This is a genomic window from Thermogutta hypogea (genome assembly GCF_055386265.1).
Window position 1 is genome coordinate 288,358 of record NZ_AP042425.1, and the last position, 57,671, is coordinate 346,028.

Sequence of the window (57,671 nt, forward strand, 5' to 3'; positions counted from 1 at the left end):
CGGGCAACTACTCCGAACGCGAACTAGCCTTGGTCCGCGAACAATTCAACGCGGTCACGCCGGAAAACTGCATGAAACCGGCCTTGGTCCATCCGAGCGAAAACCAATGGCGATTCGAGCGGACCGACGCCTTCGTTAAGTGGTGCGTGGACAACAAGATCAGCGCCATGCACGGCCACACGTTGCTATGGCATCACCAAACGGGGAATTGGTTTTTCGAAGGTAATGATAAAAAGGTCGTGATCGAGCGCATGCGGAGCCACATCCAAGGCTTGGTGGGAAGATACAAGGGGAAGATTCGCAGTTGGGATGTGGTCAACGAGGCCATCAACGACGGCGGCAACGCGGAAACCGCCCGGACGGAGAACCTTCGCAACTCGGCCTGGTTGCAGGCTGTCGGCCCCGAGTACCTGACGCTGGCCTTCAAGTTCGCCCACGAGGCCGATCCGGACGCTCTCCTGTTTTATAACGATTACGGCATTGAGAGCGGCCCCAAGCACGCCAGCTCGATGGTCCTGCTACGCCGCTTGCTCGAGGAAGGGGCGCCGATTCACGGCGTGGGCATTCAGGGCCACTGGAGCACGCGGCAGATCCCCTATGCCGAGCTGGATCGAGCGATTGCCGACTACGCTTCGTTGGGCTTGAAGGTTGCCATTTCGGAGTTGGACGTGACGATCGCGGGGGCTTCGGGCGGACAGTTGGACCGGCCGGGCGGCGGACGCGGGCGGAGGGAGATTCGGCCGCCCACGTCCGAGGAATTGCAAGTTCAGGCCGACGCGTACGCGAAGCTGTTCGCCATCTTCCTCAAACACAAGGACGCCCTTGACCGCGTGACATTCTGGGGATTGCACGATCGCCGCACATGGCGGTACGGGCAGCACCCGTTGCTCTTCGATGCGGATTGCCGACCCAAACCGGCCTTCCATGCCGTGATCGAGGAAGCTCGGCGGGTGTCGCACCCCTGAAGGCGGGATGAATCCATGCACCCTCTTCGCATGGTCGGATGTGCCGACCGCTACGGTGGGGCGGTATGTTAGCGGCCTTTCCGAGGCGATCGAGACGCTCTTGCTCGGGTGGCCGCATCCCGCGTCAATGACTTCCGGATCGCGCCGCCGGCATGTTGAAGCGAGCGACGCGGAGAAACGTCAGGAGGAGGCGCCCGATGCCGAGTCCGCCTTCTCTTCGGCGTAACTGGGGCGAAAATACTGCGGCATCAATTTCCAGAGATCGTCCCGGCGTCCCGACTCGTAATACGTCCAGGCCAGGTGCCCCACGGCAGAGGCGTTGGGGCGGCATAAGTGATCCGGGACCGGCCGGTAACCGTGCTCCGCCAGGATTTCCCTGAATCGCGAGGCCCCGGGGCCGGCGACGACTAGGCCGTTCGATGCCGGCAGCGTCCGCAGCCAATCCAGCGGTTTTTGCGGCCGACACGACTCGGCGGCACGCCAGATGCCGTTTTCCTGCCGCTCGAACAGCTTGCCCACGATGTCCCCGCGCTGGGCGTCGGCCATCACCGCGACGCGGGAGATTTCCTGCGGAAGCCCTGCGGCCACCGCCTCCAACGTGTCGATACCGATGATCCCCGCTCCCACGGCATAGGCGAACGTCTTGGCCGTCACGAGGCCGATGCGGACGCCCGTGAACGATCCCGGCCCGATGGAGACGCCGACCAACTCGATTTCATTCGGCCGAACGCCGAACTCTCGGAGCAGGTCGCGGATGGCCGGTGCCAGGGTCTGGGCCGATCGCCGGTCTTGCGGAAGCCAACGCCGCTCGATGCATTCGCCTTTTCGAAACAAGGCGACGCTACCAATCGGGTCGGTCGTCTCCAAAGCTAGGGCATGCATGTCCGAAGGGGGAGCGTTACGCTGGGATCGTAAACCAAGGAGATTGGCGATCGGCTGCCGCCGCGTCCGTCATTCTGGCACAAAAGAGATGGATGCCGCAAGGAAGAGTGTCCCACGGGTGAACCGGCAACACCGTCCTTGAGGGGTGGAATCCCGAGGATGGCGAAAACCGTTTTCAGTGCAGCTTTTTTTTGACCGCGTCGCCGAAAACCACGCCCTGAGACTAGACGCGGGTCCCTATAATTCAGCCACGAAAACCGTTCCCTCACCGGACGGGCGACCGAGCGGAAGCGGTGGGCGGCCTCCACGCCTGCACCCCTTCCCCTCCGAAATCGATGGAATCTTGAATGAAGCTTGAATTGGTCTCACGTGCTTGGGAGAATCCGATGCTTCGAGGAAACGTCCAGCGTTGTTCCATTGTGTTTGCCTTGCTTACGGTGGGAGCGTTCGCCTGTGCCATCGTTTCACCGGCGTGGTCGAACGGACCGGAAGGGGCTTGGCCTCGCCCGGCAAAAATCTCCGCCGATACCTCGAAGCTGGTAGGATCACCGGATCCGCTGCCGCTCGAGACCGAACCGGCATTTCCGCGACTGCGTTTCGAGCGGCCGGTGACCATCGCCTACGCCCCCGACGGCACCAATCGTCTGTTCGTGGTGGAGCAGCACGGCGTTATCCACGTCTTTCCCAATCGCCCGGACGTTGACCGGACCTCGATCTTTCTCGATATCCGCGAGGTCGTGTCCCGGGACCACAACGAAGAGGGACTGCTCGGGTTGGCTTTTCATCCCCGGTACAAGGAAAACGGGCGATTCTTCGTCTATTACTCGACCAAACCGCGGGCTTCGGTGATCTCTGCGTTTCGCGTATCCGCGAAAGATCCCAATCGGGCGGATCGCGATTCCGAGGAAGTCCTCATGAAGATCGAGCAGCCGTACGGGAATCACAACGGCGGCAGCATCGAGTTCGGCCCCGACGGCTATCTCTACATCGGTTTGGGAGACGGAGGATCGGCGAACGATCCGCACGGGCACGGGCAGAATCTAAATACGTTGCTGGGATCGATCCTGAGGATCGACGTCGATCACCGCGATCCCGGTCTTGCCTACGCCGTTCCGAAGGACAACCCGTTCGTGGCTCGCGAGGGCGCCCGCGGCGAGATTTGGGCCTACGGCCTGCGCAACGTCTGGCGTTTGACGTTCGATCGAGTCACCGGGGATTTGTGGGTAGGAGATGTTGGCCAAAACCGCTACGAGGAAGTCGATATCATTGTCCGCGGGGGAAACTACGGCTGGAAACTCCGGGAGGGATTCCATTCCTTCGACCCGAACGCGAAAACGACGGGTGATCCGCTCATCGACCCCGTGGTGGAGTACTTCCGCCACGAGGGCATGTCCGTCACCGGCGGATACGTCTATCGCGGCCGTAGACTACCCGAATACTACGGGGCCTACTTCTATGCCGACTATGTGACGGGAAACGTCTGGGCACTGCGAGTCAACGATCGCCGCGAGTTGACGGAAAACCGCAAGGTCGCACGAACCAACCTGAACATAGCCGCGTTCGGCGAAGACGAAGCCGGCGAAATGTATCTCGCGGCTTTCGACGGAATGATTCACCGACTCCGCCGTAGGCCGGGCGACATCGGAGCCTTGGCCGCCGCCTTTCCGCGAAGGCTCTCCGAGACGGGTCTCTTTCGTTCCACCAAAGACTTCGAACCGTGCGAAGCCGCGCTCCCCTATGATGTGAACGTGCCTTTGTGGTCTGACGGGGCCGCCAAGCATCGTTTCGTCGTGCTACCGCAAGGCCGGTCCGTGCAATTTCACCCGGAACATGCCTGGGGATTTCCCGTGGGAGCGGTGCTGGTAAAGACGTTCTTCCTGCCTCGGCCCGGGGCATCGAGCGCGCTGCTGAAGTCGCCGCCCCGGCTTTCCACGATAGAGGCGGGGGACAGCGAGGCATGGCGACGTTTGGAGACACGTCTGCTCGTTCATGCTCCCGACGGCTGGCAAGGATACACCTACGTTTGGAACGACGAGCAGACGGATGCCGTTCTGATCGACGGCGCCGAACGGCGCGAGTTTCCCGTGCCCGGAGAACAGGGGATTGCGCGGCAAGCGTGGTATTTCCCAAGCCGTTCCGACTGCATGGCGTGCCATACGCCGGCCGCGGGATTCGTGCTGGGACTGAAGACGCCGCAGATGAATCGTCCCATGACGACCGGTTTCTCGCGCGCGGCGGAGGCAACTCAGGCGGCAAGGACGGAAGCCTTCGCGGAGCCGCCCAATCAAATTGCGGCCTGGCGGGAATGGGGAGTTTTCGCCGACCCGCCGTCCGAATCCACCGCCGAGCTGCCCGCCTTCCCCGACTGGCCGGTTACGGCGGAGAACCTGGGCCGAGAAGAGCTGGAGATGCACGCGCGGGCCTATCTGGATTCCAATTGTGCGATGTGCCACGTGCCGAACGGGATCGTGGGACGGCCGGACTTCCGCTTCGGCACTCCGACTTCCAAGGCGCAATTGGTCGGGGTCAACCCCGGCCAAGGTAGTATCGCGCCGGCGGGAAGCAAGTTGGTCCTGCCGGGCGACCCCGGTCGCAGCGAACTTTGGCACCGCCTCGAGACCCTCGGGCCGAGACGAATGCCTCCGCTGGCTTCCTCGGTTCCTGACGCAACCGCACTACGCCTGATCGAAGCCTGGATTCGATCCCTGCCGCCGGCTCGTTGAATCGCGACGTGTCCGGTCCGTACGTGGCGCCGGAGGCCGTACCGCGCCGAGCACGCGCTGGATGTGCCGTCGCGCGGTGGATGATCCGCTCGTTTCAGGGCACCTCGACCCATTCCACGATGGATAACACGGCGTTCGATTTGGGGTTGGGGTTGCGATTGACCGCTCTTATCGTGAGGGTACCCGCGGCCGTCGCGTCGGGTCCGACCGTCGCTTCCAACCACTTACCTCCGTCGAAATCGGTCACGAGGCCTAATGATCGCTCGCCCACGAAGACCTCTTGCCGTCGCCCGCCCTGAAAGTGATCGGGATCGATCATGTACAACCGTACCCTGCCGGCCGAACCGGGAGGCACGTGCAAGGCGATCTGAACCTCCTCTTCGTCGGCTCGGGTGTGAAATACGGGAAACGGCCATCCCGTGTACGAGAATCCGCGATGGACCTCCGCGCGGTAGCCGGGTTGGGCGAAAACCGTTTCCGTCTCCGGCCGCCCGCAACGCATCTCCAGTTTTACGCCCCGTGCGTGTCGCTCGTCATCGGTGGGCAGCTTTTCCAGATCTCGCCAATCCCGTGAGACGGGGGCCCGATCCATCGCGGCCGGCAGCAGGGGAAACGCCGCATGCGGTTCGGCCTGATACCAATAGCAGGTGGCGGCCAGCTCCAATTCGTTGCCCGGTCGGCCGAACATTTCGCGAAACATGGGATGCTCATTCTCGCCGAAGCCGATCGTCACTTTGAGACTTTTCGTGAAGGTGACGGCGTCGCTGAGAAAGAATCGATAGGCTGCGGCCCCGTCTTGATGAAAGGGGAAATAGCCGGTGCGAGGAAAGAGGTTTTCCTCGGGAGGAAAGCCCCAACTGAAGCCGAAGGAATCCTCGATTCCCTGAAACTCCACCATAGGCGTCGTTCCGCCGTCGACGTAGAACTTCTCGTTCATATCGACCGGATAACCGGGGCGGCCGGGCAAGCGTAGTGTGACATTCCAGCCGACGAACTTGCCTCGGCCTTCGGCCTCCAACGCGACGAAATCGCGCTCCGCCAGGTTCAGCAGCTCCTGCCGCCATTGGGCGTGGAAGTAACCGACATCCTCGGGCGGGGCAGCCGTTTTTCGAATCATCACATAGCTGTAGCAGGGCATGGCCGCCCAAAGCTCTTCGCCCGGCTCCAACTCGCCCTCATAGACTAACTCGATCTTGGCGGATTTGCGGAACGGCATGGGGAAATAGGCGTTCCAACCGCGCTTTTTGTTCACCATGATCGTATCCAAACGTTCCCGTTCTCCCGCCGGATCGCAGAAGAAGTCTACCAGCGGGCATGCCACGCTGGGAGTCGGCTCCCCATCCCAATACATGCGGATCACAAGGTCGCGGCCGAGCCGATAGTTGGAATCCGCCGCAATTTGGCGTTGGGGCAAGGCGAAGTGAATCATGGTGATGACGCCCGGCCCTTCCGCTTCGGCGACAATGACGCGCTTCGAATGATGGAAGCGCCGCTCGAGCGGGGTTTCGATCCACAGTCCGTTCTCCGCCAACACCTGGTCGTCTGTCAGACGCGGCAGGCTCCAGAGGTCGTCGCCTCCGCAGCGGCCGCCGTTGGCCAATGCCGTTGCGGCGATCACCGCCGCCGTAACAAGCCGTTCGAACATGGTGTGTTCCTCCCGGAGACGCATGGTGAAGCGGCGCATCTCGGATGCTCCGCGAAACGAAGCGGAGGAAAGCCGGCCTTCTAGGAATCGCACCGTGGCAGGTGGGCCTTGTTTTTCCCCACGCGGGATTCGCAAAGACGATGTGCTGGATTATGAGCCGCAGTGCGGAAATGTCAATCTTTTTCGGCTTCGGGGGCGATCGGCCGTTGCAAACGCTTGAGGAACCCCGAAGCTACTGTTAGATTGAGTTTGGGGGAGGGATCGGCCGACGGACGTCCGTCGCGTCCGGCGCTTGCCGTTGATCCGTTGGTTACCCTGCCCTGTTGGGTAAGCACATTCCCGACTTCTGCTGAAGAGGGAATTCATGGATACCTGGATCTGGCCCGTACTGCTTCTGCTGGCTGGATTATTCTTCGCCTTCCTCGAGCTTTTCTTCGTCTCGTACGGGGTTCTTACGTTCTTAGCGGTGGCCTCCGCGACGGCCTCCATTGTGTTGGGGTTCTGGTATTCTCAGAGCCTCGGCATGGGTTTGTTGCTGGTGACGGTTGTGGGGATTCCCGTTTTCTTGGCGCTGTTCGTCAGGGTCTGGCCCCGCATGGGCGTGGGTAAGAAAATCATGCTGCAAGAGCCGGAAGCGACGGAGACGCTGCCCGATAACCCCCTTCTCCACAGGTTGCGGGAATTGGAGGGAAAGGTCGGGGAGGTCAAGACGCCCATGCTGCCGGCGGGAGTGGTTCAGATTAACGGTCGCTCGTACGATGCCCTCAGTGAGGGAACCGCCATCGATGTGGGCCGAAAGGTCAAGGTCGTCTCCCTCCAAGGTACCTGGTTGGTCGTCCGACCCGTCGATGACCTTACCGTGGCCGGCGAAGGCGGAGACCCTTGGAACCAGCCCCTACCCAGCTCCGATATCGATCCCTTTCGCGGGGAGTGAGCCTCATGGGAGTGCTCGGCCGAACCTGTCCGAAGGCAGGGGGAAAAAGCGTCGGGGTGTAGCTTTTTGCCGTGCCCGGCGATATGCTTATGGGCGAACCTCGGCGGTGGCGGTCGCGACGACCGACTGCCGCGACCTGCGGGTTTGGGGGCCATGAATCCGTCAACGTGATGTTTTCTCAGGATAATGCCATGCCGATTTTTGCCCAGGACGCCGATTTCGCACGTATCGTGACGCTTTTCCTGGTCCTGGCGGTGATCGTCGTCGGCTTGGTAATGCTGGCGGTCTTCGCCAAGTTCTTCCGGTTGTGGATCCAGTGCAAGACCACCGGGGCGGGGATCGGCATCCTGGACCTGTTGGGAATGAGCTTCCGAAAGGTTCGTCCCGATGTGATCGTGCGGGCCAAGATCATGGCCGTTCAAGCCGGCATCACCGATAGCGATGGCGTGACCAGCAAAGCCTTGGAAGCCCATTTTTTGGCGGGGGGGAACGTCAATCAGGTGATTCGGGCACTGATCGCCGCCCGGCATGCCAAGATGAACGAGTTGGATTTCCGATTGGCCACCGCCATCGATCTTGCGGGCCGCGACGTCTTGGAGGCCGTCCAAACCAGCGTCAATCCCAAGGTCATCGACTGTCCCAAGAAGGGGTCCGGCAAGGAATCCTTGGACGCCGTGGCGAAGAACGGCATTCAACTGAAGGTCAAGGCACGCGTGACCGTTCGTGCCAATATCCTCCAGGTGATCGGAGGCGCCACGGAGGAAACCATCATCGCCCGCGTCGGCGAGGGGATCGTGAGCGCCATCGGCTCGGCCGAGACGCATTTCGAGGTGTTGGAGAATCCGGATCGGATTTCCAAGGCGGTGCTGGGCAGGCGGCTCGATCGTCAAACGGCTTTCGAGATCGTTTCGATCGACATCGCCGATATCGACGTGGGGCAGAACATCGGCGCCCGCCTGCAAGCCGACCAAGCCGAAGCCGACATGCGGGTGGCTCAAGCCAAGGCGGAAAGCCGCCGCGCCATGGCCGTGGCGGCCGAACAAGAGAACTTGGCCTTGATCGAGGAAAGCCGGGCCAAGCTCGTCGAAGCGGAAGCCGAGGTTCCCCGAGCATTGGCGGACGCCTTCGACAGCGGGAAGCTGGGGCTGATGGATTACTACCGTCTCAAGAACATCCAAGCCGATACCGATATGCGATCCGCCATCGCGAAGATCGGATCGCCCGCCAATCCGCCGCAAGAGGACCGTGAGGGGCGCCGGGTGGCGTGAACCTGAGGTGTTGCCAAGGATCCAATGCGCCGCTTCGTTCTCCGTGCCCATCGGAGGCGACTTTAGGAGGGTTGGAACTATGACTTCGCCGCGGATGAATCGCCGAGATTTCACCAAAGCCGGTGCGGCCGGCGCAGTGGTATTTACCGCCCTGTCCGCGCGTCGTGTTTGGGGCGCCAATGAGCGAATCCGATTGGGGTTCATCGGGGTGGGAAACCGCGGCAGCCAGGTTCTCGACGCTTTCCTGCCGCATCAAGATATGGAAGTGGCGGCGCTGTGCGACGTGTTCGAGCCGTATTTGGATCGGGCCCAGGAAAAACTTCCGTCCAAGGCGGATACGACGGTGGACTTTCGGGAAATCCTCGACAGGAAGGATATCGACGCGGTCGTCATTTGCACGCCCGACCATTGGCATGCCGTCCAAACCATTTGGGCGTGCCGCGCGGGCAAGGATGTTTATGTCGAGAAGCCCCTTTCGATCACGGTGGTCGAGGGACGTAAGATGGTGGAGGCGGCTCGGCGCTATCAACGCGTCGTGCAGGTGGGAACGCATCGGCGGTCCTCCAAACTGTATGCGCAGGCGGCAGAACTGATCGGAAGCGGCAAGATCGGCAAAGTCACGGTCAGCCGTGCTTACCGTTTGAGCAATATGTATCCGGGCGGTATCGGCAAGGCGGCTCCCGGCGAGCCGCCGGCGGGTTTGCACTGGGACTTGTGGCTGGGTCCCCGGCCCGAGAGGCCGTTTCAGGCCACCATCGCCCCCTATAAATTCCGTTGGTGGGATTTGTACTCTTCGCAAATGGCCAACTGGGGCGTGCATTACTTGGACGCGATTCGCTGGCTGACGGGCGAATTGGCGCCGGCGTCGGTCTGCGCCATGGGGGGCCGCTTCGCCGTTGACGACGACCGCACCATTCCCGACACCGCCGAAGCCGTATTCCAGTTCGCGTCCGGCCGCCTGGCAGTCTTCGGCCAATATGAAGCGAGCGGCAATCCCGTCCTCTTGCAAGGCGAATTGGAACTCCGCGGCACCCTAGGTACGGCCTATATCGGTTCCCGGGGATTGAGCGTGATTCCGGAAAAGGGCGGCCAGTTCCAAGATGCCGCACCGCGGATGGAGCCGATTCAGATCGACATGCGGGAAGGCGAAAACGACGTGATGACCGTGGCTCACGCGCGGAATTTCCTCGATTGTGTCAAGTCCCGCGAAAAGCCCAACGCCGATGTGGAGATCGGCCATCGCTCCACCACGTGCAGCCTGATCGCCAACATTTCGCTGGCCGTCAGCGCCCGGTTGGAATGGGACGCCGAACAGGAACGCTTTACCAATCATCAAGCGGCCAACGACCTGCTCGATTACGAGCATCGGAAACCGTGGACGCTGGATTGAGGCGGAATAGAGCGCGGGGCGCCGGCTGCCGATCGCGGGCGATCCATCAGCTCCGCCGAATCCAATCGATATCGGCCATGCGGGCCAGGGCCAGCTCCAAGGCGTGGGTGCCGTCTTTGGCGTGCCCGCAGGCCGCAACGGACAGGTAAAGCTGGTGCGCTAAAGCCAACCCCGGCAGGCAAAGCCCCATCCGCTTCGCTTCGGACAGGGCAATACCCATGTCTTTGATGAAGTGCTCTACGAAGAAGCCCGGCTCGAATCGGTTGTTGATGATCCGTGGGCCGAGGTTGGATAGCGACCAGCTTCCGGCCGAGCCTGAAGCCACGGATTCCAGCACCTTGTTGAGGTCCAACCCGGCACGATAGGCGTACAGAAGTCCCTCGCAGACGGCGACCATGGTGCTTGCGATGAGGATTTGATTGGCCATCTTGGTGTGCTGGCCCATCCCCGGACCGCCCTGGTAAACCACGGTTTTTCCCATGGTTTGGAAACAGGGCAACACCGCCTCGTATGCCGCGTAGTCTCCCCCCACCATGATGGAGAGCCGGGCTTCCCTGGCCCCGACATCGCCGCCCGTGACGGGGGCATCGAGGCCGGCGACACCCCGTTCCGCCGCCTTCTCGGCGATTTCGACGGCCAAAGCAGGCTCACTGGTGGTCATATCGACGATGATGTTGCCGGGTTTGCAGCCGGCCAGCGCGCCCCGGTCCCCCAAAATCACTTCTCGAACGTCATGTGGAAAACCGACGATCGAGAAAACGATGTCGGCGGCTTCGGCGACTGCCTTGGGTGAATCCGCCCATACAGCTCCCATCGCCAAGAGCTTTTCGGCCTTGGATTTGGTGCGATTAAAAACCACGGCTTGATAGCCGGCCTTCAGCAAGTGGCCGCACATGGCGGCTCCCATTACCCCGGTTCCTATCCATCCAATGCGAGTCTTGCCCGGCTCGGCGACATGCGGCATGGGTTTTGTCCTTCTCCAGAAACTTAATAAGCGGCGATAGCCCGATCTCGAAACGCCAAGTTAAGGAGTTTGCCTGGGCGGAACAGAAATCCGGAAGCGCGGGCGGCGAATCCGAACGCGAGTCACCGGCGCCAACGTTCTTCCGGTCGCATCAAAACTTCATGAAGCACGAAGGCTGTGGCGAGGCCTTCGGGAGATTGCAGGCTTTGAATGAGGGCCGCGGACAGCGGGAACTCGCTCGCTTGAACCACGCGCGAGGCCGTGGCGGCCGTTGGAGCCACCGGTCCGACGCTCGAGGCGCGAGCATCCGCCGTGCCCGGCGCCGCTCTTTGAGGCGTCCCGGACCTCGACAGCCGGCCGGGCCGACGCTGCTCTGCGCGATCTCCGGAAGCCCGGCGGCCTCGATCGCTCGTTGCCGCCGGCGCCACGGGCGCGCCCTTTTCGCCAAGCTCTCCCATGGTCTGACGGACGTGGTCCGCCAAACTCTGCTCCACCGGCTCGGCCACAATCACCGGTTCGACCGGTTCGTTCACGACCGGCTGGGGAGCCCTTCGCCCGCGAGGGTCTTCCGCCTTCCTGCCCCCCGCTTTTAAGAAGGCGTCGATTTCCCGCTGCAAATCGTCGGCTGCGGCCGGTTGACCTCGGGGGGGCCGTTTTCCGGCCGGGCCCCTCTTCTTTTTCGCCTCCGCCATCTGTTGCATCAGGCTGGCGACGATCGAAATCACGATGATAATCAGCGTGATAATCGTGCCGACGGCATCGCCGAAGAGCAACATGTCGGGGCGGAAGATCATGATCTGGTCCTACCTGGGCCGCGTTCGAAGACTCGTGAGCGAACAACTCATGGTTCACGACATTATTCTAGCGATTGACGCTCATGGAAACCACATTCAGGACCGCTTCCGGGGCCGATCGCGGTGTAGCCGGCCCGCAAGGTTGTTGGAACGCACAAGGGGCGGCCTCGGAAAGGCTCCCGCGGCACGCGAGCGCGCTATGCCGCGCGTTCGGTCTGATCCAAGGATCTTCTCACGATGGTTGGGCCGGGCCGCGAACCCAGCAGGTGTCGTGAGCCCTCGCTGTTGGGGGTTGGAGGGCCACGATCCGTGCCGGCCGAGATTTACACAGCCGGAATGGGACGCGGAAAACGGAAGCAACGGAGTGAGCGCCTCTGGTGCGCTGGGTTACGGTCCGCCCGGAACGGCCGTCGATCGGTCGCTCATCGGGGAAGCGACCTCAACATGAGCCGCTCCATGGAGATCCAGCTCGCGACGGCATTGTTCCCAGGTCGCGTATTTTGTACAAACCTCCCGCTGTGCCATCGCCGCTTGCGCTCATTAGGCCCTGAGGACGCGAGGTTCCCGACGCGGAGGTAGAAACGAGGGGCGCGACGCACGGTCAGCCGAACGAATCGGGCCAAGGAGGGGAACGGGAAAACCGGCGACTTGGTCTAGGAGCCGTCGTTCACCGTCTCTTATAATGTGGCTTGAAACGAGCCTATGCTTCCGGCGAGCGGGCCGGAGTTTCGTCGCGCGGCGATCTGTGCCGAAGTGGAGAACGAACGGATGCGGACCATCGCGATTATGAACCAAAAGGGCGGTGTGGGGAAAACCACGACGGCGGTGAATCTGAGTGCCGCGTTGGCGGCCGCCGGCTGCCGGGTATGCCTGATCGACATGGATCCCCAGGCCCATGCGACGTTGCACTGCGGTATCGAGCCGCAATTGGAGATGCCTTCGGTTTACGATGTGTTGGTCCGCGATCGTCCGATCCGCGAAGTGCGCCGCGAGGTCGAGCCGGGGTTCTGGATCGTGCCTTCCCATCTCGACTTGGCCGCGGCGGAGGTCGAATTGGCCGGCGTGGTGGGAAGGGAGGTCATTCTGCGCGACAAGTTGTCGGAGGACTCCGCCGAATTCGACTACCTGATCGTCGATTGCCCGCCCTCGCTCGGTATCTTGACGATCAATGCCCTCGCGGCCGTCAACGAGGTCTTCATCCCGCTGCAACCCCACTTCTTGGCCTTGCATGGTCTCAGTAAGCTCTTGCAGACCATCGAGCTTGTGGCCAAACGCCTGAATAGCCGTCTGCGTTTGACGGGCGTGATCCTCTGCATGTTCGATACGACGACACGGTTGGCGGCTGAAGTGAGTGCGGACGTGGATGCCTTTTTCGACCGCCGGCACGAGTCCGAAAAACCGTGGTCCGGTGCTCGCATGTTTCGCTCGCGGATCCGTCGCAACATCCGGTTGGCCGAGGCGCCGAGTTTCGGGCGGTCCATTTTCGCCTATGCCCCGGACTCCAACGGGGCGGAAGACTATCAAAAATTAGCCGAGGAGGTGTTGGCGCAATCCGCGGAAGGGGCCTGTCGTCCCCTCTCCCGAGCAGCCGGTTGACGGGTGGGGCGTGGCCGCAAGCGGGGACGGGCTGCCGAGCGATCGGAAATCCAAGTAAGAATCCCGGCAGAAACCCGTCGGAACACTGGGAATCCAATTTTCTCGATGCAACAATAAGAGTCGGCGGCCGATCGCAGGGCCGAGTCCCGATATACGCTATTCCGACCCATCACCCGTGAGTTATGACGGCATCGTCGCACGGCAACATCTGGCAACACTGCCTGGAGCATTATGCCGGTACCGATGTCGGCCTGCGCCGAATCAACAACCAAGATTCGTACGCCGTGGACCTCGCCGCGAGCCTCGAAGCCTATCACGCCCGGGGACATCTCTTCTTGGTGGCGGACGGCATGGGCGCTCACGCGGCGGGCGAGCTGGCCAGCAAGGTCGCCGCCGAGACCATCCCGCTGACCTACCGCAAGCTCCGTGATCTTTCCCCGCCGGAGGCCCTCCGCGAGGCCGTCGAAGAGGCGAACCGGCAGATTCATCTTCGCGGCAAATCGAGCGAGGATTTTCGCGGGATGGGCACCACCGTCAGCGTGTTGTGCTTGCTGCCGGAAGTCGCCTATACGGCCCAGGTCGGCGACAGTCGCACCTATTTATGGCGCAAGCAACGTATCGAGCAGCTCTCCTACGATCATAGCCTGGTGTGGGAGCTGCGAACGCTGGGCAATCTTCCCGAGGGCAGCAACCTCGATTACGTCCCGAAAAATATCATCACGCGGTCTTTAGGACCCAATCCCACGGTGCAGGTGGATTTGGAAGGCCCCTTTCCGATCGAGCAAGGGGACACCTTTCTGTTGTGCAGCGACGGCCTATCCGGCCAGGTCAGCGATGAGGAGTTGGGCCAGGTTCTCACCTGTCTGCCGCCGCGCGAGGCCGGGCCGTCCTTGATCGATTTGGCGAATCTCCGCGGAGGGCCGGACAATATCACCCTGATCATCGTGGAAGTGCTTTCTCCCCGATGCGAGGCCGTTGCCGGAACGCCGACCGACAGCACGCGGATGAGGGTTAAGCGAGGCTCGGCCTCCTCGGCGAGCGGCCCAAGCCGTTTCGGTTCGGGAAAATGGATCGCGGTAACCGTGGGTGTTTTGGGGGCCGTGTTCGCAGCGTTGGGAGGGGCATGGATGACGTTCGGCGGCTTGGGCTTCGCAGCGCCGGCCTTCGGGGTGGGGGTAGCGGGCTTGATGCTCATCCTTGCGGCTTGGGTGCTTCCGTTCGTCACGTCGCAAGCCAAACGCCTTCCGATCCAAGGCTCGCGGCACGGATCGAGACTGGGAAAGGGGCCTTACGCGGTGGCGGACGCCACGCCGCGGCGGGAGTTTTTCGACAAGCTTCAGGTCATACTTCGCGATCAAGAGGCGGCAGCCCAACAAGAAGGTTGGGACGTTCCCTGGGAGCGCTTTCGGGGTTTACGGCAACGCGCCGAGCTGGCCGCGGAGAACGGCGACTTAGCTACGGCGATCGCGGATAGCTGTCGCGCCATGTCGCTCATCATGAGCGTTGCCCGGTCCGTGAGTAGCCGCAAACCCACTCCGCCTGCCACGTTCTACGAAGGTTTCGAGGAAACACGCTGAGGGCGCCCTCTGGAATTGCGGCGGGAAGCCGAGGCAGGCCGCCGCGGATCGGCTCGACGTTACGGTCCGCTCTTTTTCGGCTCTGCTCATGTCGCTCCGGCAGAATCGCGGGGTTCCGCCCGTGAAAGGCGGCATGCCTTCGAAGCTTTTCCGCTGTGTATGCGGTCCAGCGCCGCCAGCAGCCACGGAAGCACGTACAGATTGGACGCCATACCGCCCAGCATGGTCAGGCTGAGCAAGAGGCCGAAGTGAACGGTGGGGATGAACTCGCTGAGAATCATCGTGGCAAAGCCGGCGCTCAATGCCACGGTCGCCAACACCGCGGCGGGGCCGACTACGGATTGCGCGGCCCGGAGAGCTTCCTCGTGCGACTTTCCCGACCGCAAGTGCGCCTCGCGAACAAACAGGTAGTGGATCGTGCCGTCCACCGACAGCCCGAGTGCGACGGCGGCCATCATCGCGCTTCCGACATTGGCGGGCACGCCCAGCCATCCTAACGACCCGAGCACGGCGGCCACGGGCAAGAGATTCGCCGGGAGCGAGGCGATCGCCGCCATGATGCTCCGCGACGCGATCAGCATCGTCAAGAATACCCCCAAGATCGCCAGCGACAAGCTTTTGCCTTGATCGTCCAAGACGCTATCGACGAGCCGGGCCAATAGCACGTAATAGCCGCCGACGACCGGTTCCCGATCGGGACCCGCCCCGGAGTCCGCGGCAAATTCCTCGCGGCAAATGCGCCGGACATCCGCGATGATCTTTTGCTTGGCCGCCGTGGAAAGCCGCTCCTGAGAACGAAGCATGACGCGATACCAGTACGCCGGCTCGCCTGCGGCGGGGTCCGGGCCGTACAGCGCCTCATACAAACTCGGCATCCGTTGCCGGATCAGCCTCATACCGACGCGAATCACGCCCTCCCGCAAAAGGTCGGAACGAATCTCCTGCAAGGGCCTGGGCGCCGCGGCGGCCACGGCGTCGATCAGGCTCAAGACCTTCGTCAGGCCGGGAATCTCGCCGGAATCGGTAGTGAGGGTGACCTCGCGGCGGAGGCGATCTTCCAGTTTTTGCACACGGCGGAGGTAAGGCCAGGTCAGATTCTCCGGCGCCGGCAGGAGGATGTCCCAAACACCCGCCCCGCCCAATTCCTGCTCGATGAAGCCGTACGCCTGGGCCACCTCGCTGCGGTCGCGAAAGTTCCGAGTAAAATCGGTCTCCACGCGCAGTCGGCTCCAGCCGAGCACGCCCGCCGCGGCGATCGCGACGACTATCAGGGCCGATGCCCACGGATGATGCGTCGCCGCGAGCAGCAGTCCCCGCAAACCGTGATCGAGCATCCACGGTCGGCGGGCTTCAAGTTTCGCCGGGAATAGTCGCCGGGAAACACCCCAACGCGGGCCGGGGAGGAGCATCAGTCCCGGCACGAAGAGCGCTGCGGCAATTCCCACCCAAATCACGCCCAGTACCATCATCCAGGAAAACTCTTGGATCGGCAGAACTCGCGACACGCTCAAGGCTCCGAAACCGATCGCGTCGGTCACCAGCACCCAGAACATGGGACGTACCAGCTCCGCCAGCGCGGCGGTGAGGGCCTCTTCTTCGGTTCGGGCCGCGCGCAACTTTTCCTGGAAGCGCACCAGGATGTGGAGCACCGCTCCGATTCCGACGACCGTGATGACGGCGGTCAAAATGGAGCTGACCCAACTGACGTGCAGCCGCAAGAGGGCCAATGAGGCTTGGGTGCCGAAAACGGCGACTTGGACCACCACCAGGCAGACCAGAACAAAGCGCGGGCGGCCGGTGACGAGTAGGATGACGGCGGCCAGCAACAGCGCGGAAGCCCAGCCGAGCCGCGTGCCGTCCTCAGCGATGTAACGGAATCCCTCGCTGGTGAGGACCGGTTCGCCCGCCATCATGCCGTTCGGCAGCGATGCCACCAGGCGTCGCACGGCGACGACCGTATCATCGCGCGACCGGCCCGTCGCAGCCTCCGGCCGCAGCAGCACCGAAAGTCCGCAGATGTCGCCGCGGTGATTGTGCGTGTACCCCTGGAACAGTTCCCGCATCCGCGCCGCCAAGTCGGAATGCGGATCGACGATCTCGTCGCCCAAGGGTTGATCCAAACTCCACACGTCATATACGCCCGGAATGTCGCGAAACGCGCGTCCGATTTTGCGCAAGCGTTCCAGGCCGCGTGCATCGGCGGCCAGCAAGTCCGGGTCGTGGTAGGCGACCAAAATCATATCGCCGGCCGAGAAGACCCTGCGAATCTGTTGCAGGGCCGCCAGATCGGGATCGTCCGCCGGAAACAAACGCTCTAAGGAGCGATCGAATTGCAGCCGCGCGGCCGGTAAAACCGACGCGGCCAGCAGGATCACTCCAATCGCCGCCAGAATCCGTCGCCGCGCAACCAAGAACGAGGCTACGCGATACGAGAGGCCGGAATCGACGGTACAGTACGCCGACGCAGAACCGTCGCGATTCACGACTGATCCTCTGCCGTTGCAGGCGTGTTCCCCGGGCCGGACCGGTCCCCAACGACGCGCTTGCGGGCCTTAATTTCCTTCAGCCTCGCATGCTCCGGCAGCGACTTGTAATAGGGATCCAGCGGATAGCAGCCGCTCACCAGTCCGTTACGCGGGCCCGTCGTGCAATCGCTGAACGTCCGGCACAATCGTTTGACTTGCAGCGGTCGACCGGCCAGGGCATCCGCCGGCAAGTCCCAATAGGCGAGCACCTGCCGTCCCACTCCGACGAAATCCACCCAGCCTTCGCGCACCACTCCCTGCGCGACGTGCGGCAGGAACTCTTGAAAGTAGGTATAAGCCGTTCCAACCATGGGCAAACCGGGGACCGCCTCTTTCAGCCGCCGCACGACTTCGATCTGACGCAGACAGCCGATGAGAGGATCCTCCGGCGGTTGATAGCCGTCGGATGGCGGATACAACGCGGGCCGCTGAATGTGAGGGTTGTAATACGGCGAACCGGCCGTGATGTTGACGAACGCCGCCCCGCATTCCTCGCGCAGCAAACGCAGCAATGCGATCGGCTCGGCGAGATCGATTTCCAAAGGCGAGTCCCGCCGGCAGCCGAAACCGGGATAGGGAACGGGAAACTCGTGCGGGATACCCGGCCCGGGCTGCCCCGGTTTGCTCCTCTCGGGATCCGGTCGAAACGGCGGAAAATCGAAGGCGGAGAGCCGGACGCCGATCATCAAACGCGGGCAGGCCTGCCGGATCGCGCGGATGATATCGCGGAGGAATCGGGTTCGGCTCGCGAAATCTCCGCCGTACTTTCCCGGGCGATCGAAGGCGGACAAAAACTCGTGGCCCAGGTATCCGTGACAAGCCTTCACATCGACGAATTGGAATCCCGCCCGATCGGCCATGGCGGCAGCCGCGACATAATCGTCGATCAATCGTTCGATGTCGTCGTCTTGGAAGAGCACCGCCTCGTCGTTCGGATCGATACCGAACTTGGCATCGAGGACCGGATGATGATACGCGATCCGCGGCTCCGGCCGATCCTTTCGGGTGGGACGGCAAAACCGGCCGGAATGCGTCAATTGCAGCCCGACCAACAAATCCTCGTCCGCATGCGGTTCGAATTTGTCGCGGTGGGCCTCACGCAGGCGATTCAGCAAATCCGTCATAGCCTGAAGGCTGTGAGGCCCCAAGTACAGTTGATTGGGGTTGGCCCGGCCGTCGCGGCGAACGGCGAAAGCTTCACCGCCCCAGATCAACTTCGCCCCCGACTCGCCGAAATGTTGCCAGCGTCGCACCGTGTGCTCGCTCGGTACGCCGTCGTCCGTGGCATCCCAGCCTTCCATGGGGTGGATGCACCAACGATTGCCCACGCGAAAGCCGCCGATCACGATGGGTTGCGCCAACGGCGAATCCTGGGTTGTCGATAGGACATTGTCGTCAACGGGAAGGGTGTACCCGAGGGCTTGCACCGCCTCCCGCAAGTGTTGCGCCGACTCCAATCGCGTCAGTCGTAGAATGTCGCCCATCCTAACCCTCTCCTTGTTCCACGCGCGAGACGCGGTGCGGAATCATCTTTTTCGCATGCCCGAGGAACTCCGGCGAACATGCTCAGTCTTTCTCCTTCCAACCCGCAATCTCCGCCTGGATCTCGGCCTGTTTGCGTTCCAACTCAGCCACCTCGCGCGGATCGTCCATTTGTTTCTTGGCCCCGGCCAGGCGTTGTTGAATCTGCCTTAGTTGTTCACGCAAGGATTCCAGCTTGCGTTTGGCTCGCCGATTTTCAGGCTTTGGCGACATGGCTTCCTCCCATCATCGCATCCCTATCGTCCCCGGACGGCATTGCCGCGGCGCATTGAATCACGGCGGAGCACGACCGAAGTTGCTCTGCATCGGTTTCGCAATCCTCGAAAGTCGCCGGGGCTCTCGGCCTCGGCAGTATCCGACGCCACTCCCGAAGAACCATCCATTTTATCCCATTGAGGGCTCGCTTGGAGCGGCGTCACTCCCGTCGCCGGAGAGTTCAGGAGTCGAATCGGGACGGCGATTGCAATCCGCGGCTGATGGAGCGCGTGGCCGTCGGCCGACTCCCGGCGGGAGCGGAGTGTCACCTTGCCGCCGTCCTCGTGTCGTTTCGTCGCTATTCGCACAGGTTGCAACTCCGTCACGACGGTGTGCCGCGACCATCTCTTCAAGCCATGCCAAAGCCTGCTCTCGCGTCCGCAAACGGCCATTCAATTGGCTGCGCCACGCCTCTTGCAGAATCTGCCGATAAATGGGTCCGGCGGGAAGGTTGTATCGCAACAGATCGTCACCGCGAATCAACGGCGGCGGGTTCAAAGTCTCGGGAGGTAGGAGCCGCTTCTCGCGGCACCAATCGAGGTCCGATTTGGGGCGACCTTCCACTTCCGACCGTGCCTCCGCGAGGTCCAGCAGATCCTCGGCCCAGGGCGACGTCAGGATCGGTTGGATTTCGGACCACGGCCGGTCGGGAGCCTCCTCCAAGGCTCGACGATGTTCCAGCAACCAGGCCAATTCTTCGGCCTGGGAGTTGGAGAGCCGCAGACGTTTGGCTAATTGCCGGGCCTCATCGGGGGAGATCGCGCCGTCGGCCAAGGCCGCCAATGCAGAAGACAGGTTGGGGCGCGGCAGCCGTCCCAAGACGGCGACGTTCTTGCGCCATAGCGGTTCGTTCTTTTCGGGGAGAATCGCCATCGGGGGCAAGATGTGCGACAGCAAGCCGCTCTCGTGGAGCAGTTGGGCGGCCTCGGCTCGTCCCTCCGCCGTCACAAGCTTCTCCAATTCCGCGGCGATCCTCTCGCGGCTGACGGACTGAATCCGCTCCGGCATCTCGCGAATGGCGGCCAAGGTTTCCGGATCGAGTCGGAATCGCAACTGAGCCACGAATCGCACGGCCCGCAACATCCGCAAATAGTCCTCCGCGAAACGCACGCGCGGATCGCCGATAGCGCGGATGATCCGTGCGCGGATGTCCGCCAAGCCGTTGACGTAATCGATCACCTGTTGCGAGACGGGGTCGTAGAACAGGCCGTTGATGGTAAAATCGCGGCGAAGGGCGTCCTCTTGCGGGGTGGCGAAACGAACGGCGTCGGGACGTCGGCCGTCGGAATACGATACGTCGCTGCGAAACGTGGCCACCTCCACCTGCCCCGCAGCCCGCGGACCCAATACGGTGATGACGCCGAAGGCGGCTCCCACGGCGCGCGTCCGATGCCGGCCGAAGACATCGCGAACTTGGTCCGGCGCGGCGTCGGTCGCCACGTCATAATCCATGGGCCGGCGTCCCAGCAGCTCGTCGCGGACGCAGCCGCCCGCCCAATACGCCGTGTAGCCCGCCTCCCGCAGCCGGCTGACGACCTCCACCGCGAAATCACGCTGCTTTTTCGAATCGATCGGCACGGGGATCTTCTCAAACGCAATCCGCAATTGATGGTTCCGCGCGGGGTGTTCACGCGAGGTGAACGTCTCTCGCCGCCTAAGGGCTGCGAGATCGAATCCGTACATCATTGTGGCGTTTTCCGTCCAGGCCGGGGAGCCGGATCCGCGGAAAGGGCGAAGTTTTTGCGTACCGTCCTATCAGAATAAATGCCCCCCGTGCGGTGTGAATGGGAATGCCCGTATCAACCCACCTTCTGGAATCAACCCACCCTCCGGAGGACCGGTAGCGACGTCGCGAATGCGTGGCTACGAATGCGTGGCTGACAGTCCAGACCGGGCGGCGTTGTTAGCCGAGGGGGCATGCGGTAGATTGGAGTTTTCCCGGATTCTTGCGGTCGTGCGAGACTCCGGCGGGAGACTTTGCGCACCCGCCCACCCCTGGTTGCGTGCCCGGCCCAATTCCTTGTGCCAACCGGTCCACTCATGGATCTTACCGTTACCATCGGCAACGCGCGTTTTCCCAACCCGATCATGGTGGCGTCGGGAACGTTCGGCTACGCCCGCGAAATGGAAAACGTTCTGGACCTGAAGCGTTTGGGTGCGATCGTGCCGAAGACGATTACGCTGCATTCGCGAAAGGGAAACGCGCCGCCCCGAACGGCGGAAACGCCCGCGGGACTCCTGAATTCGATCGGTTTGGATAACGACGGGGTGGATGCCTTTCTCGCCAATCACATGCCGTCTTTGGTGGAGATCGGGGTGCCCCTTGTGGTGAGCATCGCCGGAAAGACGGTGGAGGAGTTCGCCGAACTGGCGCGACGGCTCGACGGCCGGCCCGGCATTACGGCCTTGGAGCTGAACGTCTCGTGCCCGAACGTGAGCGGCGGCGTGGACTTCGGTGCCGATCCGCACATGTGTCATCGCGTCGTCGGGGCCGTCCGCGAGAACACCAAGCTGCCCCTGTTCGTCAAGTTGACGCCCAATGTGACCGACATCGTTGAGATCGGCTTGGCTGCCGAACAGGCCGGGGCCGACGCCTTGACGGCGATCAACACCTGCTTGGGCATGGCCGTCGATTGGCGGCGAAGGGTTCCCCGATTGGGAAACGTATTGGGCGGGCTGAGCGGCCCGGCGATCAAGCCGATCGCCTTGCGGGCGGTCTATCAGTTGAGGCAGGCCGTTTCGATCCCCATCATCGGCGTAGGCGGGATCGCCTCCGTGGATGATTGCATGGAGTTTTTTGTGGTGGGAGCCTCCGCGGTTCAGATCGGCACGGCCTCCTTTTACCGGCCGACGGCGGTAATCGACATCCTGGACCGACTACCGGAGGCCGTACAAACCCTTGGAGCGGAGAGGCTGTCCGATATCGTGGGAACGGTGCGGCTGCCCGCCGGTGATGTTGAGCGATGCGGTTGCGGGCTCGCCGCCGGAAACACGGCCGGCAACAAAGGGCCGCCCCCCCGAATCGCTCCGACGAAAAAGCCTTGATCGCGGCTGTGTGCCATGGTATCGCTGATTAGAAAGTATTGAAGCGGAATCCATTCGGTATGATCGTACTCTCCGGTATCCAACCTACGGGACGCTTTCATTGGGGAAACTACTTCGGGGCCATCCGCCAATACGTGGAATTGCAGAACCAGGCGGATGCGGCTTACTACTTCATCGCCAACCTGCACGCCTTGACCACCGTGGAAGACGCGGAACTCCTCCGGCAGTATACGCTGGACGCGGCCACGGACCTCCTCGCCCTGGGTATCAATCCCGACCGCGCGACGCTTTTCGTGCAATCGGACGTGCCCGAGGTGACGCAACTGTGTTGGCTGCTGATGACGCGAACCCCCATGGGCTTGCTGGAACGATGCCATGCGTACAAGGACAAGAAGGCCAAGGGCCTTCCCGCCGACGCCGGACTGTTTACCTATCCGGTCTTGATGGCTGCCGACATCCTGGCCTACGACGCCGACACCGTCCCGGTGGGCGAGGACCAAGTGCAGCATATTGAGGTTTGTCGCGATCTGGCCGGCAGTTTCAATCATCTGTACGGCGATGTTTTCGTCTTGCCCAAGGCGAAAATCATGGAGCACGCGGCCAAAGTGCCGGGCACGGACGGGGAAAAGATGTCGAAAAGCTACAACAACACCATCGGCGTGTTCGATGAGCCTGCATCCGTGCGAAAGGCCGTCATGCGCATCAAGACCGACTCCCGTCCGGTTGCGGAGCCCAAGGACCCCGAATCCGATCACCTGTACCAGCTCTATTCCTTGTTTGTCGATGAAAAACGGCGGGAAGAGATGGCGGCCCTGTATCGTCGCGGCGGATTCGGCTACGGCGAGGTCAAAAAGGCGCTGGCGGACGCCGCGTTGGCGTACTTTGCCGAGGCCTACGAGTACCGTAAAGAGCTGGAAAAGACGCCGCAAAGGGTCCGGGAAGTGCTTGGCGATGGTGCCGCCATGGCTAGGAAACGGGCGGGCGAGGTACTGCATCGCGCCCAGGCGGCGTGCGGGATCAAGTACTGACCGGGCCTTCGCAGCTCGTCATGTTCACGCTTGATGAGCCCCTCGGATTTCTATTCGCTTTCGCAATCGGAATCCCTTTCCCGTGCATATCGCTGCCGGGCGACGGCGGCTCCGTCGGTACGCCGGCCGCCCCGTTGCTTGCCCTGGGCCGCGCAGGCAAGGGATAATGGCGGGACCGGCTTTCATTGCGTTCTATTTTCGGCGGCCTGATCGATTGGAAACCGGCTTCCCATGGAGATTCTCGGGATTGGCACCGACATTACGGAGTGTCTCCGCATCGGGCGCATGATCGAGCGGCACGGCGAGCTATTCCTGCAACGGGTATTCACCCCCGCCGAGATCATGTACTGCCAAAACCGCAAGCAGGCCACACAACATTTCGCGGGCCGCTGGGCCGCGAAAGAGGCCGTGCTCAAGGCATTGGGAACCGGTTGGGTGCGGGGAATCAGTTGGCGGGACGTGGAAATCGTCAATCGTCCCGGCGGACGCCCGGAAGTGGTCCTGCGCGACGGCGCCCGACAAGCGGCCCAATTCCTGGGGGTGTCGGCCGTAGAAATCAGCATCTCCCACTGTCGCACCCATGCCACGGCCTTCGCCGTGGCCGTAGGCGAAGGGCGTCGCGATAAAAAAGTCCCGGAGCAAGCGGAATGATGCCGCCGGGCCGGACGCGCCGCCGGAGACGGGAACGACGCAGACTTCTTGCGGGAAATCGGTTTCCCCGGCAACCGGGCGGTCAGCTCTCGCAGTAGCGGTAGAGCAGAAACGCACCGGGAACCGCAATGCTGAGATTGGCCGACCAGTAACCCACCGGCGGCAGCGCTCCCGAGGTCGTAAGCTCTTTGGCCACCATCAGCATCGGGTAATAGACGATCAAGATGGGCAGGAAGCAGAGGAAGAAATTGGTCAGGAAGTTCTCGCTTCGGCGATACATGCTGACCGGGCTTCCCAACAAAACAAAACACAGACAACTGAAGCCGTTGGCCCAACGCAAGTAAGGTTCGGTCTGAAGTTGGCGGATGCGGGCTTCCAGTTGCCCGATTTGGGCCTGCCACGCGGCTCGCTGTTCATCCGAGGCGCCCGCGGAGCGAAGATAGAGCCGCAACTGCTCGACGTCGCGTTTCAGTTGATCGACGGCGGCCGGAATCTCCGCCATGCTGAGCCATTGGCGGTGGAGGCTGGGCTGCGGTGTCTCCAACGGAATCGTCTGCGTCAATGTGTCCGAGACCGTGATCCTGGCATCACCGATTTCCGTCACGGGCTTCCGGCAGACGATGGTCAGCGTGCCGGCTTTGACGTCGGTGAACAATTCGGCTTGCTCCGCCCGCAGAACCATCGCCGGCTGCTGGGGATCGGTTTGAATCGTAATGGTGGGGCGAAGAAGACGTTTACCGTCCAAGCCCATCACCTTGATGACGAACTTCTCGGATTCGTAACCCTTTTCTCGCTTGAGCTTGGCGTAGACGATCTCTTCGAGGGCCTCCACGGCGACCCGGCGCACATTGCTTCTGCCCCAAGTTGCCGCCAGGTCATAAGACCATACGGTGAAGAGGCTGATGAAATAGGCGAACACGATCGCCGGTCGGACGACGACCATGGGCGACAAACCCGCCGAGCGAACGGCAATCAACTCGTTGGTTCCCGAGACTCTCCCCAAGACCTGGCTGATCGCAAGGAGCACCGCGATGGGGGTCGTGATGCCCAGAATTTCGGGAATCATGTACGGTAACATGCGGAGAATCAGAGCGGGCGGCATGCCGCGGTTCAGACCTTCGCGGGCACCCAGGCCCACCGCGAGAAGAAAAGTCAGGGCCATCACAGCCAGCCCGAATATCCGCCACAACTCCGACAAAATGTAACGGGTAAAGATGCTCATTACCGACGGCTACTCATCCTGGTTACTGGCTGGTTGTTGACGAGAGCGTAGGCTCCGATCCAGGAAGACGCAGGATCGTCCCGGGAAAACATCAAGGTTATCTTTTTGCCGCCGATCACGTTATGGACTCCCCGCCACATGGAGGGGGAGCTGGGCGGCGTGGTCAGATTGTACGGTTTACGCAAGATTTGGGAAAGATTACTGCGCGGCGCGCACCATTTCGGTCCCGTGAATTGAGATCCTGTCGTAAATAGAACCGTGCAAGTGGTCCTCTTATCGAGAGCGGGACGTTTGGTCGGCCGCGCTTCCTCTCAGGGCCACAGCGGCTTGGATTTGTGGATCCTTGCCCCAGGTTTGCTGGTTCCCCTAAACTCCCCTTCTCGGCTTGAATCGGTTGCGAAGTTTTCTTAACATCCCCACCTCTACCACTGCCCGGATCAATTGCGTATGGTTTTCCGAAGCGTCAGCCTCACCGTCCTTACGCTGTTTGCGACGACCGTCGCGGGGCTATCAGGCTGCGCAACCATGCCGATGGCGGGGCCGGCTCGGTTCGGTGGTACCATGGCACCGTCTTCAATCGCCGGTTCCCCGGAGAAGGAAGACGACGTCAAGATCGCCGACCGGAGCAAGCCCCGCGCGTCCGAAAGCGACACGGTCTCGTCCCATGCCAATCCGTTAGAGACCCGATCCGGCGGAACGCGGAACGTCGGTGAATCGAATTTGCAGGGGCAATCGTCGCTCACTTCGGCTAGTTCGGGTCAAGACGATGCCGCCGCGATGGGAGATATCACGATTCAGTCCTTGATCGCCGATCTGGAAGAATCCCAACCGCTGGATCCTGAGACGAAACAGCGACTCATCGACGATTTGCAGCGGACGCCGCCGCACTTGTGGCCGGCGGTGGTCCGGCTGTTTCGAACCACGCTGGCCTATCGCCGCACGGACGCGCCGCGGGGAGGGAACGCCGGTCCGCGGTTGAGCGGGGATTACGAAAACGACGCGGCGGTGATGCAAGCCGCGCGGCTGTCTCCGGCTGCAACCGGCTCGCCACGCCCCGAAGTCATGGAGGCTGCCGACCGGGCGGGCGACATCCCACGATCGGCGAGCCTCGCGCGGCTGGATGCGATGAACGGGGAAGTAACGCCGGCAGTTGCGGTGATGCCGCCGCCTCCGACTTCAGAAGCGGCCCGGCCCACGAGCGTCGCTGCGTCCAGTTCGGGGACGGTCCCGAGCGGATCTCTTGCGGGGAGTTTACCCGCCGTTGCGTCACAACCGACACCGTCTCAGCCGCCGGGGTCATCGGGGATTGCGGCCGGCTTCGGCTCGCCCCGGCCCTCCTTTCCAGGCGGCGAGAACGCTGCGATCGCTTCGCCGCAAACTTCCGCCGAACGGGATTGGCGTTACCTTCTCAACTCCGCCCGATGGCAACTCGAATCCCGGGTCAAAGCATCCTCCGGCGGCGGATCGACCTTGGAGGATGAGTTGCGGCTGCGCCTGCTCAACTTGGCGCTCTCGGATCGCGAAGGAGCCGTGCGTCCCGTAGCCGGTTTGCCGTCCAACGTGCAGGATTTCTGGTCGAAGACCTTTTTCGGGTTGTCGCTGATGATTGCGGACCCGTCGGCCGCCGATCTTGAAACGGGGACCGCCGCCTTGGAGGCGCGGCGGTATTTGGAGGATGCCCTTCACCGGCTTCAGGAGGCAGGTCCTTTGGAGATTCGCAATCCCGCCTTTGTAACCGCCGTACAAAGTTGGGGAGTGTATGAACCATTCGAGAAGAACGAATTCTCGCCCGGTCGGCCGGTTCTGCTCTACGCCGAAATCGAAAACTTGAAGAGCGAATCAACCGCCAAGGGTTACCGCACCAGTTGGCAAAGCTCGTATCGCATCATCGATGACGGCGGGAGGGTGGTGGCCGACTACCAATACCCGCCCAATGAAGAGTATTGCCGACGTGTTCGACGCGACTTCTTCATCGGGTGCGAACTGTCGATACCCTCGGACCTCGCGCCCGGACGCTACACGTTGCGGCTATCCGTGACGGATTTGCTGAGCCGCCGCACGGGCGAAACGAGCATCGAGTTTTCCGTTCCGGAAAAACCCCGGAGATAGCCGATCTGCGAGCGGCCGCCGGCGGGGACCGGGAAAATCGAGCGGGCGGCCCATGTCGCGTGGGACGGTGCGTTCCGCTCAATTCGATCAGCTTGCCCCCACCGCTTCGCCCAGTACGGCATTGACGGTCTCTTGCAACTGTTCGGGCAAGAAGGGTTTCGCGATAAAGTCGTGCGCGCCTTTGCGGATGGCCTCTGAGATTAGTTTGGTTTGATTGAGGGCGCTCACGACGACGACGCGGGCATGGGGGTCGAACGCGAGAATGCCGTCCAAGGCGTAGAGCCCGTCTGTGCCCGGCATGACGATGTCGAGCGTGACGGCGTCCGGACGTAATTCCTTGTACTTTTCCACTGCTTCCGCACCATTGCCGGCTTCGCCCACGACCACCCAGCCGGCTTGCGTCAAGACCTCCGCGATCATCCGCCGAATCAGAACGGAGTCATCCGCGATCAAGAGTCGCTTTGTCATCGCCTAGCCTCCTCGAGTTTACCCGACCTTAATAGGTTTGCGAGTGCCGCTTCAGCCCTCGTCTTGTGGTGCATCCGACGTCGCCATGATTCCGCTTCGGCGGTCGCCAGTCGTTTCGCGAAGCGGCACCGGAGCCTCGCGCCGCGGCGATCCCGCGCGGTACCCTCAGAATCATAGGTCACGTCGGCGATGGATCGTGACTTGTACGCGAGCCGGTCCGAAATGATGCGGCCTCTCGGGGCGTCGCATCGCTCACGACCGGTAGATGCCGTCCATTCCGCCCAATCGGAACAGCCCGATTCCAGCGAGGCTCGTACGACCGATTGTTCGTGATTCATCGTTTGGACGGCCGCGTGACGATTGGGCGAATCCCCCGCGTTTTTTCGCCGAAAGGAAGCAATAGGATATCCCCGCACCTCCACCTTCGGCCTGGCTCCGCGAATATGGAACTCAATCGCTATCACTATTTCATGATCGGGCTTTTTCTCTTGTTCTTCGGTCTGGAATTGCAGACCGTGGAGTCCATCACCTTGACTCCGGAGGTGACGAAGTTTCTCGCGGAACGAACGGGCCATCCGGTCGCGGCAACCGGTAAAGCCGTGGGCGTATTGACGGGCGTGGAGCCGCCTATACCTCCCAAGACTATCAGCTTTCCCGAGTGGACCGGCTACGCGGCCCTCTCCGCAAGTGCCGTGCTGGTGCTTTACAGTCTGATGCTGCCGAAACCCGGCTGAGGCGAATCCGGCATGGTTTGGAATCGGGAGTGGGTCAGCAAGTGGTTGCGCCGTGAAGGCAACAGCAGCCTTCCCCGCGGCCTTACCCGTTACGGGCCGGGGCGGCCCGCATTGTGGGTCCTTGCCGGTTCCGCCTTTGCCGCCACGACCGTACTCCTCGTGGCGATCGGTCGGGGAGGGCTGCTTCGGGCGGAAGACGCGGCAAACCCGCCGGCTCCAACTACAGACCCGGCAACTCCCGGCGCCGCCGGCGTTGCGGAAATGCAGGCCGATGCGCAGGCATCGGGTCGCCTGCGACTTCGAGAGGGCACGACGCTGCGCGGCTTGGTCGGATCGATTCGCCCTCTCGGCGAGCGTTGGACGCTGTTTCTCTCGCAGCGTGATGAAAGATACGTTCTCCTCGAAAACTTGGCTCTCGAAAGGATACTTCGCACGAATGCCTCTTTCACGGAAGCCCCGGACTGGACGATTGATGGGACGATCACGGAATTCCGGGGGCAGAATTACCTGTTGATCGAAAAGGCTCTTCTCGGCCGAGTTACGCCGGCATCGTCCAATCAGTAGACGGTCGCAATCGTCGATTCCGCGGGCGTCTCAGGATAGCGGTCGTCTTGGAGACGTTTCACTCCCGGCGGGGCTCCTTTTCGCGCGCCGATTTCGTTTGACGCGGCGTTGCGCACGGATTTATAATGCCCAACGAAATGCGAGGATCGCCTAGCAGCCTGTTGAAAAAGTGTTTGCTAGCACAACTGGTAGCGGTTGCAATCGGCTTCCACCCACGACGGCTTGTGCAAGCGTTTTTGTTTTTCAACAGGCTGCTAGGGGAAAAACCGGGGCGGCGGGCTTCCATGAATCGCCCTGGAGCGGAGTTCGGCACGATATCCGGACCGCGGCTGATCGGGCGTTGCCGCGAGGCGGATAGCCGAATTCGCCGATCGGGCGGCCGCGATACCGTGCCGTCGGGCGGCCCTCGGTAGGACTCAGCCGCGCCTTTTCTGCATGACGGTCGATGAGCGGCGATTCCGATGCCGAGAAAGGTCGCCGCAAGGTTGTACGCTCGATCCTCGAGGAGGCTGCCATGGCACCGGACGAAGAAGCGAGTGGAATCCGGCCGGAAGGTGACGGCGGCGGCTCGCCCGGCGAAGCGCCGGATGTGGAGATTCTTGCAGCAGACGAGCGTCGCTCCCCCCAGGAGCTGGCGGAGTTGTCTACGGCCGAGCGTCACGCCGGTCGTTTGGGTTTCCCGTTCGTGGATTTGAGGGGACGGCGAGTCCGCCGCGACATCCTCACCCTCGTGCCCGATGCCCTGGCTCGCGATTATTTGCTGATACCGCTTGGTTTTTCAGAGGAACGCTTGGTGCTGGCGATGGCGAACCCGCCCTCGCCCGACTTGTCCGATCGCTTGCGGTTTGCTCTGGATCACAGTATCCGCGTGGTGCTGGCGGCCGAGTGCCAACTGCGCGCAGCCGTGCGCTCGCTCTATCGCCACGCTGCCCCCGAGGGGGATGACGAGGCGACTCGCGATCGACCCGGACGAACCGCGACCGAGGAAGCGGGAATCGATTTCGTGCAGGTGCCGGAGGCCGCGGAATCCGTAACGGCCGCCACCTTGCCCGTCGACCCCGACAGTCCGGACGTTACCCGAGCCATCCAATCTTTACTCGGTGAGGCCATTCGCATCGGGGCGCAGAGAATCGTATTGGCGCAGTTCAAGAATCGCGTCAAAGCAGCGTTTCGTGTCGATGACGGGATTGTCACGCGATCGGATCTTCCGCCGGATTTATTGCTTCCCGTGGCGGTTCGGCTGATCGCCATGATCAACTTTTTCGGCTGGATCAAGGTCGTGGTCAAGGGGCAAGAGCGGCGTCTTCGCCTGCATTGCCGCAACACGCCGTACGGCCTGTCGGTGTTGCTGGAATGCACGGGCGATGCCGGAGCGGTGATCGAGGCGGCTCGGGAACGCGCGGTGCGTCTGAGTTTGCCTTTTAACGATCTTCAGGACGTACACATCCCCGCGGACGTTTTGGCCGCCGTGCCTGCCGACATCGCGCGGGATTACCTGGTTCTGCCGCTCAGTGTTCGGCAAGACCTGGTCACGCTGGCGGTGGCCGAACCCCGCAGCCCCCAAGCCCTCGACGATCTGCGTTTCCGCCTCAATCGGCCTTTGGAGCTGGTCTTGGCACCGGAGGGCCGCCTGCGGATGCTGGTCGAGCGGTTATACGGGCCGACCGATCCCGAATCCCTGACGCTGATCTTGGCCGAGCTTTCGCAGAATATTCCGCCCGGCGAATGGTCCGGCAAACAACCGCGATTCGACCGCCCCGCCCCTCCCGAGGGTCATCCCGCCGAAGCCATCCTCGCTTATCTGCGGCAATGCGCAGGCGACAAATTGCTCGACATGTTCGAGGATATTCGTCGCCGCCCCAAGCTCTGCACGCGATCCGCCGATAGATGGGGCCTGGACGTCGTGATTCCCAGGTCTGAAATCCTGGCGGTGCTTCCCCCACCGGCACGGAGCTACCTGGAGAGCCGGCTGTGGATGTTGCGCGAGGCGATCATCTCGCACTTTCTGCGGATGTTCGGCAGACATCCGGAACTGACTCCGATCGTACTCAGTTACGCTCTCTACGTGGCGGCCTGCCGCTTGGCGGAAAGCGAGCGCGGCATCCCGTTCGATCCCGTTCTTTTGTTCGATGAGTGGTTCAACTTTCTGTTCTGCTACATCGTCAAACAGAATCCCGGCATCGATACGCATGCCGCGCTGCTGAATCACCTTGCCGGGCATGCGGAGGAACTGGTCGAACGTATTGCGGCCATGGCGGAAGATCCCGCCATGATGCCCGACCAGACCGCCGCAAAGGCTTGGTTGGCACGGCTGCGGCGGCATACGCCCGCGGACGATGTCTTCGACGAGAAGAATCCCGTCGTGGATCACCTGCTATCCCTGCATGCGGCCAAAGCCCGGCACTACCGTGCCTCGCACATGCTGATCGTGCCCCGGGATGACCGTTTGGAGTTCGTCTACCGCATTCGCAACACGGTCTTGGCGGATCATGAGTGGCCCGTCTATTGGCTGATGCCCCTTTTGTCGCGTCTTATCGCAGGGAGCGCGGACGGTGTTTGGCAATGCCAGGCCGGAAGCAAGACCTCCGCAGCGGAGGTCCGCCTGCACGCGACGCCGGCCGGGCTTGCGGCGATGATCGCTTTTCGCGAGGATCCCCGCGCCCTCGAAGCCGCGCAGGCTTTGGCCGCCAGTCACAACTGCCGCTTCGTCAAGCTCGCCGGAATTGAACCTCGACCGGACTTGGTGCAACACTTCGACGGCGGAGTTGCCCGCCACTTGGGCGTGCTGCCGATCGAAGAAGACGGTGACGCCGTGGTTGTGGCATCGGCTCAACCGCCGACCGCTCGCCGACTCCAGCAATTGCAATTGCTGTTCGATCGTCCCGCAGTCTTGGCGATCGCCGCGGAGGATGACCTGCGGGCGGCCATCTATAGTTGCTATCCTCCGCCGGGCCACGTTCAACCCAGCGGTACCGCGATTTATCTGCTGAAGCGCTACGCAGGATTACTCGACGCCGGCACGTGATGTCGCGGCGTGCCCTAACGATCGGCAACGGCCCGCGGTGGGATCCTGAGCCGCCTCCGTGGCACGGTGAGCCTCGGCCTCATTGCTCTCGGCCGGCGCCCCGACTATGCTTGCTACCGGAAGTTTCCCGCTCTGGCATCACTTTGAACCGGGGAGAAGAATCATGCGTGCACGTGAAAACGGCTCCGCAAACGCCCAAGCTCGTTCCCGTCGCGAATTTCTAGCTCAAAGCGGAGCTTTGGCGGCGGCATCAGCGGTGGCATGGTCCGGAACGGTTCATGCCCACGTCGCCGAGGATCCCACCATTCGTCTTGCCTTGATAGGCTGCGGCGGCCGGGGCACGGGAGCGGTCGGAGACGCCTTTTCGGTGCCCGGCGCGCCCGTTCGGCTCCACGCCATGGCGGACCTCTTCCAGGATCGTCTGGAGGGCAGCCTCAATGCACTGCGAACCAACTTCGCGGACCGCGTCGAAGTCACCCCGGAACGGTGCTTCGTCGGTTTCGACGCTTACAAGAAGGCCATCGACGAACTGCGACCGGGCGACATCGCCATCTTGGCCACGCACGCGCTATTTCGGCCGCTACATCTTGAGTACGCGGTGCAAAAGGGGGTCAACGTCTTCATGGAGAAATCGTTCGCGGTGGACGCTTCCGCGAATCGCCGTCTGCTCCGGGCGGCGCAGGAATCGGAAAAGAAGAACCTGAAGATCGGCTGCGGCTTCATGTGGCGGCATTCCAAGGCCCGGCAAGCCTTGGTGGATCGCATCCGCGAGGGCGCGATCGGCGACGTGCACACGCTGCGGATCTATCGCGTTCATGGGCCGGTGTATGTGCCCCGACGCGCGCCGGATCGCAACCCGATCGAGTTCCAAATTCGTGCCGCCACGTGCTTCAACTGGGTCAGCGGCGGATTTTTCATCGACTGGCATTGCCACAACGTGGATCAGGCCTGCTGGGTGAAAGACGCTTGGCCGGTCGAGGCTCAAGCTATGGGAGGCCGATGTTTCGCGGAAGCCGGCAACAATTTCGATCACTACTGCGTGGAGTACACGTTTGCCGACGGCGCCAAGCTCTTCGCCTTTTCCCGGCACATGAACAATTGCTGGGAAACGTATTCCGATTACGTCCACGGCGCCCGCGGCTCGGCCGTGCTGATGGAGAGCCTCAACCAGCCGAAACCGCGAATCTACAAGAGTCAACGCATGGAGAAGTCGGAGATCGTTTGGGAATACCCCGAGCCGGACGTGAATCCTTATCACGCGGAATGGGTTGTTTTGCTCGACGCCGTGATGAACGACAAGCCGCACAATGAGGCCCGAAGAGCCGGGCTGGCCAACCTGGCGGCTTTGATGGGCAGAACCGCAGCCCATACCGGACAACGGGTCACCTGGGACGAGGTGATGAACTCAGAGTTCCGGTATGTCGACGACGTCGATCACCTTTCTTTCGAATCAAAGCCGCCGATCGAAGAGGGGCCGGACGGAATCTTCCCCTGCGCGATCCCGGGGGTGACGAAAGAAATCTGAACGTTGACGGGATTCGTGGCGATCCCGGCCCGGCCGCTCCCAAAACCTCACGACCCGGATTGGGAAGTGGAGGACTTCAGCCAATTGCTGATCCAGGCCGCGACGTCCTCGGCGTGGCTATCGACCTTCACAGCCTTGTTGATGTGAAGGATTTTTCCATCCATCCCGATGATGAACGTCCATCGCTTAGCATATCCGCTTGGGTCGTCAACGACGCCGTACGCCATTGCGGTTTTGCGGTCCGGATCACTGAGGATGGGGTATTTGACCCCAAGAGACTCCGCGAACCGGCGGTTGTCCTCCAACGTATCTACACTGGCTGTGAAAAATGCCACCGGCAAGGCCTTGAAGAGGTCCCCTTGCGCCGCGAAAGACTTGCATTCTCGCGTGCAGCCGGGAGTGAAAGCCTTCGGGTACCAAGCAATTACGACGATTTGTTTGCCGCGAAAGTCCGCGAGCCGATAGGTTTTTCCATCGCTGCCTTTGAGTTCGAAGTCGGGGGCGGGATCGCCGACCTTGAGTTCGTTGCGATCGGTGGGCTTGCCGGTCCCTTCGGCATAGGCAAGCCCGGCCGTTACGAAGAGCACCAGGGCAATAGAAATAGTCGACATCACCTTGACGATTACCATCATTTCTCCCTCAGCGTCGAATAAAGGCCTAACTGCGCCGGCCTGCTTTCTGAATAAAAAAGCAGACGGCTAGAGCTTGACTGCACGAGCCCGCAATTTCGCCGTCAGGTCCACATCATTAGCAGGCTCGAGAAAACGAATGGATGGTTTGCTTCATTTGAAGCTTTTAAAACAAACTCAACTGCCGTAATTATACGCTGTCGCTGGAAAAGGCTAGGGGAGGGCGGAGGAAGAAAGTTGCGACCGGTGCCCGGGCGGCGATTGGATCGCCCAAAGGAAAAACGGAGCACGGCGCGTCGTACAAGTTCCGATGTTTATTCCCATGTCTTTTCGCGACATGAAGCTACGTTTTTCGGCCCTTTGCAGGTTCCCGTAGCTTGCGACTTCGGGGGGAACTCGCTAGTTTAATGGTTTCTGGGACAGTTTGGGACGATGCTGGGCGGTTCGAGAAGGCAGGAGAAATCTCGGCCGACCACGTTCAAAGAGACTTGGTTTTGCAGGCGATTTGGGATCGGGACGACGTGTCGGTCCAAGCCTTGTCTTCGCCTCGGGTGGACTCAGGGTTCGGCGCGTCCAAGGGGATTAATCGAGACGGCAATTCAGCCGGAACTCACCGGGTTCCGGCGTCGCCGCATGTGTCTCTTCTCTCCATCCGATTCACCTCGCCGATCCGATGGCATGGGTTGGCGGACCGTAATCTCGCGAAGATCGGTCTGGGTTTCAACCTGCGAAAGGGGTAATTCCGCGGTTTGAGCAGACCTCCCTCGGTAAAGTTTGCGAGAGAGCGGGCAGCTCGAACATGAGCGTTATGTAAAGCAATCACGATTCGCACTGCCTCGCCGGCTGTATCCACGCGGAGCATCCGGTGGCAAGGCTTTTTACTCGTTCGAAAGAGGAGATCACACCGTGGCAGACAAACGCTTCGTGACCGTGGATGGAAATGAAGCAACGGCCAACATCGCGCACCTATGTTCCGAGGTCATGGCGATCTATCCGATTACGCCTTCCTCGGGATTGGGCGAGTTGCCCGACGCTTGGGCCGCCGCCGGCCGGAAAAATATCTTCGGCTCGGTGCCCCAAGTGGTGGAAATGCAGAGCGAAGCGGGCGCTGCGGGCGCGGTGCACGGCGTGTTGCAGGGCGGAGCCTTGTCTTCCACGTTTACGGCCTCGCAAGGCCTCCTACTGATGATTCCGGAGATGTTCAAGATCGCCGGAGAGCTGACGCCGGTGGTGTTCCACGTTACGGCTCGAACGGTAGCCACCCACGCTTTGTCGATTTTCGGCGATCACAGCGACGTCATGGCCGTCCGAACCACCGGTTTCGCCCTGTTGGCGTCGGGCTCGGTGCAAGAGGCGCAGGACCTGGCCTTGATCGCCCATGCCGCAACGCTCAAAGCGAGGGTCCCTTTTCTGCACTTCTTCGACGGCTTTCGCACCTCGCACGAGGTCGCCAAGATCGAGCAGCTCACCGAGGACGACGTCCGCGGCATGATCGATTTCGATTTGGTCCGAGCGCATCGCGAGCGGGCGATGTCTCCCGAGCGACCCGTACTCCGAGGTACCGCGCAGAATCCGGACGTCTTCTTCCAGGCCCGAGAGGCGTGCAATCCCTTCTACCAAAAGGTCCCTGAAATCGTCCAGGAGACGATGGACGAGTTCGCGCGGCGATTCGGTCGTGCCTATCACCTCTTCGATTACTGCGGGCATCCGGAAGCGGAATCCGTGATCGTGATCATGGCTTCCGGCTGCGGAGTGGTGGAAGAGGCGGTCGATCACCTCGTGGATCAAGGCGAAAAGGTGGGCGTCCTCAAGGTACGCCTCTATCGCCCGTTCGACGGCGCCGCGCTGGTCAAGGCCTTGCCCAAGAGCGTCCGGCGCATCGCGGTGCTCGACCGCACGAAGGAGCCGGGAGCCTTGGGTGAGCCGCTGTACATGGATGTCATCGGTGCCGTCGCCGAGAACTGGCAGGAACAAAAAGGGACCGCCGTGCCGCGCATCATCGGCGGCCGATACGGGCTTTCGTCCAAAGAATTCACCCCCGCCATGGCCGTCGCCGTGTTCGAGGAAGTCGGCAAGCCCGCACCCAAGAATCACTTTACCGTCGGGATCGTGGATGACGTGACTCATCTGAGTCTCGATTACGATCCCGATCTTTCCACCGAAGGCGACGACGTGGTTCGTGCGGTGTTTTTCGGCCTGGGTAGCGACGGCACGGTGAGCGCCAATCGCAGCTCCGTCAAGATCATCGGCGAGAATACACCGAACTACGCGCAGGGATACTTCGTGTACGACTCGCGCAAGGCAGGCTCGATGACGACGTCGCACGTCCGCTTCAGCCCGCGACCGATCAAGGGATCGTACCTGGTTCACAAGGCCAACTTCGTGGCCTGCCACCAATTCCATTTCCTGGAACGCATCGACGTGCTATCGGTGGCGGAGCCGGGGGCCACCTTCCTTCTCAACAGCCCCTTCCCGGCGGATACGGTCTGGGATCATATCCCGGCGGAAGTGCAACAGCAGATCATCGAAAAGAAGCTGAAGTTCTACGTCGTGGATGCTTACGGTGTCGCCAAGGAAACCGGCATGGGCGTTCGCATCAACACCGTGATGCAAACATGCTTTTTCGCCTTGGCGAAGGTCATTCCGATCGAAGACGCCGTCAAAGAGATCAAGGATCAAATCGTCAAGGCCTACGGCAAGAAGGGCGGAACCTCGATCATCGAGAAGAACTTCGCGGCGGTGGATCGTGCGTTGGCGTCGCTGCAACAGGTCCAAGTCCCGTCGCAAGTCACCTCGCAACTGCATCGGGTGCCGGCGGTACCGCCGGATTCGCCGGACTTCGTACGCGACGTACTGGGCATGATGATCGCCTACCGGGGCGACGACCTGCCGGTGAGCGCCCTGCCTCCGGACGGCACGTTCCCGACCGGAACCACCAAGTACGAAAAGCGGAGCATCGCTCTGGAAATCCCCATCTGGGACCCGAAGATTTGCATCCAGTGCGGCCTCTGCTCGCTGTCTTGCCCGCACGCCGCCATCCGCATGAAGGTTTACGACCCGGCCCTGCTATCCGGAGCGCCGGAAGGCTTCAAGTCGGCCGAGTGGCGCGGCAAGGAATACCCCGGCATGATGGTGACGGTGCAGACGGCACCGGACGACTGCACGGGCTGCGGGCTGTGCGTGGAAGTGTGCCCGGTGCGGGACAAGGAAGTCGCGAAGCACAAAGCGATCGATATGCTGCCGAAGCTCGATCACTTGGATCGGGAGCGGGCGGCCTTCGATTTCTTCCTTTCCATCCCGGATATCGATCGCAAACAGGTGGCGGTCGATACCGTCAAGGGTTCGCAACTCCTGCTGCCGCTGTTCGAGTTCTCGGGGGCTTGCGCCGGCTGCGGAGAGACGCCCTACGTCAAATTGATTACCCAATTTTTCGGCGACCGCATGTTGATCGCCAACGCGACCGGTTGCTCGTCCATCTACGGCGGCAACCTGCCTTGTACTCCGTATACGACGAACCATGAAGGCCGCGGGCCCGCGTGGAACAACTCCCTGTTCGAGGATGCCGCGGAGTTCGGTTTTGGTATGCGTTTGGCCGTCGATCAGCAGGTGGACCACGCTACGAACCTGCTCAAGAAGCTCGCCGCGCAGGTGGGCGAGAACTTGGTGCAGGAACTGCTCAACAATCCCCAAGAGACGGACGAGCAGATCGCCTTGCAGCGGCGACTCGTGGCGGAGTTGAAGGCCAAGTTGGTCACCCTGGGAGATTCCGCCGCCCGCGACTTGATCGCATCCGCGGACTACTTGATCCGGCGCAGCATCTGGTCGTTCGGCGGGGACGGTTGGGCCTACGACATCGGTTTCGGCGGGTTGGACCACGTCCTGGCTTCCGGACGGGACATCAATCTGCTGGTGTTGGATACCGAAGTGTACTCGAACACCGGCGGACAAGCCTCCAAGGCTACCTTCCGCGGAGCCGTCGCCAAGTTCGCCGCCGCCGGCAAACCCGGGCGCAAGAAGGACTTGGGCTTGATCGCCATGTCGTACGGCAACGTTTTCGTGGGGCAAATCGCCATGGGGGCCAATCCGTTGCACGCCATCCGCACGATTCGCGCGGCCGAGTCGTACCGCGGGCCGTCCATCATCATCGCCCTCAGCCATTGCATCGGCTGGGGAATCGACATGTCCAAGGGGTTCGAGTACCAGAAGGAGGCCGTGGCGACCGGCTACTGGCCGCTTTATCATTTCGATCCGCGCGATCGCGAGCAACCGCTGCGCGTGGACAGCCGGCCTCCCAAGGGCGAGTTCAAGGAATTCGCGCTGAAACAAGCGCGATTCGCCATCCTCTCACGGTCCAAGCCGGAGCGGGCTGAGGAACTCTTCCGCTTGGGGCAGGAGGATATCAATTTCCGTTATGCGCTGTACGAAAACTTCAGCACGGCCCTGGCTCAGGGCGGTCGCAAGGCCGCCGCTGCCGCGGATCCGGCGTGACCACTCTCGACCGTTCAGGAGGCTGCAAAATGAGCGTTGATCTACGGACTAAATACCTGGGTTTGGAGCTGAAAAACCCCTTCGTCGCTTCGGCCTGTCCTTTGACGGAATCCCTCGACAACCAGCGTCGGTTGGAGGACGCCGGGGCCGCCGCCATCGTGCTGCCGTCTCTCTTCGAGGAGCAGATCCTGCAAGAGGAGGAGAACTTCGTCGGCGTGCACGAGTTCGGCACCGACAGTTTCGCCGAGGCGCTTTCCTACTTTCCGGAGCCTGAGGAATACCGTATCGGCAGCGAGGAGTATCTCGATCGAATCCAGGCCGCGAAACGCTCGCTTTCGATTCCGGTCATTGCGAGCCTCAACGGGACCTCGCTCGGCGGCTGGCTTCGTTACGCCAAGCTGATCGAGGACGCCGGGGCCGACGCCCTGGAGTTGAACATCTACTTCGTCGCCGCCGACGTGGAAATGACGGGCGAAGAGGTCGAAAAACGATATTTGGAGCTGGTCGAGGCCGTGTCGTCTTCGATCTCGATCCCGGTGGCGGTCAAGGTCGGACCGTACTTCAGCTCGATGGGCCACATGGCACGTCGCCTGATCGGCGCGGGCGCGAAAGGCTTGGTGCTTTTCAATCGCTTCCTCCAGCCCGACATTCGGCTGGATACCTTGGACACGCGTCCCCATCTCGTGCTGAGCACCGAGTTCGAACTGCTCCTGCCCTTGCGATGGATCGCCGTACTGTACGGTCGGGTGGACGCCTCACTGGCTTTGACCAGCGGCGTGCACTCGTCGCAGGGCGCGATCAAGGCCGTTTTGGCCGGGGCCGACGTGGTCATGTTGGCTTCCGCCTTGTACAAACAGGGGCTGAGCTGCGTCGGCGCCATGGCCGAGCAGATGAAGGCCTGGATGGAGGAAAACGACTACGTTTCGGTAGCGCAGATGAAAGGCAGCGTGAGTCATCGCAATTCGCCCAACCCGGCGGCCTTTGAGAGAGGAAACTACATGAAAGCCTTGGCGTCGTTTGCCGGTACGCCGATCTGACGTGGCGCGGCCCCATGGCTGGATGCGGCAACCGTTCGCCGCGTTCCTGAAGTGCTGAAGCTCTCACAGAGAGGTGGATGCTCGGGCGAAGGATTTACCCCATGCCTGCTCGGTTCTTCGCCGGACAGGGATGTTTTTTTGACGGGGGCTCCTCGCACGGACGGAGGTGGTCCGCCGAGAGATCCGCCGAGAGAGTCAAGGACGCTTCTCGGAGCTCCGTCTGGCAGTCCGCACGTGTCGGGCTATGATGAACGAATATCGCAGCGCACGGAGGTGCCGTTCACCAAATCCCCGGTTTGAAGCCGCGCGCGGGTCGGTAATCCGACGGCGGCCCGATGTTCTGCGATTCCCGGCTCATCGACGAAAGGACCATCGATGCATTATCCGTGGTGGTATGTTCCGCAGCTCACGGCACCGATGCTTATCGCCGTGATTTCGGTTTTCCACGTGTTGGTCTCGCATTACGCGGTAGGAGGCGGTTTGTTCTTCGCCGTGGAAACCGGTTTCGCCTACCGCACCGCGAACCGTGATTACCTGGACTATCTGAGGCGGCATGCGCCGTTCTTCATCCTGCTGACCGTCGTCTTCGGCGCGATCTCCGGCGTCGGGATCTGGTGGACGATCGGGTTAGCTTCGCCGCTGGCCACGGAAGTGCTGATCCGAAACTTCGTTTTCGGATGGGCCACGGAGTGGGTGTTTTTCGTGATCGAGCTCACGGCGGCCTTCATCTTCTATTACTGCTGGAACAGATTGGAACCGAAGACGCACGTGACCATTGCCCGGATTTATGCGGGCGCAGCGTGGATTAGTCTGGTTTTGATCACCGGCATCACGGCGTTCATGCTTCATCCCGGCTCGTGGTTGGAGCACCGCACGTTCTGGAGCGGCTTTTTCAATCCGCAATTCATTCCGCAAACGATTTCGCGTACGGGGGGCGCCATCCTGCTGACCTCCCTGTACGTTTACGTGCACGCCTCGTGGACACTCAAGGAGTCGGCGCTCCGCGAGTTGATCGTGCGGCGGTCCACGCGGCCGGCCTTGATCGGGGCCGTGATGATCACCCTGGGCGGTATCGGTTGGTTCGCCATGCTGCCGGAATCCGCGAGAATGGCCCTGGAGGCGGCAGCCGTCCTGACGGTGCTGACGGTGCTGATCTTCGCGCTGACGGCCGCCGTCTTTTTTTTGCTCTATTTGGGGCCGTATCGTCACCCGGAATGGATGAGTCCGGGCTTCGCCTTGGCGCTTTTCCTCTTCGGCTTGGCGGCCTTCAGCACGGGAGAGTTCATCCGTGAGGCCGTCCGCAAGCCGTATATCGTCTACAACGTCGTCTTGGGAAATCAAATCTTGGAGGAGGAGGTACCGGTTTTCCGACAGGCCGGCTTCCTCCAGAGCGGGCGATGGACCCGCGAGTACGTCCGGGAACGCTTTCCCGAAGCTCTGCAAGGCGGCAAAGTCGATTCCCGAAAGTTGCTCGCATTGAAGCCCGAGGATCGCGTGCTCGTCGGCCGCCTGATCTTCATGCACCACTGCAACGATTGCCACGCCGAAAAGCAAGGCTACTCCGCGGTCGGTCCGGTGCTCTTCGGAAAACCGCGTGAAATGCTTGTGGAAATGGTTTCACACTTGCACGAAACGCATTATTTCATGCCCCCTTGGTCGGGAACGCGCGAAGAGGCGGAACTGGTGACCGACTATTTGTGGACTCTGCGACCGGAGCGCCCCAAGGGCATCTATCCCAACCTAGAGCAGTTGGAGGCCGAGCGATGATGGAAACCTTGGATACTTCGGCCTTGCCGGCGATGCCGGCCCCGTTTTGGTTCGTACAGTTCTTCAAAGTCTTGGGATTCATCCTCCACATGGTGCCCATGAATCTGTGGTTCGTGGGCATGGCGCTGGCCGTCCTCTTTTATCGCCGCTCGGGCCATGCGCGCGAGTGGGCGGAACGGCTCGGGATGCAAATGCCGGTCATCGTGGCTTTCGGCGTCAACTTCGGCATCGTGCCGTTGCTTTTTGTACAGGTGGCGTACCCTTGGGCTTTTTACCCGGCCACGATCCTCACGGCTTGGTTTTGGTTCTCCATCATCATCCTGCTGATCTTCGCCTACTACGGCGTCTATGCGTTCGCTTTCGGGCTCAAAGCGAAAACGGCGACCATGCCCGCGTGGCGCTACGCGGCGGGATGGATCGCCGCAGGGCTGTTCCTGCTGATGGGATTGCTGTTCTGCAACGGCTTTTCGTTGATGGCTTCGCCGGACCAATGGAAGCCGCTTTGGCTGAGCCATAACACGGCCGGCGCGGCGACGGGGACGGCCCATCATTTCGCCGATCCCTCGTTATGGTTGCGGTGGTGCTTGATGCTGGGGTTGGCCATGCTCACCACGGCCGCTTACACCGTCGTCGATGCCGCTTGCTTCGTGAAAACCGACCGCACCGAATATCGTCGCTGGGCCGGAGATTTCGCCTGGCGATTGAGCCTTGCCGGGTTCGTCGTCACAGCCGCGGCGGGGGCCGCTTACGTCTGGGGAACGTGGGATCGCGGGCTGCTCGCGTATATGACCGGCGGCGCACGCTTGGCGCTGACCGTTTTGACGGCTCTTTCTCCCGTCTTGCCCGTCCTCGCGTTAACGTTCTTTCGCCGTCGCGCCTTGGATGTCATCGCGGCGGGCGCGGTGGGCGGATCGCAAGTTGTCGTGCTGGCGCTGAACGCCGTCAGCCGCCAGGTCGTGCAAAACCTGGAAATCGCCGCTTACGGCAAGGTCTGGGAAATCCCGCAAAGTCCCGATTGGGGCCCGATGGTGCTGTTCTTGGTCACCTTCGTGCTGGGTGCCGCTGTAATCGGATGGATGCTGGCGCAGGTCGTGCGAGCCGCTAACGCGACCTCGCAGTGACGTGTTCGAAAGGCCGCGGTTCACTTGTCCGGCGACCCTGTCTCGTCGGGCTTTCCCCCGCTTTTTCTTCGCCGTGCCGTTGCGCGAAGGCGTCGGGTTTGCCCTACCGGTTGGAAGCTTGCCATCGTGATGCGACGGCCGGTTCAGTCGCCAAAATCGCGTGCGCCGCACCACCGCATATCAGAGCGGCTTCCCTGCCAAACCTCGCGCTCGCCGCTGCGTCTTCTCTCTTTTTCGCGGTGTCGCCGAATCGCCGTTGACAGTCGCAAGCAAGAGCTGTACTCTCCCGCCCTCTTGTTCTAGCAACCCCTTTGATGCGGCTCGGCAAGCGGGAAGTTTCAACTGCGGCACGGGTGCGTCCGTGAGATATCGGCGGCGGTGGCGAGACGAGGCGGCCGGGCAAGAGGTCGGCCGTCTTCGGTTCACGAAACCCCGGCACGCGAGCAATAGGCATCAGGGCCGGTGACAGGGTGTGCCCCACGAATCGGGCGAGGAAGTCATGCACGCTTTCCAGGTTCGAACGGGCAGACGACTTCCGACCGCCGGGATTCGAGAGGCGAGGACAGGAGGAAGGTGAAGTTTCGGTTTGTGTTTCGCCGGATGGTTCTCCGTCAAGCAACGGACGCAGGAGCCGAAATGCTTCCACCGCGAAAAATCCGATGAAATCAACCTTGACCCAAAACCGCGATTAGAGTATTTGACCCGTACCGACCCTGTGTCGGATCAGCGAATTCACCGAATCTCCGCCTGTGGAACACGAGTCTGGCAAGGGAAAGGGCTCGGGGAGATTGCGGCGACGAAGGCATCGCATGGAGGCGATACCCCTATGCCGTCGGAGCGTTACGGACACCGAAGTTATCTTGGCTGGGACAGCCGCCACCGAGGCGCGGAACGGAGTCCTGCGAGTCTCGAAAGGAGAACTGGGTTGAAAACGACTGTGCGCATCCTCACCGGCCTGGCTGCCGTCGGCCTGGGGCTGCTGATGACGGCACCCTGGGCGGTCGGACAGGGACTGACCGACTTCGGTACAACGCAGCCTGCCCAAGACGCTGACGCCTTGCGCCGGCAAAGCGATGATCTGCTGAAGCGGGCCAAGCAGGCCATCGCCGAAAGAAACTACCAGGGCGCGGAATTGCTGATCCGGCAAGCCGAAGCTTTGGGCGTTCCCTATCCCCCGCTGCATCTGGGAGACACGCCGAGCAAAGTCCGCCGGACCTTGGAAGCGGCACGCTCGGCCGCCGGTGCTCCCGCCCCCGGGCAAACTCCCTTCGATGCCCGGGGATTGAGCGCCGACGATCCTAAGAGCCTTGCCAAGACCTATCTTCGCAACGGTCGATTGGCGCTGGCCAAGGGAGATGTGCAGGATGCCGCCAATTGGTACCGTGCCGCGGTCGGCGTCTCGGCGGTATTCTCGCCGGACGAGGATTCTCCGGCCAAGTTGGCCGACGATCTTCGCCGCATGGGCTATGATCCCGCCGCGGGCAATCAAGCCGGCTCGGCGAATGGAGCGCCGATCACGCCCCTGCCGCCGGTCGGCCAGATGACCTCGATGACGCCGCCCGGAATCACCCCCGAAAGCAAATCGCCCACCCAGAAGCAGAGCGATCAATGGTTGCTGGAGGCCCGCCGGGCCTTGGCCCTGGGTGACATCAAGACCGCACAGCGCCACGTGGAGCAGGTCCGTTCGCTGGGGCTGACTTACGGTCGCTTCGAAGATTCTCCGGAACGGATCGAAACCCTGATCCGCACCTATCAAGATCTCATGGCTCAAAAGGCCGAGCGAGGTCAAAGCGAAGGGTGGCGTCGGCTTTACGCCAAGCTGCTGCTGGAACAGGCCGACGGCTTGCTGCGTTGGGGTGATCTGAACGAGGCGGAGCGCCTGGCTCAGCACGCGGTGCAGCAAGGCGTCAGCTTCAGCCCCTTCGAGTTGCGACCGGAGACGATCCTGGATCGCGTCGCCGAAGAACGCCGCCGTCGCAGCCCGGTCAGCGTTCCGGAAGCGGCCGCGAACGCCCCCGGTTATGCCTTGGCCGCCAAGCAGCGTGCCGCCGATCTCCTCCAGCGTGCTCGTGCGGCGCTGCAAACCGGTGATTGGAGCACCGCGGAAACGTATGCCATGCAGGCGGCTTCGTTCCAACTTCCGGAGTCGGCCTTCGGCCCCGGCGAGGACAGCCCCGCCCGCTTGCTTGCCGCCGTGCAACAGGCCAAGTCATCGGCGGGAGTCATTCCGGCCGCCGCGCAGGGCGTGGTTCCGGCCTCGGGGAACTACGGCACTCCCAATGTCGCGGCGGCGGCGGTGTACAATCCCGCCGCGGACGCCACGCGCAACGTAGCGGCCTCGTCGGTCCAACCCGGCCTACCGGCAGGGCCCTTCCAAGCCGAAGCCGCCGTCCCCGGCCGCGGCATGATGCTGGTCCGGCAGGCGGAGGAAGCATTGCGGCGGAACGACCAAGCGACCGCCATGGAGTACTTCCGTCAATCGACGGCCTACTTCGCGGAAATGGACCCGGTCACCGTGCAACGGGTTCAGGACATCCTGCAACAATCCGCAGCTCGCACGGGCTACCAGGCCGTGCCGCCGAGCTCCGAAATCTCCATGCAACAGCAGATGATTGTTCGGCAGCTTTCCGCGGAGTTGGCGCAAAAGGAATCCCAAGCTCTGAGCCTGTTGGACGGCGATCCCGCGCGGAGCCGGCAGATCTTGGAAGGGATGCGCGGGAAAATCGAGACCGCGTCCGTCGATTCCGCGGCGCGGGATCAGCTCCTGCGGCGATTGGATGCTCGACTGGCGGAGATCTATCGCTACGTCGAGCAAAACAAGCCGATTCTCGATCGCCAAAAGCGCAATGCCGAGGTCGAGACTTCGGTCACGCAAACCCGATTGGGAACCTTCGACAAGCAAAGCAAGCTGGCGGAGATGGTGCAAGAGTACAATCAGCTCATCAGCCAGCAGCGCTTCGCGGAGGCGGAGGTGGTCGCGAAACGGGCGGCGGAACTCGATCCCGAGAACCCCGTCACGCAACAATTGGTCTTGAACGCCCGATTCATCCGCCAATACAGCGAGAATATGGCCCTCAAGGATCAGAAGGAACAGGCCTTCCTTGCGACCTTGGCGTCGGTGGATCGCTCGTCCGTGCCCTTCGACGACTCCAATCCGTTCCTCCTGCCGGACGCCAGGGAATGGAAGCAGTTGACGGATCGGCGGGCGAAGATGGCCGAAATCCGCCGGCAGCGTTCGGAAAGGGAGCTGGAGATCGAGCGTAAGCTCTCCACCCCGGTGATGATGCAGTTCGAGGCGGCGCCTCTGTCGCGAGTGATCGACTTCCTCGCCAAACTCTCCGACGTCAACGTGCACATCGATCCGAACGGCTTGGCCACGGAAGGCGTTTCGACCGACGCACCGGTGACCATCAATCTCTCTCAAGAAGTCTCCCTCAAGAGCGCGTTGAACCTGATCTTGCAGCCGTTGCACCTCTCCTACGTCATCCAGGACGACGTGCTGAAAATCACCAGCGAGCAGATGACGCGCGGCGTGGTCTATACCAGGGCGTACGACGTCGCCGACCTGGTCAGTCCTATCCCGAACTTCATCCAAAGCGGTATGCCGCTGGATGCTGCCTACGCCAATGCCATGCGTCAAGCCGGCGTGGTCTCGGCCGGTACGACGCCGAATACCGTCCTCGCCTCGCGCGGCGGTGAACGGGTCTCGGCCGTAATCAACCCGGCCATTCTGGCTCAGATGTCGCAATCCACGGCGAACGCTCTGCCGGGCGGCGCGAACGTGCCGTTCGGGGCGGGCGCCGGCGGAATGGGCGGTGCCGCGTTGGCCGACTTCCAAAGCCTGATCGACCTGATCCAGACGACGGTGGATCCCACCAGTTGGGATGCCCAAGGCGGACCCGGTTCCATCTCGCCGTTCCCCACCAATCTCAGCCTCGTGATCAGCAACACGCAGGAAGTTCACGAACAGATCGCCGACTTGCTGGAGCAGCTCCGCAGAATGCAGGATCTGCAAGTCACCGTCGAGGTCCGATTCATCACCTTGAACGACAACTTCTTCGAACGGATCGGCGTCGACTTCGACTTCGACCTCAATGACAAGATCGACGGCCGAAGCGGCGTTACCTTCGGACAAGTCGTGACTCCGGCCGATCCGGCGAATGACGAGGAAGAGGTCCGCGACCTGACCGACAAGGATTCGAGCCGGGGCGTGACGGTGGGCCTCAGCGCACCGGTCGGCTTGGGTGCCCCGGCCAGCTTCAGCGCCGACCTCGACATCCCGTTCCGCCAAGGGAGCTTCGCGCTGGCCACGCCGCAATTCGGCGGCTACGACGGTACCGCGGGCGCTCAACTGGGATTCGCCATCCTGAGCGAGATCGAGGCCTATTTCTTCATCGAAGCCGCCCAGGGCGATCGCCGGTCGAACGTCCTGCAAGCGCCGAAGGTCACGCTCTTCAACGGCCAATACGCCTCGATTTCCGACCAGTCCACCAGCCCGTTCGTGATGGGAATCATCCCCGTGGTCGGCGATTTCGCGGCCGCCCAGCAACCGGTGGTCGTGATGGTCTCCGAGGGCACCTTCCTCACGGTACAGGCTGTGGTCTCCCAAGATCGGCGGTTCGTCCGCATGACGGTCATCCCCTACTTCGCCCGCATCCAAGAGGTGAATCAGTTCACCTTCACCGGATCGGAAACGACCACGGAGACGACCTCGGCGGAAGGGAACCAGACGGAGCCGAACGACAACACTAAGAACAGCCGCAACCGCACGACCACGCGGCAAGGCAGCACCGTCCAATTGCCCACCGTGGCTTCGGTCTCCGTGAACACGACGGTCAGCGTTCCGGACGGCGGCACGGTTCTGTTGGGCGGTATCAAGCGGCTGAGCGAGGGCCGCAATGAGTTCGGCGTGCCGATGCTCTCGAAGATCCCGTACCTCAACCGGCTCTTCAAGAACGCGAGCGTCGGCCGGGAAACCCAAAGCCTGATGATGATGGTCACTCCGCGGATCATCATCCCCGAAGAAGAGGAAGAAAAGCTCGGCATCACCACGCCGTAGCCGAAAACCGAATCCCTCCCCCCTCCTGATACGAGGGCCGCCGGTTCGATCACCGACGGCCCTTTTTGCTGCGCCGCGGTGTCTGCTCCCTCGAAGCCGCAGTGCATTTCCGACTGTGCGAGGTACCTCCGCACGCCGCGGGGCCGCTCTTGTGCGAGCCTGGAGCAGTGATAGATTGTGTTGGAGCGAAGAGAACGGCACCACACACCGAGCACGCCCGAGCGTGCCCGGATCTGCGATTTCGGAATGAATTATCGCCGTGACGGCCGCGAGGAACTGCCATGCACCATATCAAAAGCCTGTTCCGCTATCTTCCGGCAATAGGAGCGGCCGCGCCGTCGCGTCGGGTCGGTTTCCAGGAACCCTCCGGCCCTTGGTCGAATCGCGATGTGTGACGCGCATCCTCGGCCGGGCGGCGCTGGTTTGGCTCGCTTGGTGCTGCGTTGCGGGCGTCGCCGCTGCCGATGAGCGAGACTTCGGCTCCTGGACGCTGAAGAGCAGTCGTTGGGGAGACTTTCCGCCGCCCAACTCCGGCGATCAACAAACGTGTTTGGTCGTCGCCGATTTCGACGGCGATTCGATCCTCGATTTTGCCGTGGGCGAGCGGACCCGAGCACCGGCCGTCGTGTGGTATCGATGGACCGGGACGACTTGGGAACGGCGCGTCATCGAGGCGGGGGGCTGCGGCCCGAGGCGGGAGGCGTTGCGGCCGATTTGGGCGAAGACGGCGACCCCGATTTGATCTTGGGCCAAGACGCCTCCGGACCGGAGATGCGGTGGTGGGAGAATCCGAGGCCGCATTTCGAAAAGCCTTGGAAACGGCGGCTCATCAAGGTCGATGGGGGACGCAAACATCACGATCAGACGTTCGGAGACTTTACGGGCGACGGGCGCCCCGAGTTGTTGTCGTGGAATCAAGGTGCCAAAAGTCTTCTCATGCTTTCACCGCCGAAAGACCCGCGGGTGGAAACGCCTTGGTCGGCGCGGGTCATTTATCGCTGGCAGGACGGCCCGGAGTTGGAAGGTTTCCCATCGCAACCCGTGGACGTGGACGGCGACGGAGTGTTGGACATCGTGGGCGGCGGGCGATGGTTGCGGTACCGCGGCGACGACGCCTTCGACTGCGAGATCATTGATGACCGCTTGCGGTTTACCCAGTGCGCGGCCGGACAATTGGTGGCGGGAGGGCGGCCGGAAATCGTCTTCTCGCCGGGTGATACCGACGGGGAGGCTCGGTGGTACGAATTCGACGGCAGGAGTTGGCAGGGGCATTCGCTGGGGGAGGTGGTGCACGGCCACACGTGCGAGATCGGCGACCTTGATCGTGACGGTAACCTAGACATCGTGATCGGCGAAATGGGATCGCCCGGCGCCGGAGACCGTGCTCGCATCATGGTATGGCTCGGAGACGGCCGGGGAGGGTTCCGAAAGGAGATCGTCCGCACGGGTCAAGGCATCCACGAGGGCAGGCTTGCCGACGTCAATGGAGACGGACACCTCGATATTCTCGTCAAGCCGTACCACCACAACGCGCCGCTGATGGAAATACTCTTGAATCTTCGCCCCTGACTCATGGCAAGATGGCTGTTGCCATCCGTTATTCCCAAAATGGCAAAGTTTTCATGATTTATTTCGAGGGCGAGGGGATTGAGGACAGCCGTTCAAAATGCCGTTCGGAGCGGATGATGTCGTTTGACCGGGCGATTTTTTAAGCTACAGTTTTATTAGTTGCATCTCTTATTTGCGAGCCGGTCTCCTGTTCTCGCGCGGAGCAGTTGCTTTCTATTAGCTACTCCACCCCTCCCGTTCTCGCGGCTGCCGGCATACGGCGGCTTCGCATTGACAGGTGATCAGTCGCTGCGTGGACTGATTGCTGCTCTCCGAAGTGTTCGCTCGCATGCTTCTTTGCTGAAAGGAGTACGACCATGGCGCGCCAACGATTGTCCCGTGTCTCGATCAAGACGAAGTTGATCGGCGGCTTCTGCTTCGTCGCCTCGGCATCGGTGGTTGTGGGGGGGATCGGCTACTGGGCCTTAAACCGATTCCAGGCATGTGCCCAGAATGTGTCTCAGACCATTCTGCCTCCGTCAGCTCACTAAAGAGTGTCAAGGCGGCTTTCGACGAGTTGCGTATTGCGCAACGGACCCTACTAAGCCAGAAACTCGACGATTCGACCTGGGAGCAACAATTTGAGACGATTGAAAAAGCGAGGAAGAGCTATAGGGAAGAATGTGCACAATTCGAGAGCATGAGTCATCCGCCCGATATTCAAATGCTTTGGGATGACTTTCAGGCGGCGGTAGCCGATTGGCGGCAACTCAACGATAAGGGCTTGGCGCAGTGCCGCGATATTCGAGCTTTGGACGTTGGAGATCCGGCCACGTTCCTGTGCCAAATAGAAACGCTTCGCCTGGGACACTATAAGCTCCTTTCTAAGGTACAGGGGCTTGTGCTCCGTGGAACGGAATTCGACGGCGGCGACGACCACACAAGTTGCGAATTCGCGCGGTGGGCGAGGAGTTTTCAGAGTCACAATCGGGATATCCGCGGAGTATTGGACCGAGTTGCGGAACCGCATCGACGTTTTCACGACGCGGTGGCGGAGATCAAACGCATGAAAGCCTCCGGAGACGAAGAAGCCGCAAGGGCGGAATTGCTAAAAATGGAAGCGGCGGCGGAGGAGACCTTGGCGGGCCTGGAAGAATTGGAGTCGGTGGGGAGGGCCGCCTTCGAAAAGGAAAACGCCTACTTGGCGCTGGTCGTTCACGAAGCAGCGGACAAGCAGGCCAAGGCCGCAGGCCTCTTGGATCGGGTGATCGCAAAGCAAGAGGAGCTGGCCGATCAGACCGTGGCGGAAGGGACGCGGACGTCAAGATTCGCAAAGGCCGTCATGCTGACCGGTTCCGCTCTGGCATTTCTGGTCGCGCTGGCGGTGGGAGTATCGTTAGCGATCAGCATCGTGCGCCCCATTCGAGAAGTTGTTGGTATGCTTCAAGACGTGGCCGAAGGCGAAGGCGACCTTACGAAACGCCTGCGCGTTTCCGGTCAGGACGAAATTGGAGAAATGGCTGTTTGGTTCAACACCTTCTGCGACAAATTGGAGGCGATCATCGCCGATGTGACTTGCAGCACGGAACAGTTTCGGGAAGGCTCGCGGATCGTGTCGGAGGCCTCTCAAAGCTTGGCCTCCGGCGCGCAGGAGCAGAGTGCGAGCGTTGAACAAATCAACGCGTCGATTCAGCAGTTGGCGGAGTCGGTCGCGACCGTCAAAAGCGCGGCCCAGGAAGCGCAACGGCTGGGATGCGAGGCGGAAGGTTTGGCGAAGCGGGGCGAGCGGGCCGTCGGTCAATCCTTGGAAGCGATGGCCGACATCCGCAAGAATGCGGAACAGATATCCCAAATCATCCAAGTCATTTCCGAGATTGCCGGTCAGACGAACCTCCTGGCCTTGAACGCCGCCATCGAAGCGGCACGGGCGGGCGAACACGGAATGGGCTTCGCCGTGGTGGCGGACGAGGTGCGCAAGCTGGCGGAACGTGCGAATCGTGCGGCCGCCGAGATCACCCAACTCATTCGCAACGCCAACAAGAGCGTCGAGCAAGGAGTGGAGTTGAGCCAAGCCGTAGCCGCCGCCTTAGGGGATATCGTCTCCGCCGTTCAGGCCACGGCGGGCAAAATCGGCGAAATCGCGGAATCGGCGATCGCGCAAGCCGGCGGGGCGGAAGAAGTGGCTCGCGCCGTCAGCGGCATCGCCGAGGTCGTGGAGCATACCGCTTCCAGCAGCGAAGAATTGGCCTCCAATAGCGAGGAATTAGGGTCGCAAGCCGATTCCTTGAGCCATTTGGTCGGGCGATTCAAGATCCGACAAAATATTCATGGTGTGATCGCCTGATCGTCCCTCCTGGGAGCCGAGTCTGGCGTGAACCGGTAACCGGAAACCCGGGCGTCGAGAGCCGGCCGGCCCTCGACGCCCTCTTTTGGTGCGGAATACTTGAGCGAGACCCGGGGAATGGATCGCCGCCCAACTGGGAGGCGGCTCCCGTGTTCTTCGTACGGCTCTTAAGAGTGCCCAAAAGCATTCAGGTCTGCGGTTGTGCGGGCTTTTCGTCGCTTTGCTGCCGGGCTTTCTTGATGTATTGATCCAAGATGATGGGAATCTGGTCGGGCGTCACCGAACCGTGCATGTCGTCGTTAACCACCAGCACGGGCGCCAGGCTGCACGCCCCGAGGCAACGTGCGCCTTCCAAGGTGAACATGCCGTCGCCGGTGGTTTCGCCGAAATGGATGCCCAATTCGTCCGAGAGTTTCTCGGCGAGGCGGTCCGCTCCCTTGACGTAACAGGCCGTCCCCAGGCACAAATTGATGATGAACTTGCCTCGCGGTTGCAACCGGAAATAGTGGTAGAAGCTGGCCACGCCCGATACCTTCGCGGCGGGCACCTGAAGCAATTGGGCTACGGCATCCAGTTGCGATTGTCCCAAATAGCCGAACTTGCCTTGAACCCGATGCAGCACGGCGATGAGTTGGCTGTGCGGGTCTTGCTCCGCGCGGCATTGCTCGATGAAGGAGACCAGGTCTTCACCCAGCACACGCTCGGCGGCGGCCTTGACTTCGGCCCAATTATCGGTGGAGCACGCGTGTTGGCAATTCATCGGATACCTCGCGGCAACTTCGGCGAATAGTGTGTGTGCAGCAGTTGGTGCGCCCGTTCCGATCCGGGGCTGCCCAGAAACTTCTCGTAGATCTCCTCCAACGCCGGGTTCTCGTACGATTCGCGGAGCTTCTTGGAGCCGTCGATAGCGTAGAGCGCGGCAGCGCGTTTTTTGAGCAATTGCGGATCCAAGATGTGGTAATGGGGCGGAGGATACGGTTGCCCGCCGCCGCCGATGCAACCGCCGGGGCAGGCCATCACCTCGATGACATGGAAATTTTCCCGTCCGCTCGTCACCTTATCCAAAACCTGCTTGGCGTTGTTGAGTCCGTTGGCTACCGCGACATGAATGTTGCGTTCGCCGATGGCGACGTAGGTTTCGCGAAGCCCCTCCACGGCTCGAACCTCCGTGAACTCCAGGCGTTCCGGCGGCCTATCGGTGAGGATGTGGTAGGCGGCCCGCAGGGTAGCCTCCATGACGCCGCCGGTCGTGCCGAAAATATCCCCCGCCCCCGTCGCCAGGCCGAGGGGAGCGTCGAAATCGCCGTCGGGCAGGGAGGTGAACTCGATGCCGTAGCACTTGATCATCCAAATCAGCTCCCGCGTCGTTAGGACGGCGTCCGTATAGGGTAAGCCGTTTTCCATCATGTGCTCCGGCCGCCGAGCCTCGTACTTCTTTGCGACGCAAGGCATGACCGCGACCATGAAGACCTTTTCGGGCGGGATTCCCTTCTGCTCGGCGTAATACGTCTTGGCCAGCGTCGATAGCATGCTCATCGGCGATTTGCAGGTCGAGGCATGCGGAATCAGCTCCGGATAAAACTTCTCCATAAAGCTGATCCAGCCGGGCGAACAGGACGTGATCATCGGCAAGGGGCCGCCGTTTTGAAGGCGCGTCAAGAACTCGTGCGCCTCCTCGACGATGGTCAAGTCGGCGCCCAAATCCGTATCGAAGACGGCGTCGAAGCCCAAGAGTCGTAGGGCGGTGACCATCTTGCCGGTGCAGGGCGTTCCCGGCGGCAGGTCGAAGCCTTCTCCGATGGCCGCACGAATGGACGGCGCCGTTTGAACCACGACGTGCATTTCCGGATCGGCCAACGCCCGCCAAACCTCTTCGACGCTGGATTTTTCCAGAAAAGCCGCCGTCGGGCAGACATTGATGCACTGCCCGCATTGAATGCAGACGGAGTCGTCCATTTTGACCAAATGGGCGGGGCCGACCTGCGTGGTGAACCCGCGACCGTGTTGGCTCAAGTTGTACACGCCCTGAATCTCGGAGCACACACGAACGCAGCGGCCGCAGAGGATGCACTTGTTCGGGTTGCGTACGACGGCGCTGCTGCTGTCGTCGATCGGAAACTCCTTGCGTGCTCCCGCGAACAACCGTTCCCGAACGCCCAGCGAATAGGCCAGGTTCTGCAATTCGCAATTGCCGTCGCGATCGCAAGTTTGGCAATCCATGGGGTGGTTGTCGAGCAACAGCTCGACGATATCGCGCCGCGCCTCGCGGATGGCCGGCGAGTTGGTCTTCACCGACATCCCTTCCCAAACCGGGGCGCTGCACGAGGCCGTGTAGGCCCCCGTCCCTTCCACTTCCACGATGCAAACGCGGCACGATCCGGCCAGGCTCAGATCCGGGTGGTAGCACAAGCGCGGGATGCGGATGCCGAGCTTCTCGGCCGCCTGCATGACGGTGGTTCCCTCGGGCACGGTCAGCGGCGTACCGTCAATCGTGATGTTGATCTGCTTCTTGCGTTTGCGAATCATGGTCAAGGGTTTCCCTGGTCCGCCCGAACTTTGCGACTGCTTCGCGCGGGTCCGCCCGCCGAGGACGAGCCCGCCGCATTCTTCGTTACAATTTCAAAACGGCATCAAACCGGCAAACCTGGAAACACCGCCCGCATTTGATGCAGCGTGCCTGATCGATCACGTGCACCTCGCGCCGGTTGCCGGAAATGCACTCGACGGGGCAATTCCGGGCGCAAGCGGTGCAACCGACGCACTTCTCGGCGTCGATCTCAAACCGAATCAGAGCGGTACACTTCTTAGCGGGGCAGCGTTTGTCGCGAACGTGGGCGAGATATTCGTCTCGAAAATGGGTTAGCGTACTCAGGACCGGGTTGGGGGCTGCGCGTCCCAAACCGCATAATGACGATCGCCGCACCAGCTTCGCCAGGCGTTCCAACTTATCGAGATCGCTCTCGTCCGCCTTTCCGGTGGTAATGCGCTCGAGAATCTCCATCATCCGCTTGGTGCCCTCCCGGCAAGGAGTGCACTTTCCGCAGGATTCGTCCTCGGAAAAGGCGGTGAAGAACTTGGCGATATCCACCATGCAATCATCCTCGTCGAGGACGATCATGCCGCCGGAGCCCATGATCGAGCCGGCCCGGTTCAGCGTGTCGAAATCGACGCGTAGATCGAGCATGGTCGCGGGGATGCATCCGCCGGCGGGCCCTCCGGTTTGCACGGCCTTGACCGCCTTGCCGCCGCTGCATCCGCCGCCGATTTCCATGACGATTTCGCGAAGGCTGATGCCGATCGGCACCTCGACCAGCCCGGTGTGGGCGATCTTTCCCGCCAAGGCAAAGACCTTGGTCCCGCCGCTGGCTTGGCTGCCGATGCGGCTGAACCAATCGGCGCCGTAGATGATTACGGCGGGGACGTTGGCGAAGGTCTCGACGTTATTGATCACCGTCGGCTTGCCCCATAGGCCGACCTCGGTGGGATACGGCGGACGAATTCGCGGTTGTCCGCGTTCGCCCTCGATGGAATGGATCAGGGCGGTTTCCTCGCCGCAGACGAAGGCCCCCGCCCCCAGGCGAATGCTGAGATCGAAGTCGAATCCGGAGTTGAGGATGTTTTTGCCCAAGAGGCCCCACTCGCGGCACTTACGAATGGCGCGTTCGATCCGCTCCACGGCCAAGGGGTATTCCGCCCGGACGTACACGAAGCCCTGATGTGCGCCGATCGCAAAGGCCCCGATGATCATTCCCTCGATCACGTTGAAGGGGTCGGATTCCAGCATGCTGCGGTCCATGAAGGCGCCGGGGTCCCCTTCGTCGGCGTTGCAGATGATGTAGCGGACCTTTTCAGGCGACTTGGCCGCCAAGGCCCATTTTTCACCCGTGGGAAATCCCCCGCCCCCGCGTCCCCGCAACCGAGACCTGATGACTTCGTCGATCACCGATTGCGGATCACCGCCGCTCAAGACCTTCGCCAAGGCCTCGAACCCGCGAAAATGCACATATTCCTCGATACTCTCGGGATCGATGATGCCGTTGTGCCGGAGGGCGATTCGGGTTTGTCGGTTGAAGAATGCGACCTCGCCGTACAACTCGAAGAAGTCTTGGCTGACCGGTTCATCGCGGACGCGGAGACGTTCCACGACGCGGCCGCCGCGAATGTGCTCGCGCACCACTTCTTCCAGATCGGCCAGGGTCTCGATGCGATACAGCACGTTTTGCGGGCGAACCAGGATGTGCGTACGTTTGCCGGCGTGCTCCGCGGAGCACGCTCCGAAGCAACTGGCATTGATGACCCGGCATTCTTCCGGCTCCACACCCATGGCGCGAAGCTGGTTGGCCATGGGACCGCCGCAAATCTTTTCCCCCTTCCAACCGCAGCGCAGGGAAGCGCAGTTGAGTATCTCGAACCGACTGACGGCCGTGATCGGGCCGTCCAAGACGTGATCGAGCAGCGGCTCACCCTTCAGGATGTGCTGCGTGAATATGTTATGCACCAGTTCGCGCGTCACTTGCTGGTATTTGACCGGCATGGTACCGGCCCGGTAGACGCTGACGATCGGCTCGCGGCTGCATCGGCCGGTGCAGCCGGTGCGTCGCAAAACGATGTCATCCCGCCCGGACGCCGCGATGTGTTTGCGGAACTCTTCGGCGACCTCGACGGCGCCGGCGGCATTCTCGCAAGTCGCTGATCCGACTTGGACGAAAATCCGGTCGCCCGCGGTCCGCTCGCGGACAACCTCCTCGCTTTTCTGCCGGATGGTCTGCAAAACATCCCAAACTTGCTGTTTCACGGTCGCTCCTCGTGTCTGAGCCGAACCCGTTCCAATCCAGCCGCCGACAAGACGTGCCGCCCGTGCCGGTTGCTAGGCCGCGGCCGTCCCGTTTCCGTGGTCTCGTCCAGCGCCGCTGATCGCAATCGCAAACACGCACCAATTTACCAGAATCGGTTTAGAAAAATAAGTGCGCAACGATGGCGCAACAGCTATCTCACGATCTCTAAAGGGTCGGTCCTTTTGTCAGCCGGCGTATCTTGGCAACCTTGCGCGGGTACGCGATTGGCGGCATCGAATGAACGAACCCAACGGCCACAATGCTATTACGTAGTCGCAATTCAGTCGGTTCTTCCCTCTAAAAAGTCGCGGGTCGACGGGAACTCGGGGCCGGATCGCCCGGATCGCACAGCCCTTTCCGAAGAATTCGGGACGCTATTTTCATCTTGCGCCGGGTGGTTAGGCCGGATTAGGCTACGGTTCGGTGTGCCGTGCCGTGTGTGGCCGTGTCGTGACGCTTCGTCATGGGGTATCGGCACGGATGTCGGGGTAACACCGGACGCCGACTCGGGGCCGGCGCGATTTTGCGATGCATGCCCACCGGCAAGCTATAGTTCTTATGACGGCTCCTCAACCCGCGCACATCCTTCGGTTTTAGCGAGATTCCCGCCGTGACCGATTCCAACGAGCGACCGATGAACGACAGTCCGAAACGCTCCCAGGGCGAAGCGGCTTGCCGCCGGCATCGTGGTTCCGCGGATGCCTGCATGGACGCCTTCCTGGACGCCGTGGACGAGCTTCACTCCTCGCCGACGGTTGCCTGGCGGGTACTCAACTTGCTCAAGGATCCTGAGTTCGACGTTCGGGATGTGGAAACGCACTTGGAGGCGGATCCCGCCTTGACGGCCTCGATCCTGAGGCTGGTAAACTCGGCCGCCTATGGTTTGCCGCGCCGCATCTCCAGCCTGCGACAAGCCATCATGCTGATGGGTGCCCGCTCGCTGCGTTTGGCCGTGCTCAGTTTCGGTTTGGTGGACCGTTTGACCCGTGGGACTCCCGCGCAAGTTTACGACGATTTCTGGCGACGCGCTTTGACCACGGCCGTCGCCGCGGCCAGGCTAAGCCGTGAGGTCCAGCGGTGCTCGGCGGACGAGGCCTACAGTGCGGGACTGCTGGCGGACCTCGGCGTACTGGTCTTGGCGCAAGTCGATACCAATCAGTACGTAAAGATCTACACGAAGCATCCGCACGGCACGACCTTGCAGGACGCGGAAGTGAGTCGCTACGGCTTCTCGCACGCGGCGCTGGGAGGTCGGCTGCTGTCCCGATGGGGCATCCCAAACCCTCTGCCGCTCGCCGCGGCCAATCATCACCTTCCGCCCGTGGGCGATGCGCTCTTGCTTCGAAGCGTGTATGCCGGGACCTTGCTGGCCGACGTGCTGTGGACCGCCGGCTCGCCGCTCCTTCCGAAGA

39 protein-coding genes (2 of these 39 only partly in view) are annotated in these 57,671 nt (G+C 61.8%); 25 read left to right on the forward strand and 14 right to left on the reverse strand.

The features are described 5' to 3' along the window. A protein-coding gene (locus tag ACZ5B4_RS00935) for an endo-1,4-beta-xylanase (protein ID WP_464912561.1) crosses the window boundary here: on the forward strand, positions 1-965 show its 3' portion. It extends 220 nt beyond the left edge of the window; only the last 965 of its 1,185 coding nucleotides appear in the window; the start codon falls outside the window, past its left edge; it ends in the stop codon at positions 963-965. Between the two features lie 180 nt (positions 966-1,145). Here the strand turns inward: ACZ5B4_RS00935 and tsaB are convergent, their stop codons facing one another. Further along, positions 1,146-1,847, reverse strand: a complete 702-nt coding sequence (gene tsaB, locus ACZ5B4_RS00940) for a tRNA (adenosine(37)-N6)-threonylcarbamoyltransferase complex dimerization subunit type 1 TsaB (RefSeq protein ID WP_464912562.1) — start codon at positions 1,845-1,847, stop codon at positions 1,146-1,148. A 386-nt stretch (positions 1,848-2,233) separates the two neighbouring features. On the opposite strand from tsaB, the gene ACZ5B4_RS00945 reads away from it, so the two are divergent. Beyond that, on the forward strand, positions 2,234-4,570 hold the full coding sequence (locus tag ACZ5B4_RS00945) for a PQQ-dependent sugar dehydrogenase (RefSeq protein WP_464912563.1): 2,337 nt from the start codon (positions 2,234-2,236) through the stop codon (positions 4,568-4,570). Positions 4,571-4,664: 94 nt separating this feature from the next. On the opposite strand, the gene ACZ5B4_RS00950 is transcribed toward ACZ5B4_RS00945, so the two are convergent. Then, the gene (locus ACZ5B4_RS00950; protein WP_464912564.1) at positions 4,665-6,215 is read right to left on the reverse strand and encodes a glycoside hydrolase family 172 protein; all 1,551 of its coding nucleotides are present in this window, start codon (positions 6,213-6,215) and stop codon (positions 4,665-4,667) included. A 364-nt stretch (positions 6,216-6,579) separates the two neighbouring features. Between ACZ5B4_RS00950 and ACZ5B4_RS00955 the strand changes: the two genes are divergently transcribed. From ACZ5B4_RS00955 to ACZ5B4_RS00965, 3 genes are all read left to right on the forward strand, one after another. Beyond that, the gene (locus tag ACZ5B4_RS00955) at positions 6,580-7,149 is read left to right on the forward strand and encodes an NfeD family protein (protein WP_464912565.1); all 570 of its coding nucleotides are present in this window, start codon (positions 6,580-6,582) and stop codon (positions 7,147-7,149) included. A 191-nt stretch (positions 7,150-7,340) separates the two neighbouring features. Beyond that, a complete protein-coding gene (gene floA, locus ACZ5B4_RS00960) occupies positions 7,341-8,417 on the forward strand; it encodes a flotillin-like protein FloA (RefSeq protein ID WP_464912566.1) in 1,077 nt (358 codons plus the stop codon). A gap of 79 nt (positions 8,418-8,496) precedes the next feature. Then, entirely contained in the window at positions 8,497-9,807 is a 1,311-nt protein-coding gene (locus ACZ5B4_RS00965; protein WP_464912567.1) for a Gfo/Idh/MocA family protein, read from the forward strand. Between the two features lie 46 nt (positions 9,808-9,853). On the opposite strand, the gene ACZ5B4_RS00970 is transcribed toward ACZ5B4_RS00965, so the two are convergent. Both ACZ5B4_RS00970 and ACZ5B4_RS00975 read right to left on the reverse strand, forming a co-directional pair. Further along, positions 9,854-10,771 (reverse strand): NAD(P)-dependent oxidoreductase, encoded by a 918-nt coding sequence (locus ACZ5B4_RS00970; RefSeq protein WP_464912568.1) that lies wholly within the window; start codon positions 10,769-10,771, stop codon positions 9,854-9,856. Positions 10,772-10,893: 122 nt separating this feature from the next. Continuing rightward, complete coding sequence (locus ACZ5B4_RS00975; RefSeq protein WP_464912569.1) at positions 10,894-11,565, reverse strand: hypothetical protein; 672 nt, start codon at positions 11,563-11,565, stop codon at positions 10,894-10,896. A gap of 768 nt (positions 11,566-12,333) precedes the next feature. Here ACZ5B4_RS00975 and ACZ5B4_RS00980 point away from each other — a divergent pair. Then, positions 12,334-13,161, forward strand: coding sequence for a ParA family protein (locus ACZ5B4_RS00980; RefSeq protein WP_464914041.1), 828 nt, complete (start codon positions 12,334-12,336; stop codon positions 13,159-13,161). A gap of 182 nt (positions 13,162-13,343) precedes the next feature. Beyond that, the gene (locus tag ACZ5B4_RS00985) at positions 13,344-14,738 is read left to right on the forward strand and encodes a PP2C family protein-serine/threonine phosphatase (protein WP_464912570.1); all 1,395 of its coding nucleotides are present in this window, start codon (positions 13,344-13,346) and stop codon (positions 14,736-14,738) included. Between the two features lie 86 nt (positions 14,739-14,824). Here ACZ5B4_RS00985 and ACZ5B4_RS00990 read toward each other — a convergent pair whose 3' ends face one another. From ACZ5B4_RS00990 to ACZ5B4_RS01005, 4 genes are all read right to left on the reverse strand, one after another. After that, a complete protein-coding gene (locus ACZ5B4_RS00990) occupies positions 14,825-17,221 on the reverse strand; it encodes an efflux RND transporter permease subunit (RefSeq protein WP_464912571.1) in 2,397 nt (798 codons plus the stop codon). Then, complete coding sequence (locus ACZ5B4_RS00995; protein ID WP_464912572.1) at positions 17,218-18,747, reverse strand: oxidoreductase; 1,530 nt, start codon at positions 18,745-18,747, stop codon at positions 17,218-17,220. Before ACZ5B4_RS00995 ends, ACZ5B4_RS00990 begins: the two co-directional genes overlap by 4 nt. An 82-nt stretch (positions 18,748-18,829) precedes the next feature. After that, positions 18,830-19,018, reverse strand: coding sequence for a hypothetical protein (locus ACZ5B4_RS01000; protein ID WP_464912573.1), 189 nt, complete (start codon positions 19,016-19,018; stop codon positions 18,830-18,832). Positions 19,019-19,189: 171 nt separating this feature from the next. Further along, positions 19,190-20,638, reverse strand: a complete 1,449-nt coding sequence (locus tag ACZ5B4_RS01005; protein WP_464912574.1) for a CCA tRNA nucleotidyltransferase — start codon at positions 20,636-20,638, stop codon at positions 19,190-19,192. Between the two features lie 462 nt (positions 20,639-21,100). On the opposite strand from ACZ5B4_RS01005, the gene ACZ5B4_RS01010 reads away from it, so the two are divergent. From ACZ5B4_RS01010 to acpS, 3 genes are all read left to right on the forward strand, one after another. Beyond that, positions 21,101-22,105: a dihydroorotate dehydrogenase gene (locus tag ACZ5B4_RS01010; RefSeq protein ID WP_464912575.1), complete on the forward strand. Its 1,005-nt coding sequence runs from the start codon at positions 21,101-21,103 to the stop codon at positions 22,103-22,105. A 59-nt stretch (positions 22,106-22,164) separates the two neighbouring features. After that, the gene (gene trpS / locus ACZ5B4_RS01015) at positions 22,165-23,133 is read left to right on the forward strand and encodes a tryptophan--tRNA ligase (RefSeq protein ID WP_464912576.1); all 969 of its coding nucleotides are present in this window, start codon (positions 22,165-22,167) and stop codon (positions 23,131-23,133) included. 231 nt (positions 23,134-23,364) lie between these two features. Beyond that, on the forward strand, positions 23,365-23,784 hold the full coding sequence (gene acpS, locus ACZ5B4_RS01020) for a holo-ACP synthase (protein ID WP_464912577.1): 420 nt from the start codon (positions 23,365-23,367) through the stop codon (positions 23,782-23,784). Between the two features lie 82 nt (positions 23,785-23,866). Here acpS and ACZ5B4_RS01025 read toward each other — a convergent pair whose 3' ends face one another. After that, positions 23,867-25,006: an LptF/LptG family permease gene (locus ACZ5B4_RS01025; RefSeq protein WP_464912578.1), complete on the reverse strand. Its 1,140-nt coding sequence runs from the start codon at positions 25,004-25,006 to the stop codon at positions 23,867-23,869. Between the two features lie 447 nt (positions 25,007-25,453). Between ACZ5B4_RS01025 and ACZ5B4_RS01030 the strand changes: the two genes are divergently transcribed. Continuing rightward, the gene (locus tag ACZ5B4_RS01030; RefSeq protein WP_464912579.1) at positions 25,454-27,115 is read left to right on the forward strand and encodes a hypothetical protein; all 1,662 of its coding nucleotides are present in this window, start codon (positions 25,454-25,456) and stop codon (positions 27,113-27,115) included. 87 nt (positions 27,116-27,202) lie between these two features. Here ACZ5B4_RS01030 and ACZ5B4_RS01035 read toward each other — a convergent pair whose 3' ends face one another. Then, on the reverse strand, positions 27,203-27,583 hold the full coding sequence (locus ACZ5B4_RS01035; RefSeq protein WP_464912580.1) for a response regulator: 381 nt from the start codon (positions 27,581-27,583) through the stop codon (positions 27,203-27,205). 443 nt (positions 27,584-28,026) lie between these two features. Between ACZ5B4_RS01035 and ACZ5B4_RS01040 the strand changes: the two genes are divergently transcribed. The 4 genes from ACZ5B4_RS01040 to ACZ5B4_RS01055 all read left to right on the forward strand — a co-directional run bounded on the left by ACZ5B4_RS01040 (position 28,027) and on the right by ACZ5B4_RS01055 (position 33,431). Continuing rightward, complete coding sequence (locus tag ACZ5B4_RS01040; protein ID WP_464912581.1) at positions 28,027-28,317, forward strand: hypothetical protein; 291 nt, start codon at positions 28,027-28,029, stop codon at positions 28,315-28,317. Between the two features lie 12 nt (positions 28,318-28,329). Further along, positions 28,330-28,881 carry a hypothetical protein gene (locus ACZ5B4_RS01045; RefSeq protein WP_464912582.1) on the forward strand — a complete coding sequence of 184 codons (552 nt, stop codon included), beginning with the start codon at positions 28,330-28,332 and terminating at the stop codon, positions 28,879-28,881. Positions 28,882-29,395: 514 nt separating this feature from the next. Beyond that, the gene (locus ACZ5B4_RS01050; RefSeq protein ID WP_464912583.1) at positions 29,396-31,906 is read left to right on the forward strand and encodes a GspE/PulE/PilB domain-containing protein; all 2,511 of its coding nucleotides are present in this window, start codon (positions 29,396-29,398) and stop codon (positions 31,904-31,906) included. 163 nt (positions 31,907-32,069) lie between these two features. Continuing rightward, entirely contained in the window at positions 32,070-33,431 is a 1,362-nt protein-coding gene (locus ACZ5B4_RS01055; protein WP_464912584.1) for a Gfo/Idh/MocA family protein, read from the forward strand. A 47-nt stretch (positions 33,432-33,478) separates the two neighbouring features. Here ACZ5B4_RS01055 and ACZ5B4_RS01060 read toward each other — a convergent pair whose 3' ends face one another. Next, positions 33,479-34,063: a peroxiredoxin gene (locus ACZ5B4_RS01060; protein ID WP_464912585.1), complete on the reverse strand. Its 585-nt coding sequence runs from the start codon at positions 34,061-34,063 to the stop codon at positions 33,479-33,481. 903 nt (positions 34,064-34,966) lie between these two features. Between ACZ5B4_RS01060 and nifJ the strand changes: the two genes are divergently transcribed. From nifJ to ACZ5B4_RS01105, 9 genes are all read left to right on the forward strand, one after another. Then, entirely contained in the window at positions 34,967-38,548 is a 3,582-nt protein-coding gene (gene nifJ, locus ACZ5B4_RS01065; RefSeq protein WP_464912586.1) for a pyruvate:ferredoxin (flavodoxin) oxidoreductase, read from the forward strand. A 29-nt stretch (positions 38,549-38,577) separates the two neighbouring features. Further along, the gene (locus ACZ5B4_RS01070) at positions 38,578-39,585 is read left to right on the forward strand and encodes a dihydroorotate dehydrogenase-like protein (RefSeq protein WP_464912587.1); all 1,008 of its coding nucleotides are present in this window, start codon (positions 38,578-38,580) and stop codon (positions 39,583-39,585) included. A 375-nt stretch (positions 39,586-39,960) separates the two neighbouring features. Beyond that, entirely contained in the window at positions 39,961-41,352 is a 1,392-nt protein-coding gene (locus ACZ5B4_RS01075; protein WP_464912588.1) for a cytochrome ubiquinol oxidase subunit I, read from the forward strand. Continuing rightward, positions 41,349-42,473 carry a hypothetical protein gene (locus ACZ5B4_RS01080; protein WP_464912589.1) on the forward strand — a complete coding sequence of 375 codons (1,125 nt, stop codon included), beginning with the start codon at positions 41,349-41,351 and terminating at the stop codon, positions 42,471-42,473. The genes ACZ5B4_RS01075 and ACZ5B4_RS01080 overlap by 4 nt, the downstream gene beginning before the upstream one ends. A gap of 925 nt (positions 42,474-43,398) precedes the next feature. Beyond that, a complete protein-coding gene (locus tag ACZ5B4_RS01085) occupies positions 43,399-47,532 on the forward strand; it encodes a hypothetical protein (RefSeq protein WP_464912590.1) in 4,134 nt (1,377 codons plus the stop codon). 373 nt (positions 47,533-47,905) lie between these two features. Further along, positions 47,906-48,274 carry a hypothetical protein gene (locus ACZ5B4_RS01090; RefSeq protein ID WP_464912591.1) on the forward strand — a complete coding sequence of 123 codons (369 nt, stop codon included), beginning with the start codon at positions 47,906-47,908 and terminating at the stop codon, positions 48,272-48,274. Continuing rightward, on the forward strand, positions 48,247-49,101 hold the full coding sequence (locus ACZ5B4_RS01095) for an FG-GAP repeat domain-containing protein (RefSeq protein ID WP_464912592.1): 855 nt from the start codon (positions 48,247-48,249) through the stop codon (positions 49,099-49,101). Before ACZ5B4_RS01090 ends, ACZ5B4_RS01095 begins: the two co-directional genes overlap by 28 nt. A gap of 356 nt (positions 49,102-49,457) precedes the next feature. Then, complete coding sequence (locus tag ACZ5B4_RS01100; RefSeq protein WP_464912593.1) at positions 49,458-49,631, forward strand: MCP four helix bundle domain-containing protein; 174 nt, start codon at positions 49,458-49,460, stop codon at positions 49,629-49,631. A gap of 149 nt (positions 49,632-49,780) precedes the next feature. Then, positions 49,781-51,424, forward strand: a complete 1,644-nt coding sequence (locus tag ACZ5B4_RS01105) for a methyl-accepting chemotaxis protein (RefSeq protein WP_464912594.1) — start codon at positions 49,781-49,783, stop codon at positions 51,422-51,424. 187 nt (positions 51,425-51,611) lie between these two features. On the opposite strand, the gene nuoE is transcribed toward ACZ5B4_RS01105, so the two are convergent. From nuoE to nuoF, 3 genes are all read right to left on the reverse strand, one after another. After that, positions 51,612-52,184: an NADH-quinone oxidoreductase subunit NuoE gene (gene nuoE / locus ACZ5B4_RS01110; protein ID WP_464912595.1), complete on the reverse strand. Its 573-nt coding sequence runs from the start codon at positions 52,182-52,184 to the stop codon at positions 51,612-51,614. Beyond that, complete coding sequence (locus ACZ5B4_RS01115) at positions 52,181-53,950, reverse strand: NADH-dependent [FeFe] hydrogenase, group A6 (protein WP_464912596.1); 1,770 nt, start codon at positions 53,948-53,950, stop codon at positions 52,181-52,183. The genes nuoE and ACZ5B4_RS01115 overlap by 4 nt, the downstream gene beginning before the upstream one ends. 85 nt (positions 53,951-54,035) lie before the next feature. Then, positions 54,036-56,219 carry an NADH-quinone oxidoreductase subunit NuoF gene (gene nuoF, locus ACZ5B4_RS01120; protein WP_464912597.1) on the reverse strand — a complete coding sequence of 728 codons (2,184 nt, stop codon included), beginning with the start codon at positions 56,217-56,219 and terminating at the stop codon, positions 54,036-54,038. 650 nt (positions 56,220-56,869) lie between these two features. Between nuoF and ACZ5B4_RS01125 the strand changes: the two genes are divergently transcribed. Continuing rightward, positions 56,870-57,671: the 5' portion of an HDOD domain-containing protein gene (locus ACZ5B4_RS01125; RefSeq protein ID WP_464912598.1), read on the forward strand. 239 nt of this gene lie beyond the right edge of the window; the window shows 802 of its 1,041 coding nt (coding positions 1-802); it begins with the start codon at positions 56,870-56,872; its stop codon lies off the right edge, out of view.

Coding starts and splice junctions, on each gene's coding strand:
- ACZ5B4_RS01070 (WP_464912587.1), top strand. CDS start 38,578: ATGAGCGTTGATCTACGGACTAAATACCTGGGTTTGGAGCTGAAAAAC.
- ACZ5B4_RS01115 (WP_464912596.1), bottom strand. CDS start 53,950: ATGATTCGCAAACGCAAGAAGCAGATCAACATCACGATTGACGGTACG.
- ACZ5B4_RS01050 (WP_464912583.1), top strand. CDS start 29,396: ATGGCACCGGACGAAGAAGCGAGTGGAATCCGGCCGGAAGGTGACGGC.
- ACZ5B4_RS01105 (WP_464912594.1), top strand. CDS start 49,781: ATGAGTCATCCGCCCGATATTCAAATGCTTTGGGATGACTTTCAGGCG.
- ACZ5B4_RS00965 (WP_464912567.1), top strand. CDS start 8,497: ATGACTTCGCCGCGGATGAATCGCCGAGATTTCACCAAAGCCGGTGCG.
- nuoE (WP_464912595.1), bottom strand. CDS start 52,184: ATGAATTGCCAACACGCGTGCTCCACCGATAATTGGGCCGAAGTCAAG.
- ACZ5B4_RS01010 (WP_464912575.1), top strand. CDS start 21,101: ATGGATCTTACCGTTACCATCGGCAACGCGCGTTTTCCCAACCCGATC.
- ACZ5B4_RS01025 (WP_464912578.1), bottom strand. CDS start 25,006: ATGAGCATCTTTACCCGTTACATTTTGTCGGAGTTGTGGCGGATATTC.
- ACZ5B4_RS00970 (WP_464912568.1), bottom strand. CDS start 10,771: ATGCCGCATGTCGCCGAGCCGGGCAAGACTCGCATTGGATGGATAGGA.
- tsaB (WP_464912562.1), bottom strand. CDS start 1,847: ATGCATGCCCTAGCTTTGGAGACGACCGACCCGATTGGTAGCGTCGCC.
- ACZ5B4_RS01080 (WP_464912589.1), top strand. CDS start 41,349: ATGATGGAAACCTTGGATACTTCGGCCTTGCCGGCGATGCCGGCCCCG.
- ACZ5B4_RS01000 (WP_464912573.1), bottom strand. CDS start 19,018: ATGTCGCCAAAGCCTGAAAATCGGCGAGCCAAACGCAAGCTGGAATCC.
- ACZ5B4_RS01040 (WP_464912581.1), top strand. CDS start 28,027: ATGGAACTCAATCGCTATCACTATTTCATGATCGGGCTTTTTCTCTTG.
- acpS (WP_464912577.1), top strand. CDS start 23,365: ATGGAGATTCTCGGGATTGGCACCGACATTACGGAGTGTCTCCGCATC.
- ACZ5B4_RS00995 (WP_464912572.1), bottom strand. CDS start 18,747: ATGGGCGACATTCTACGACTGACGCGATTGGAGTCGGCGCAACACTTG.
- ACZ5B4_RS01060 (WP_464912585.1), bottom strand. CDS start 34,063: ATGATGGTAATCGTCAAGGTGATGTCGACTATTTCTATTGCCCTGGTG.
- ACZ5B4_RS00985 (WP_464912570.1), top strand. CDS start 13,344: ATGACGGCATCGTCGCACGGCAACATCTGGCAACACTGCCTGGAGCAT.
- ACZ5B4_RS01030 (WP_464912579.1), top strand. CDS start 25,454: ATGGTTTTCCGAAGCGTCAGCCTCACCGTCCTTACGCTGTTTGCGACG.
- ACZ5B4_RS01075 (WP_464912588.1), top strand. CDS start 39,961: ATGCATTATCCGTGGTGGTATGTTCCGCAGCTCACGGCACCGATGCTT.
- ACZ5B4_RS00980 (WP_464914041.1), top strand. CDS start 12,334: ATGCGGACCATCGCGATTATGAACCAAAAGGGCGGTGTGGGGAAAACC.
- ACZ5B4_RS00950 (WP_464912564.1), bottom strand. CDS start 6,215: ATGTTCGAACGGCTTGTTACGGCGGCGGTGATCGCCGCAACGGCATTG.
- ACZ5B4_RS00955 (WP_464912565.1), top strand. CDS start 6,580: ATGGATACCTGGATCTGGCCCGTACTGCTTCTGCTGGCTGGATTATTC.
- ACZ5B4_RS01100 (WP_464912593.1), top strand. CDS start 49,458: ATGGCGCGCCAACGATTGTCCCGTGTCTCGATCAAGACGAAGTTGATC.
- ACZ5B4_RS00945 (WP_464912563.1), top strand. CDS start 2,234: ATGCTTCGAGGAAACGTCCAGCGTTGTTCCATTGTGTTTGCCTTGCTT.
- ACZ5B4_RS01045 (WP_464912582.1), top strand. CDS start 28,330: ATGGTTTGGAATCGGGAGTGGGTCAGCAAGTGGTTGCGCCGTGAAGGC.
- ACZ5B4_RS01035 (WP_464912580.1), bottom strand. CDS start 27,583: ATGACAAAGCGACTCTTGATCGCGGATGACTCCGTTCTGATTCGGCGG.
- floA (WP_464912566.1), top strand. CDS start 7,341: ATGCCGATTTTTGCCCAGGACGCCGATTTCGCACGTATCGTGACGCTT.
- ACZ5B4_RS01055 (WP_464912584.1), top strand. CDS start 32,070: ATGCGTGCACGTGAAAACGGCTCCGCAAACGCCCAAGCTCGTTCCCGT.
- trpS (WP_464912576.1), top strand. CDS start 22,165: ATGATCGTACTCTCCGGTATCCAACCTACGGGACGCTTTCATTGGGGA.
- ACZ5B4_RS00975 (WP_464912569.1), bottom strand. CDS start 11,565: ATGATCTTCCGCCCCGACATGTTGCTCTTCGGCGATGCCGTCGGCACG.